Genomic DNA, 57,671 nt, shown 5'->3' with positions numbered 1-57,671 from the left:
TGGAGGAAAGGTCGCTTACGCGCCCAGTTCATCCCTGTATTCCTCAGGTAGGGGATCAACTGAGGAGGTGTCGGTAGGGTCGTTGACATTGCCCGATCAGATTGCTGCATATATAAATAAATTTTTATCAAATGCTTAGATGGTTCGCTGCCGTCTCCCTAGGCGGTGCCACACGGTGAAACTCCTCTGAAGTAGGTCAGCAGAGCCTCATTCGACTTTTTTCAGGCGCGTCATTTGCTGACGCTTCAGCCGCCTTCCGGTGAATAGCAGAATGATCGGGTGATCCGCCGGCGTGGATATCCCGCCTTGGCTCTGCCCGGACAATTGATCATGCAGGTCTCGACGTCGGATAATTTGTTCTGGAACGAGGTCCATGGTTGCCCCCTTTTTCTGACGGCGGGACACCAACGGCAAAAAGCCCAATGATTGCGTGGAGCGATTGTCTGTCCCACTTTCAGCTAAGTGGTTGTTTTCCCAAAACCTTACGCACCCCTTAGGTTCTGCGGACACTTATCGCAGCCACAAGACGATTGCGGCGAGAGTAACGACGGCGAGATAGTTTCTTGCGGTCTTCTCGTATCGGATGGCGACGCGGTGGAATTGCTTGAGTTTGCTGAAGCAGCACTCAACGAGATGGCGCTGGGCGTAGAGGGCGTCATCGACCGGATGCTTCTTTGATCGCGACGGATTGTTGGGAATGACGGCTATAGCGTTTTTGGCTGCGATGTCGTTGCGCAAGGCATCTGCATCATAGGCGGTGTCGGCAACGACGAAGGCGGCGGGCAAATACTTGAGAAGTGGCCCTGCCTGCGGCGCATCGCCAGCCTGGCCGGGGGTGAGTACAAACCGTACCGGACAGCCAAGGCCTCGAACCACAAGATGAATTTTGGTCGTCAAGCCGCCGCGCGAGCGTCCGATGGCCTGATTGACGCCACGCCGCGCCTGAAATTAAATCGAGGAAACTGACTAAGCCAACAACGTCACAGTCGTAGAGTTGATCATTTCCGGCATCACCGTTCAGCGTGTCGTTGCCAAGGAGCCATAAAGCCAGTCGCTGCCGTCATAACCATTGAGTGTGTCGGGGACCCACGACGCTGTGGTCATGGCAGTGGCGTTCAGCTCGGACGGCAAGCTGCTCGCTACCGCCAGCGAGGACAAGACGGCGCGGATCGTGAAGGTGGACGGTGGCCGCGAACTCGCCCGCGTCAAACACGACGGTTGGGTCTCGGCAGTGGCGTTCAGTCCGGATGGCAAGCTCCTTGCCATTGCGAGCTACGACAACACGGAGCGGATCTGGCGGGGGGCGGATGGCCACGAGCTCGTCCGGGTCAGCCACGACGGTGCGGTCAATGCGTTGGTTTTCAGCCCGCACAGCAAACTGCTCGCTACCGCCAGCCGGGACAAGACGGCGCGGATCGTGGCGGGGCGGATGGCCATGAGCTCGCCCACGACGATTGGGTCTGGGCAGTGACGTTCAGCCCGGATGGCAAGCTGCTGGCCATTGCCAGTGGAATTTCGACAATTCAAGGGGAGAGGCGCGGATCGTGGCGGGGCGGATGGCCACGAGCTCGTCCGGGTCAGCCACGACGGTGCGGTCAATGCGTTGGTTTTCAGCCCGCACAGCAAACTGCTCGCTACCGCCAGCCGGGACAAGACGGCGCGGATCGTGGCGGGGCGGATGGCCATGAGCTCGCCCACGACGATTGGGTCTGGGCAGTGACGTTCAGCCCGGATGGCAAGCTGCTGGCCATTGCCAGTGGAATTTCGACAATTCAAGGGGAGAGGCGCGGATCGTGGCGGGGCGGATGGCCACGAGCTCGTCCGGGTCAGCCACGACGGTGCGGTCAATGCGTTGGTTTTCAGCCCGCACAGCAAGCTGCTCACTACCGCCAGCCGGGGCAAGACGGCGCGGATCGTGGCGGGGCGGATGGCCATGAGCTCGCCCACGACGATTGGGTCTGGGCAGTGACGTTCAGCCCGGATGGCAAGCTGCTGGCCATTGCCAGTGGAATTTCGACAATTCAAGGGGAGAGGCGCGGATCGTGGCGGGGCGGATGGCCACGAGCTCGTCCGGGTCAGCCACGACGGTGCGGTCAATGCGTTGGTTTTCAGCCCGCACAGCAAACTGCTCGCTACCGCCAGCCGGGACAAGACGGCGCGGATCGTGGCGGGGCGGATGGCCATGAGCTCGCCCACGACGATTGGGTCTGGGCAGTGACGTTCAGCCCGGATGGCAAGCTGCTGGCCATTGCCAGTGGAATTTCGACAATTCAAGGGGAGAGGCGCGGATCGTGGCGGGGCGGATGGCCACGAGCTCGTCCGGGTCAGCCACGACGGTGCGGTCAATGCGTTGGTTTTCAGCCCGGACAGCAAACTGCTCGCTACCGCCAGCCGGGACAAGACGGCGCGGATCGTGGCGGGGCGGATGGCCATGAGCTCGCCCACGACGATTGGGTCTGGGCAGTGACGTTCAGCCCGGATGGCAAGCTGCTGGCCATTGCCAGTGGAATTTCGACAATTCAAGGGGAGAGGCGCGGATCGTGGCGGGGCGGATGGCCACGAGCTCGTCCGGGTCAGCCACGACGGTGCGGTCAATGCGTTGGTTTTCAGCCCGGACAGCAAGCTGCTCACTACCGCCAGCCGGGGCAAGAGAGCGCGGATCGTGGCGGTGGCGGATGGCCACAAGCAACGGATCAATCAAGCGAAAGGCGGGATCAGAGCCAAATGGGCGGGCCACCGCATTCGTCAGCATGGCCTTATCCGCCCAGCCGAACGCGTCCCCGTGCACAAAGGCAATGTCATCCTCGCGTCCCTTCACCAATAAATCGAGGATGGCCTTGACCTCTGCGAAGCCGACCGGTTTTTCGCTATAGCTCATCTCTCCTCATCGCCGACGTCCAGAGTGAAGTTGGATTCTGTGCTTTGTTCTAAACCAAGGCGATGACCTCATTGGGACTGGCCATCTCAACGCAGAACTTCTGGGCCTGATTGTATGCGCGAGCCATTAACGCCAAGCCCGAGATACCTGTCGACTCTTCGAGTGCAGGAGCTCGACGGCAAGAGTGCACAGTTTGTGCCGGACGGGATGAGTGACGACCAAGCAGCCGCAATATTTTACGGCATTTACGAGAAAGGCCTCAAGGCGCTTGGCGATCAACATGCGTCCAACTGTTAGGCTGGTAGCTAGAGGCATATACGTGGTGACGCCTTTTAGTATGTGGCCCGGTGTAGCACCATTTGGCACTGAAGAATGATCTTGGAGCGGGCCGTCCCACGGCCAGAGCCCCGCTCAAGGCGCCGGGCGATGAGCCATGTCTAGGAGGGCTCCAGTATCGCTGCCGCGGCCATGAGTTCGGCCGGCTCGGGCTTGCCGGCGACCGTGGCAGAGCCGGCGGTCAGTGCCAGGTAGCGCATGGCGGTTCTGCCCGGAAGGAAGAAATAGCCGCTGCCGCGAACGGTGACGAAATCACGCATACCCTTCAAATAGATTGGACCTGTCGCGGTTGGAATGGTGAGCTGATTTTCCGTGCCCTGATAGCCGAGGATCGAATCGAACTCACTCTCCAGTCCGTGGAAGCTCGGCGCGCGTCCCCACACCTGTTGGATAAATTCGAACTGACGTTCGATGTCGACATTGAGGCACATGAACAGCAAGCCTGGCTTGGCCGATGTGATGATATTTGACGGATAGGGCCGGCCGACGCGGAGAATGCGGTGCTTGTTGCTAATAGAAAGCTGGACGGGGGAACCCGGATCAAAGCTCTCACGCGGATTCGCGCGACGAATATGAGCGCCGAATGGACAACGCAAGCCGCGCGGGTCTTCACCACCGAGCAGAAATTCGTTGTCCGGTTGCACCCAGGGCCGTCCCTTGGTTCCAGGCGCAAAAGGGTATCGCACCAGCGAGGTCCCGTCCTTCCAGCGTCCGACCATCTTGGCTGAAATCCACTCGCTGAGGCCTGTCTGAAGATTGGGTGGTATTCGCGGATTTCCGTGAAGTTGCCCAGCTGCCTCGGCGACGAATGCATCGAAGCTATCCACGTTCTGTTCCAGGTGACGGACGACCAGGAAAGTGCCGTTCCGGCCGATATCCCGCCGGTCCGTGGTCTGCGGTGACGAGAAGTACGGACGCTGCCGGAAGGGATCGAATCCCAAGGTCGGTAAGAGGTCGAGGGGATCGTCATTCCGTCCGACCGAGGCAGTGGGGGGCAGGTATCCGAGATTGTCGGGGTAGCCGATGATGAACTCGCCGGGCGAGACGAGATGGATGCTTTCCTCCGCGCGTTTCGCTTGCAGCGTTCCGCGAATAAGCGGCTGCGAAACGCCGTCGACAAATCCGAACGGCTCCTTCACATAGGGTTCCCGCGGCTCTTGCCCGCGCGGTCCCTTTGGCCGCGGCGGCAAGATCTCGAGAGGAAGCTCATAAGCAACAGTAGCTCCGTGAAGAATATGCTTTCGCTGCGCGACGACCTTATCCAGATGCTCTTGAGAATTGGCCTAGATCAGTATGATGGCGTCGGCCCGCGTCCCCGGACCGCCCCACCACCAGTTTTTCGGGTCATCGATTTCCGTATCGCCCATCGCCCGCGCGCGCCATTCGGCGTCGCTGCCATGCTGGAACGGAACGGGGAACGTCTTGAGATCTTCCGCGCTCAATCCGAGGCGTTGCAGGCCAGTTTGCGAAAGGCCGACGACCAGCGCCTCCGTCACGAGGAGGGAGTCGCCGTAACTTATGTGCTTCTCGATCTCGGCAAGCCAGGCCTTGTTGCGTTTCGGATCTTCATCGAACTGGAAGATGGGGGAGGTCGCGAAGCGAAGCCGGGACAGGCCGCCGAAGACTAGCGTTGGGATTTCGCTCGTTTCCAACGAATCTGCAGGTCTCGGAGCCGATCCGAACAGCGACAGCCAGTCGGCGGCGTCTGCTTCGGTCGATGCCAGAACAAAGCCTTGCCGGATCGCCGCATTGGTGCGAATGCGCGCCAGACTGAGGGTTGGATAGGCCGTGTACCAGGCACGGGACGGATATTGCTGCCGGCGCGTCCATCGGCGCAGGCGGTCACCGTCCGCTGCCCCCTGTCCGAACAGGTTCGATGTCTTCGGGAAGCCGATGGTGTTGCTCCAGATGCCGGTGACGCCGTCGTGAGCCTCCTCGACGAAGTCACATTGATTATCATCGATGGCCTTCCATCCTTCTAAAGAGATGCGCCCAGTTCTTGCAGTTCGTGACGAGGTGGGTCTTAGCTTGGTGATTGACGCGTGAAAGCATTGAATTCGCGCGCATCTGAGGCAAATGATTGTTGGCATAGAAGATAGCCATCGAGAAATTATAAGAGAGCTCGCCATCCTCATCATCGCGGAAGATCACGCCGATGAATTCATCGCCGATATAGACTTCAGCCGAATCGCTCTTTTGCGGGCGCTTGCGCACTTCGATATTGGCGAGCTGAAATTTGGCTTTGAGAAGGGCGTTGGGGCTGAGCGCGAGAAATCAAGGGAATGGGCAGAAACTTGGGATCCGCAGTGACCCTCCCAGTGATGCTTTCCATTAGGCGCTTTGCAATAACGCATGCGCCTAGGTACAGTTGGAGGGAACGTGACCCCAGTTAAAGTTTACCAATTTAGACACGACCGACCTCTCAAAGGGCAGCGGCGCAACGGCCTTCTTCGATTTGCGAAGGAAGTGAACTCCGACATGAGCGGACGAAGGTATCAAGTCAGAAGGAGTTCGAGATATTCGACGCATCTGCGCGCGAAGACAGTTTCACAAGCGATGCCGCTGACAGGACGAAAATACCCGTTTGCCATGCTATGAACAAAAGAGTCCACCCAAGATCAAATTCCATGAATACGAACGAAGACCAATTAACTGGGATAAAACCAGAGACAGCACCGATCAAGATCGCGCTGAGTATGAAGGGTACCTTGTTCATTGATCGAATTTGAATTGCGGTAGCAATAGATAGAATTGCTGCTCCAACACCACCACATATCGGGCCAGCGAAATTATCGAGGTACCCCTTAATGGTTCCCGCTCGTTGTTGATCAATGGTTGGACCATTTCCCCAGTTCTTTAGTGCGCCACCTATATCTGTAGAAGTGGGGGCGACAAGATAATGGCCCAAATTGACGGCAACGCTCCAAGCCAAAACGCTTGCCAGGATTATTCCAACGTATTGATTGTGCGAGATGAATTTGTAGCGCCAAAGAAGTATCCAGAATATTATGCCAAATATGAGTCCGGGGTGGGAGACACCCAATGTCCCCGCCAGGAGGTCGGGCAAGATAGTGGACAGGCCCCAACCGATGTAAAAAAAGGGATTGATCAAAATAAGCCAGGGAATTGAACAAACTAGCCCCGAAATCACGCCCAACGCTAAAGCCCCCAGAAGAGGCCGTGGAGGCAGGAGGGATAAAGTTCGATAAAGAATCTCTTGCATCAGATTTCCCTAAAACCTTTATACCTCTTCCAATCGACGCGTCTGGTTACGGATCGAACCCATGCACTGTTTGAACAGAGCTTATGCAGACAAGGCACTCTTCGCAAGTGACCGGTTTCTTTCGCTATCAAGAACACCGAAGCAACTACTCCTCTTAAATAGCTAAGATACATGGGCGTCCATTGCTACCGCCGCACAGTTTTGTACTTGCAACTCGCCTTGCTTTCTCGGCCATGAGCAAGCGTCTTCGATTTGATCCGGCACCTAGCCACTTTAACGCCTGTTCCATTGGCTCAGTAGGACCAGTCGCGCCGCTCGGCGTCCTCATCCTCCCGCTTGGCTTGCCGCTCGTAGTCGTCGGCGAGTTCGTTCAGCGCCTTAGCCGTGTGCGGATGCTCGAAGGCAATTGCCTTGGCCCAGCCCCGGTACGTCGCCGCCTCGTCCCGCTCCAGATTGCCGCCGTCGCTTGGCATGCGGGTCGTAACGCCGCGCCGATTTGCCTTGCCGACGCGGAATCCCTCCAGCATGGGTTTGCTCCGAAAGACATCGAGCGCCTCGCGCACTGGCACCGCTGGCCAATTGCCGTCCGCGCCCTTGGGTGACGCGGAGAGCATCTGGCCGATCTTGCTGTCGGCGATGTCCTCGCGACCGGACTCCTTGGCCAGGGCGCGCGCCTCCTTGATCCAGCCCTCCAGCGCTTCGCCGTCAATGGTGTTATCGTGGCGCTGACCTGGGATGTGGTTCCACAGTTCGAGCAGCCGGTAAGCTTGGTCGGCCATCGCGCGCGCCTGTTCGGAATCGGACGGCTCGGGCTCTTCGATTCCGCTTTCCGCGCTGGCCTTATACACTGCGCTGAGCATTTCAATGAAAAGCTTCGGCTGTTCCGATAGGACCGAGAGCAGCACCTTCGCTGGACGGCGCGAGTGCTCAATGACGCGCAGGTACTTCCATTCCAGCGTCGCCAGCGCGTTGCGGTCGACGTCGTCGCGGGTGTCCAGCTCCGTCAACGTCTCGGCTACGTAGTGCTGGAACATGGTAGCCTCGTTGCCGTCCGCCTGGTTCTCGATGGGCTGGCGCGCGGCCTGCTCTAGCACCTGCAGGAGCACAGCCGACGGCGTACGCGCCTTCTTATCGCGACGGCCGACGAGGGCGAGGGCGTGACGCGCCCGGCCGACGTCGATCAGCTGGCCGATAGCGTAGGCGATTTCGTCGCTGTCTTCGTCAATCCAGAAGACCGGCGCCATGCGCCAGTAGGTCGTCAGAATTTCGCCGCCGATCTCCGCGACCTGGTCCCAGGTCCACCGGTTAATCGGCAGGCCCCGCAGGATCGTTATCAGCGCTTCATCGCCCCAGGACTCGGCTTGCGCCTGTGCGATCAATGCCTCAGCCCATGCCTCCCTCCGATCTCTGAATGCCGAGATGATGAGTCCGAGGGCAACATCGCGCTCCTGGGCGTCGCTACTGCGGGCCGCGGTTTCGATCAGGGCGTTCACGTCTGCCGCGGAGAGGCGACTATCGTAGAGCGCCTTGCCGATGTAGCCGCCGCTGTCCACCAGCCGAGCTAGGCCGAGGATCGCTGAAATACCTCCGTTCTTGAAGAGGGCTTGGGTCGCCACCTGTCGTGCAACCTCGACTTCGCGCTGGTCGGCTTCCCACCCATTGCTCGTTGGTTTGGGTAGCGCGACAAAGCCTATGAACAGCCAGGCCGCCCGCGCCAGCGGATCTGTGGGTGCGAAACGCTCATAGACCGCCTCCAGCCGACTCAGCACATCCTCCGACAGCGACCACTTGGCGTTGGGGAACTGTCGATGGTGGTGCAGGACGCGCCGAAGTTTTTCCCAGAAGGCGGCGCGATCCGCGCCGTCCTTGACCTTAGCTTCGGCCGCCTCGAGCGCTGCGAGGGCCGGGTCCAGGTCGGGGGCAAGGTCGCCAAGCCGATCCAGTAGCCCAGACCATCGCTGAGGATCGAGGCCGACGTCGGCAATCAGCCGCTCGGTGATCTTCGCCGCGCCCTGGCGGATTAGGTTCCAAGTCACCACCTCCGGCGTGTCGACACTGAAGTCGCGCCAGCGCGGTAGGGGCGACGGACTTGATGTGTCGCCTCCTGTCGGCAGCACACCAAGCATCACCTTCCACGCTGTGGCCGGCTCGCGTTTGCGGATCAGGTCGAGCGCACGGATGCGAAGCTCCTGCGTGGCGTAGGTCTGGGGAATCCAAAGGAGGTGAACTTCCCTCAGGCTGTTCATCGGCCCGTTAACATATTTGCGCGGCTTGACGTCGATCGCGTCGAGACGCGCCAGGACATGGACCACGCGCGGCATCCACTCAGGCGACCAGGCGAGGGATTCCAGCGCCCACATCAGGTCAGACAGGCGCTCTGTCCCGAATAACCCACCGTCCTCGTCGCCGAACAGGGCACCGACTTGCGGATCGTCCTGGTCGAGACTGTCTTCGATGGCGGTCAGAAAAGCATCCGGCGAAGCTTCGGCTAGTAGCCGGAAGTCGCCGGAGAGTGACCACCAGCGCCGTGCATCTGCGTCACGGAGCAAGCGCGCGACGATCGTGTCCGCGCGTCGCGGCGCGTCCGCGACTGTGCGGATCTTGTCCCCCCAGAGGGCCAGGAGGATCAGCACTTGGCCCACGCCATGCCGCAGCAGGCTCGAATAATCCGGCCGAACGCCATGGATATCGGCCTTCCAGCGGTCGTCGGGCTCCATGTCGAAGCGAGGATCGGGGGCGCCGAGTACCGCGTGGGCGATGTTTTCAAAGTGGTTGAGATCGGCGCGCGTCAGATGATGGGCCAGCAGAATCCAGGCGTCCGACGGCGAGGCGATGCGCCACGCCGGCCCGACCTTCTGCAGCGGGCTGTCGAACGAGCCCACGAGCGGCGCTAGGTCGGCGATGACACCCTCGTAGGGTTTGTCAGCGAGTTCGGCCAGGCGAGCGCGGTCGCCCTCGCTAGTCTCCACCCAGCCGCCGGCAAGCAGCGCCGCCAGCAGCGCCTTCGGCGGAGTCCCTTCCGCCCACCAAGGTAGGCGCCCAGGGGCGCCCGGGATCAGCCGACGCAGGACGGCAAGATTACGCGCACTGTCGTGGGCCAGTGCTTTCGCCCGCGGCTCAGCTATGCCGGTCGCCTGGAGGGCGGTGGCGATGCCTTCCCGCGAGGGACGTGCCAAGGCCCGGATCTCACCACGGCCGATCAGGCGCTCGTCATAGGCCTGGAGCACGAAGTGGCCCCTCTTGGCGAGGGCGCGGGCGAGGCCCGGATCAGGCTCGGTGAGAAGAAGGATCAGAGGCGCTGGCGCGTTGCTTAGAGCTCGGGCCGCCTCAGCCGTCGTCACCACCAGGGTGCGGGCACGATAGGCGGCCGCGAGTTCGTTCGGCAGTTCGCTTAGCGTGGCGTGAAAAAACGCCGCCACCTCATCGGTCGTGGTCGCCTGCAGGGAAAGGACGGCTGGCTCGCCGCGCAGCCATCGGAGGACCTCGGCTGAATCCTCGCTCCGGTCAGTGAGCACAAGGTCCTCGGGCAGCCGCCACTCGGTGGCGAGCGACCACTCCTCCCAAATTTCATCGAGTTCCCGCGTCCCGAGCGGCCGCTTGTTTAGGCGCGCCGCGATCCAGAGGCCGACAGCTGGGTGCTGCTCGATCCAATGCACCAGATCGTCTGCATCATAGACCCGGACCTCGCGCCATGGGCCCTCCGCCTGGCGGGCCCTGGCCCAGGCGTCTTTCCCCGGCCAATGGCGCAGGGTAACAAAAATGTAGGTGGAGACGGCGGGATCGAGTGGGCTCGGGGCGGCTGTCCGCTTCTCGTAGTCTTCGGTGGCCTTCTGCTGGATGTTGCGCCGCTGGACGCCGAGCTCCCAACCGGCGCGCCCTTTCGGGACGTAAGCGTTGCCGGTGGCCGCTCTGGTAATGCCGTCCCACCCGGGAAGGCGAACCCCTTCGTCAGATGGGAAACGTAGTTCAATGTTGGGATCCGGCGTGGCTTGGACCAGTTTGGCCATCAGTGTCGGGAGGCTGACTGGACCATCGGTGCGGTTCGCCCAATCCGAAAGGTCTTGGGCGCTGACCCAGCGAACCGAAGTGCTTGTAATGTCCGCGCCGTTAATGGGCGCTACGAGTGGGCCGAGCACAGCGCCTGTCGGTAGGAAGTTGATACCCGCGCCCTCCAGTGCCGCGCGGATGGCCTGGGCGTTGTTGGTGACGGGCGTACGCGAGCCGCGCTCGAAGTCGGCGACAGTGGACGTTCCAACACGCGCTGCTTTCGCCAGATCCTGCTGCGACCACGCTAGAAGGGCGCGAGCCGCCCGTATGTGTTTGGGCGTGAGCTCATCGGGATGATTAGACTCATTCATGTCATAGGAAATATATGATATCGGCGAAAAAATCAAATTAAGATTGTTCGTCCAATGATCTGATGAGCACGTTATGAGATATTCACAATTTACGTTTGGGCAGACAGCGGTTACACTGAATTACCGTGTTCTGTTGTAATGGGAACATCGCGTGCCTCGGCCTAGAATGGTGGGGTGGTACGATCCACCGCGACTCATTGCTATCGCTATCCGCGTCGCCATTTCGACGGTCTTTGGTGAATTTGCCGATCGGCGAGAGTCCGTGGCAGCATCGCGACCGATTGACCCCGATGCCATCGATCACGCGCACGATTACAGCCAGGAAAGCGCCAATGACGATTTCTGGCTCGACTTCATAGCCGATACTGGCGACGGCTGGAATTCGACCTACGCCATGGCGCGGCTGCTTGCCGATCCTCAGTTGACGGTTGGGGGCGTAAATGAGCCGCTGTTACGCGGACGCATCCTTGTGATGGGCGGCGACCAGATCTATCCGACAGCATCGCGTGACAGTTACCAGGAACGCCTCGAAGCTCCGTTCAGAGAAGCCGCGGCAGGGAAAATCGACCCGGCTCATCCGCCCCATGTTTATGCCGTGCCAGGCAATCACGATTGGTACGATGGTCTGCTTGCCTTTCTTGGTCTATTCTGTCGCCGCCGGAACTCTGACAACTGGGCGAGTGCGCGGCCAGGTCGAAATGTCGGTGGACGAGCGACCCAGCAGGTTCGCAGCTATTTTGCCATCGAGCTGCCGCACGAATGGTGGCTCTGGGGTGCGGATGTTCAATTGAGCGGCTACATCGACCAGCCGCAGATTGACTACTTTTCTCATATCGCGAGAGAATGGATGAAGCCGGGCTCCCGGCTCATCCTATGCACAGGTCAGCCAAGCTGGGCTTATGTGGACCCGCAAGATCCTGAGCCAAAATTCAGGAATTTCTCCTATCTCGAGTCCCTCGCCGGTCTTGCCGGAAAGGGGCACCGCTTGTGTCTCATCCTAACCGGCGATAGTCATCACTACTGCCGCTTCGTTGAGGGCGATTGCAACTATATTACCGCCGGTGGCGGTGGAGCCTTTCTGCACCCGACGCATCAACTGACGGATAGAATATTCGCCTGGCCATACCCGCACCCTGGCGTGCCAGGCGTCGCTGGCCAGACCTACACGCGGAAATTCAGCCTTGCGCGTGACCAGGTCAACAAAAAGCCTGCAACGTTCCCCGACCAAGCGGTGTCCAAGACGCTGACGCTCCGAAATTTTTTCTTCGCGGCCTTGAACTGGCAATACACCGCGACTGTCGCAGGTTTCTATGCCTTCTTCATTTGGCTTCTCAATGCCCAGGCCGCCTATCTCGGTACGTCGTTGCAGGCGTCACTGGTGCCACAGCCGCTGCCGTCATTTGCCGTCACGGCGCAGAACTACATGGCACTCGGGCTGATCTCCCCATGGCCGACCCTACTGCTTCTACTTTCCATCGCCGGCTACTTCTATTTGGCAGACTTTCCCTCATATTGGCGTTTGGTCGTCGGCGCGCTGCACGGCGCGATCCACGCAATCCTTGTGATGATCGCGACATGTATTCTTGCGCGATGGTTTTCGGCCATCCCAGCCGGCTGCTTCATCATCGCGACCGGACTCGCCGCCGGTGTGCTATCAGCAACAACCCTTGGCATCTATTTCCTGCTCTCGCTCACTCTCTTTGGCAGACATTGGGACGAGGCGTTCGCGGCGCTCCGGATCCAAGACTATAAGTGTTTCCTTCGCCTGCGCTTCGGACCTGCCGGCAGGCTTATGATCTATCCCATTGGTCTGAAACAGGTGCCGCGCGAACCACGGAGTGGGACACTGCGCAACCCACCACTCAAACCGCATCTGATCGAAGGCCCTATCGAGATCAACTAAATGCAGCGTCGCAAGGCGCGGGAGTATAGTTATGCGACGTTTGTCTCGGCAGTTGTCTCAGATGAAGCCTGCTTACGACGTCGTCGTTGTAGGCTCGGGCTATGGCGGTGGCGTCTCCGCTAGCCGACTCACCCGCATGGGCTATCGCGTGGCGATCCTTGAACGCGGCCTCGAACACTTGCCGGGCGAATATCCCGACACGCCGACGAAGGCGCTTGCGCAAATTCAGATCAGTGGCTCCCAGATCGGGCGTTACGGCAGGCCGACGGCAATTTTCGACCTCCATGTCAACCCGGACATGAACGTGCTGGTCGGCTGCGGGTTGGGTGGAACCTCGCTGATCAACGCCAACGTGGCAATCGAAGTCGACAAACGCGTTTTCGAGGATCCTAAATGGCCTTCAGGTATCGTGGACGCTGATCTCGAGGAAGGCTACCGCCGCGCGAGAACAATGCTGTCGCCTGAGCCCTACCCGCTCAACATGACTCAACTTAACAAACTAAAGGCGCTTGAAAGGGCTGCCACGGCACTGGGCGTCACCTATGAGCGCCCGCCCATAAATGTGACGTTCGAGGAACGAGTTAACAGCGCCGGCGTGCATCAGCGGGCGTGCACCTTATGTGGAGACTGCTGTTCGGGCTGTAACGTCGGAGCGAAGAACACGACGCTGATGAATTACGTTGCTGATGCAGCCGCTGGCGGCGCGGAGGTCTTCTGCGGCGTTCGCGTCCGTGCGGTCGGACGCGCTGCCGGCGGCTGGCGCATCGCCTATGTTCCTTTGGGCTTCGGCCGCCAACTATTCGCGGATGATGAGAGTACTGTGTCGGCGCGTATCGTCGTGCTCGCCGCCGGCACGCTCGGCTCGACAGAAATTTTGCTCCGCTCGCGTGACCGCGGACTTTCCGTGTCAAGCAGGATCGGCACGGGCTTCACCGGCAATGGCGACGTGCTCGCTTTCGGTTATAACAACGACATGCCAATCGACGGGATCGGCATTGGCGTCGAAGCGGCTGACTATGATCCGGCAAAATCGAACAAGCGCCCGGTCGGCCCGACCATTGCCGGCCTAATCGATTTACGCGCCACGCCGGAGCTGGACGACGGCATAGTCATCGAGGAAGGCGTCATACCGGGAGGCCTCGGATCGTTTCTTCCAGATGTCATGGCGATCGCCTCGGTGGCTCTCGGCCGCGACACCGACGAGGGTGACCGTCTATCGGAAATCAGCCGGGAAGTGGAAAGCCTCACCTTCGGCCCCTATCGCGGAGCGGTCAACCAAACCCAGACCTTCCTCGCGATGGCGCATGATGGATCGAATGGCGAGATGCGGCTGGCTCAGGACCGCCTCGTGGTCGATTGGCCGGCGATAGGGAGCTCCGCAACGTACGGCCGCATTGCTGAGAAGATCCGCACCGCCGTGCAGGCGACCGGCGGCACCTATGTTCCCAACCCAATATGGAGCAAGCTGATGCAACATCGGCTCGTTACCGTACATCCCCTCGGCGGCTGCCCAATGGGCAAGGAAGCCTCCCTTGGCGTGCTCGATGGCGATTGCCGTGTCTATGCCGGCAACAGCGGAACCGCCATCCATCCCGGCCTCTATGTTTGCGACGGCTCAATGATACCCCGTTCGCTCGGGGTCAACCCGCTCCTCACCATCTCCGCGATTTCGGAACGCGCGATGATCCGCCTGGCGCAGCGGGAGAAGCGCAATATCGATCTCACACCCCGGCAGCCCGCAGCAGATGCGGCTGCGGTTAGAACCACCGGCATTCAGTTCACAGAGCGGATGAGCGGAACCATTCAACCTGCGAATGGTGGCCCCAAGTCCGATGCCTCATTCATTTGCACCGTGCATGCACAGGATGCTAACCGTTTTATCAACGAACGCGACCATGAAGCCGAGTTGATTGGGACCTTCGAGGCCCACGCGCTCTCGCCCGATCCCCTCACCGTTTCGGGCGGTCGCTTCAACCTGTTCATCGTCGATCCCGGCCGCGTCGAGACCAAGCAGATGAACTATGCGATGCCGCTGACGGCGCGCGACGGCGGCCGTTACTTCATGCGCGGCATCAAGAGCATCCATGACGACCGCGGCTTCGATCTTTGGCGAGACACGACGACGCTCGCCGTGACCATCCATCAAGGCGCCGATGAATCCGGGCCAGTGCTCTACGAAGGAATTTTGAATATTGCCGCGCATGATTTTATCAACCAGTTGCGCACGATGGTGGTGACCGACGCTCCAAACCTGTCTGCGCGCCTCAAAATGGCCGCAGACTTCGGCCGTTTCTTCGCTGGGCGGATATTCGATAGTTTCGGTGGTCCGATCGCCCGCCCCGTCGCCTTCGACCCGCACACGACACGGATCAAGCGGCCGTTGCGCGTCAGCGCTCCGGAAGTGCATTTCTTCGATACCGCCGATGGCAAGAAGCTGCGCCTGACGCGCTATAAGGGGGGCCGCAAGGGACCGGTTATCTTCGTTCACGGCCTTGGCGTATCGAGCTTGATCTTCTCGATCGACACGATCGACACCAATATGCTCGAATTCGTCTACGCCGCTGGCTACGATTGCTGGCTCCTGGACTACCGGGCGAGCACCGATTTACAATATTCACACGAGCAATGGAATGCTGATGTCGTCGCCAAATACGACTATCAGCCAGCTGTCGACTATGTGCGCAACAGGTCCGGAAGCAACACCGTGCAAATGCTCACTCACTGCTACGGGGCAATGACCTTCAGCATGGCCATGTTGACGGGTTTGAAATATGTCCGGGCGGCCGCGATCTCACAAATTTCTACACATGCGGTGGTTCCATGGTTGCCACAGCGGATTCTGGCATACCTGCACGCACCCGATCTGCTTCACCTCATCGGAATCAAGCTGGTGGACGCGCGCTCGAGTGTCGATCGTCCTCTTTTCGAACGCATTGTCGACGTGATCATAGGCTTCGGTTATCCGTTCCGATCCGACGACCGAAGCCACAATCTGACCAGCCGGCGTATTACAGCCCTCTATGGGCAGCTCTATCAGCTCCAACAGCTCAACGAAGGTACTCTCGAGGCAATGCCGGAAATGTTCGGCACTGCGAACGTCACGGCGTTTCGCCACCTTTCAGCCATCGCGCGGGCGGGCCATGTTATTCGGGCCGACGGCACCGACGACTATTTGTGCGACGCCAACCTGCGCAACTTCGCCATACCGACACTGTTCTTCCATGGTACGCTGAACCACTGCTTCGCGCCCCCCGGCACCATCAAAACTATGGAACTGCTCGCTGGCACCAACGGCCGCCATCTATACGAGCGCCACGTCATTGCAGAAACAGGGCATCTCGACAGCATCTTTGGCAAGAACGCCGCCCGCGATGTCTATCCGGCGGTCGTGTCTCATCTCAACCAGACGGCACGGGAATGACGGATGCGAGGCAACAAGGACACACTTGAACGATCGAAAGACATGCAGCCGGTGCACGGTTCGATAGAGCTCGCCGTTTCCGCCGATCAGCTATGGCAGGCCTTCGATCAGCCTCGACTGTGGCCGCGTTGGAACACATGCTTCTTCTGGTGTGCCAATCGACGCCTGGAGCTCGGACGCCAACTCGTCTGGTGTTTCGAGCCAATCCGGCCATGGTACGGCTACAAGTTTCCGGCGATCGCAAAGGTTGTCGAGCTGGAGCCGGGACGTAAGGTGACCTGGGAGGTTACAGCTCTGCCCGGCTTCTATGCGCGGCATACTTATTCGGTAGAACCATTGCCCGACGGGCGCAGCCGCTTCAGCTCCTGCGAACAGGCCTATGGCTGGGGATTTCGTGTGCTGCGGAAATTCTGGCTTTCGCACTTCACTTTCGTGAAGGACCGCTCGCTCAGCGGCGCGCGGCAACTTGAGATTCGTCATCTCGCCGGCGATCGGATCGATGGCGATACGCTGCCGCGCCGCAATTACTTTGGATTCCTGTTCTCGATCATCGTCTGGGCCGCCTGGATCTATGGTTTGGCGTCATTGAACATTGCGACGCTCATCGTCGCCATTGCTCTCCTTGCGGGGCGACTTGCATACGCTTTCTACGACCTCTACGTGCGGCTTGATTGCCAGCGAGTTGCGCCCGGCATCCACGTCGCCCTCAATGGCGGCGGTAATACCTTGGTCGTGGAAGATGGCGACGACGTGCTTCTTGTCGACACAAAATTCCCACCGGCTTCGCACGCGCTGATGCGCTGGCTGCGGAAGAGCACGCTATTGCCGGTCACGATGACCGTCAACACGCACTATCACTACGACCATTCGCACGGGAACGTGCTGTTCCCTAATGCCGAACGCTTCGCCTTCGACAAAGCGCCGGATTTCATGAGGGCCCGCGACGGCGCATGGTGGAGTCGCCACGCGGAGGTGTTGCCCGATCGTCTGGTCTCGCCGGCCGGCACGACCATCCAGGTCGGCGGTCAACAAGTAGAGTTACTCCACCTGGGGCCGGGCCACACGCATGGCGATCTCATCGTGCGTGTGCCGAAATTCAACGTGATCGCAACGGGTGATCTGATATTCAACGGCTACTATATGTTTTTTGACGAGGGCCGCGAGGGTGTCGATCTCATGGGGAATGTCGATAAGCTGCGCTGGCTCGTGGCGCAGTGGCCAGATGCCATCTTCATGCCTGGGCACGGCCAGCTCGCGCGTGCGAACGATCTATTACGCGCCGCGGACTTCATCGAGGATCTGCTGAAGCAGGCGAAGGACGTGCGGGCCTCCGGCGGAACGGAAACCGATGCCGTACGCCGCATTGATCTACGCCGCTGGAACTTGCTGATTCTCCCGTCCTTCCACGAAGGCAAACTGGCTTGGGCAACAAAGGCCAGCAACGCCAAGGCGGCATGGCGTCTCACGGCAAGCTCGCAATGAGCGCCGCGACGCCAAATTCGGGTTTCGAGCGGTACCTGCGATATCCACTGGTCGATGCGATATTCAAGCGGCGCTCGCGCCGGATCAGTCAGGGCATTGGCGAGGTTTCGGCCGGCAGCCTGACTTGGCACTCGAACGACAAACCTCATCCGCTGACGGAACTCGAGCAGTCAATTTTGATTGCCGCGACTGGAATAACCGGCATCACGATGCCGGACATGCCCGATCGAACCGAAGCGGGTAGCCAGCTGCTCGGTTCGCCGATGGTAAATGCCATAGGCCGCGCCGCCAGCAGTCCCGACAACGCACAGGCGACTGTCTTTATCATGATCGATGACAGTGGAACGTACCTGCTCCGCAAGCCCGATTTTACCTTGCCGCCTGGAACGGTGCCGGCGGCCGATGATCTTGTGCGTGCCGCGCAGCAAGCCAAGCGGCGCATTCTTGGCCGGCGCCTGGAATTTCCCCGGCGCTTTCCCTGCTACGTCGGACGAAATCGAATGGTGTCGAATCTTCCGGGCACCACCATCTTCATGCCCATCGTCGATCTCAGCCGGCAGTACATCAATGGCATGATGTATCTTCTCTCGCAGGCTGACGGGCAGCGGCCAGCCTTTATTGATGATTGGAACTTTTATCGCTGGGCCGGCTGCAAACGCTGGATCAAAAACGGCTTTCTTAATCCCAACTTGAAGCTTCCACTTGGCTATCTCGGGACATTTCGCATCCATGTGGAAGCCGACCTACTGGTGCAAAATCTGCTGCTGACAATCCAGGCTATGGGGCTCGGCGGGTGGGTTCATGCTGGCTTTCCGGGACCATTCCTGCTGGGCGACCCAAGCTATCGTGCGCGTTACGGGCCAGGCCTCGGCTTCGATTTTTCCAAGCCGAAACTGGACTGGCGTGTTTTTCTCCGGCCCGTCACACCCCTGCCTGCCTGGAGTCCCAATCCAATCGCCCTTGGTGACCATTTAAAAGCGTTCTGCCCGCCAAATTATTCCGATATGGCGAGCGCCGTCGATGCAGTGTTGGCAGAGAAATACGGCCCAGGAGGCCTCTACAGCACCCCCGAAGCTTTCGCGCCCTCATTCAAGCCGGGCCTCGCACAAACCTTCATCGATGAGGTGCCGCATTACGATCCTGACGTCGTCGCGTGCACGAAAGAGATCTGCACTTACATTTATGAGACCTATGGACGGTTTCCTGCACATGTCGACGCCTTTCATGTGCCTGGCATTTGGGTGCAGACACATCACCTCGCGCTAGACTACTACGATACTTTGTACGCTCACGGGTACTCCGACAGTCAGGCACAACACCGTGAATTATGGCATGGAGAGGAGTCATAGATGCAGGATGAATCGACGAATAGACGCCCGCTCCACGCCGGACAAAGAGCGGAGTGGATCACCGCAACTGAGGTGACTCGAACCGTCGGGCGGCCAGCCGATTAGTGACATGTCAGGAATTCGCGTAGAAATGCAACGCTAGGCGGGCAATCTCCTTGGCCTACATTGACTGCGCGTGCAATGACGAGCGCGATCGCCACCAGGGCAATGCTCGATTCGAGCATTATTAACAACTTAGCACGATTGGATAGAGGGAGCGTGTCGGTTGGGGAGAAAGCGGTAGCTGTCGTAAACGCAAGGAATAGATAGTCAATAAAGCCGGGGGTAAATGAACTTGGCTTGTTTGGATTGTCTGAGAGCATCTGAGGAAACAGAAAGTCGTATCTCTCTCGATGTTTGAAGGGGCTAGCAGTTGGACCGCCGCGATCAAGTTCCCAATATAGTAGTGCAAATCCAACAATGTTGATCAACCAAATTTCAAAACCGTGAAATAAAAGACTGCACATACTTTCTCTAGTGTCAGCCAGATCAAGAATGAGGGCTAAGAGGGCAACAAAATTGATAAGAACAACAGCAATAGTCAGCAAAAGCGATGAATACCGGATGAATCTATGCCAGCGGGCTATGAGATATCGATTTTCGTCGCTCGTCGCGCGATTCGCTCGAAATTGATTCCATCCAGTAGCGAAGAATAACAGAGCCAGTAATATTGCTACCATCCGTGGAACCCACTTTAGAAACGAAACACGGTAGTCACCTGGTTCTAGTTGAAAATCCTCGCGGACAGCGAATTGTAATATTACAACGACACTAAGGCAGAGTCTGGCAATCCAAAAGTCAGCGTGTCTGAGGGAGAGGCTCGGCTGGGCAGCCATTGATGTCGCTCCGCCAATGTAAGACCGCACCAAAACAGCAAACTTCTATGGGTAATGTCCAATACTATGCGTTAACGCCGCCAATGTAATAGCATCTGCGCGGCTCCGAAATGACCTGCCGTTGAAGTTTCACCCAGTGTGGATTGGGACCTCGGTAAGCTGTATGCCTTTTTTGGGCGGGTGGGGCAACAGGCCGGAACGCGGAGTCATCAGATAGCGCAGCTAATTTTATCAAGGCTGACGAGTTGGCCCGTCTCGAGTGCGGCGCTCGTCAGCCTCATGAGCGAGAAGCCGCGCCAACTACTCGCATAGGCAGCGCTGCGGCTTCTGCTCGCCACCGGTATGCGGTCTAGCGAGGTGCGGTCGCTCAAATGGAGCGATGCGATTGAATATCAATGCGTTAGTGCGGACGGTAAGTCGTTTTTACCCCCTGCTTCGTCCGCAACGGTCTGCACGGATTGTGGTTCTGAACCTGCGAAGGATTGTCGTTCGGTGGAAGCGCGGACGATACGGACGATGCGGACGGTTGCGCTCCTCCAGTTTCTGGCGAGGGAGGCTCCGTCATGCTGATGCGGATGACACGGGTCCGCGCCCGGCCATCACGCCCTAAGCTAATCTCGATGCCGATCTTGCGCAGGAAGGCCGCCGCTCGGCGCACGCGGCCTGCCAGCGCCTGCGGGCTGCTAGGCCAGGCCTTCGAGTTGGCGACTCGCGCACCCGCCTTCTGGTCAAGAGCTTCCAAAAGCTCCGACGCGGTGCCGGTCCACTCCGTTTGTGCCACCATCATCGCTCGCAGAGCGGCGGCGATCGGATCCGCCTCGATCACGCCCTCCACCGCCGCATCGCGATTGCCGCAATATGCCGACCAGAATGTGCCGGCTGCCCATCGCGCCGTTTCGCAGGCCGTCGCCCAGAGCGCCAAGTCGGCCATGCGCGGCAACCGTTCGAGCCGGGTGTGCGGCAGCATCGCTAGACCCTTAACTACCGCGTCGAGAAGCGCACCGATAATGCGCGGGCACTCGGCCTCGAATGCTACCCATAACTCCTGTTCAGGTCGGCGGCGTTCCTCAGATATCTGTTCCAACGGCAGGAGTAGGGAACGGTCCGCAAGGTCGGGCCGCGTCACGAAGTCCTCAATGCCATTTAGGATCACCGGCCGGGTGGCGTCGAACAGCACCTCTTCCTGGTCTGTATAAAGCTGCCGGACTGCGAAACCGCCGCCGGTGGCCAGACGGCAGAACGTGTCGGAAAGCCATGCTGGAAGACCCGAAACGTTGTCGAAAGCGAGTATATGACCATTACCTGCGGCGATGAACAAGTCGCGATCGTCGCGCGGCAAAGCACGCAAAGGTGCGATGTTAGGATCAATCAATGCTCGCAGTCATGCCGAGAAGGTAGATTTGGCCGAGCCCTGCTCGCCGGACAGTACCATCACCGGATAGGGACCGCGGTCGCGCAAGCAGGCAAGCGCCCAAGCGATCACCAGCACGAAATCGGCATCGGATCGCACATTCAGGAACGATCGCAGCGCATCAACCGATCCGCCCGGAACAGGCGACGGCAGCGCCTGCATCCCGGCAGCGCGACGAAAACGCACCGGCGGATTGTCAACTATCCGCCAGCCGTCCGGATTGATTTCCAACGCCTGCCATGTATCGTTGCAGAGGTCGAGATAAGGCCGTCCGTCTTGCCCACCAATGCGAACATGTACGATACGCTCTGGCGCATCGTAATGTGCATTGGCCTCGATCACGTTGAGGGCCGATTGCAATGCTTCGGAGCTCGGCCCACCACCGGTAGCCTCGAAAAAGCGACGAAAAAGCCATCGCCGAAAGCCCCTGGCGCGGATTGGCCAGGTCTCCCGGTGGCCGTTGACCTCGATGTCAGCAAACCCCGTCCCATCTGGCGCGTGGAAGAACTCGGCGCTCCGCGCAAGCTCAATAAGGATATCCGCTTGCGTCGGCCGGCGCCCACCCGCTTCGCCGCTTTCCTTGGCGATCGCGTCATCGAGGACTGTAACACGACATCCGGCTTTCTTGAGTTGCGTTCGAAGCGCTTCGAAAGCGGCGCGATCGTCCCGCTTGAGTGTCGCGAGGCGTTCGACCACCTCTGGCACGAAGGCGGCACCGGGATCGGCAGTAATCCTGTCGACGAGGCCGTCCAGCGGGTCGGTAACTTCCTCGGCGCCAACAATGGCCCCGCGGACTGCATCTCTGCCCGCATCGAACGTATTCATCACGCGGCCTCCTCGTTGCCATGCGTGCGGCGAACCAGCTCGGGCGATGCGCACACGCCGCCCTTCCCGCTTCCAGCGCCAGGCGCATTCCCGCGCCGCCGCTTCGCCGGGATCGTCGCCATCGACGATCACGATAACGTCACGAACCTCGCGCGGCAGGTCGAGAGTGCGAAGACCCGAGGTCGAGAGAGCGGCCCATGCCGTGTGACCGCTTGCCTGCATAGCCGCAAGGCATGTCTCGATGCCTTCGCCAACCATCAGGACTTCTCCAAGTTCTGCAAGACGGACAACGCCGCCGCGACACGGTCCCAGCATCATCTTGGCTGGCTTGACCGCGGCCTTTCCACTGCCATCGAGCCGAAGAAAAGTTCGGTGGATGCCTATCGGAATCCCGTCCACGCCGTGGGTAACCAGCGCGACCATCGCCGGCTATTCGGCACCCGAGGGATGCCTCAGTCCGTTAGCTGCCCGCACTGGATCGGCCGAAAGATAACTGTAGCGCTCGGTCGTCGACCTCTTGGTGTGCCCAAGCAGTGGGCCGATGATCGGCAGCGAGACGCCACCGCCGGCGCCGACGCTGGCGAAACTGTGCCGCAGGTCGCGAAGCCGAACGCCATTAAGGCGGGCGATCTTGCAAAGGCGAAGCCATGGCTTACGGAGGTTCACAAGATGGTGCCTGCGCGCTCGCCGGCAATAACGTAGGATGTTGACCACGTCGCTAGAATTCGTGGTGACTCCTTGGTGACTCCAAGGCCGGACCCCTCACAGGAATCGGCTAAGCGCTTGATGTGATGGCGCACCCGACAGGATTCGAACCTGTGACCTCTGCCTTCGGAGGGCAGCGCTCTGTCCAGCTGAGCTACGGCTGCCTCCGAAGGATAGCCGGAGCCGGCTCTACAAGCCCAACGGTGACCTTTCTGTATTACATTCGCGAACGTCTAAAAGTCACCTACAGCGGGGCTATTGGTATTACCCGAGACGTTACCCAACCTGCTTTTGGCGAATTCCGCGATCGATTTCTGGGGTGTAAGTCTTTGATTTTCTTGGTGGGCGCACAAGGACTCGAGCCTTGGACCCGCTGATTAAGAGTCAGCCGTTTTGAGTCCTCTAACCACTGAATATATTATCAGGGCGTCGGGAGTCTGCTGGACGGTCCGTGTCCGGGTCCGCTTCTCTAAAGCAGACAAATATCGACTACTGAGCCCCCGGCCCGCGACAATTCCACTGTGCCTTCAGTAAGGAGCACGCCCTATGCCCGTAATGCCTAAAATAGGTCCAAATAGGGGTAATGCCGGGAAAGGCCGGCCGAAGGGCTCGCCCAACAGGACCACCGTCCTCCTAAAGGACGCAATCTTGACGGCAGCCACTCAGCACGGGCTCGATGGGGAGGGCACGGACGGCCTCGTGGGTTATTGCCGCTTCCTGGCAAGAGACCAGCCGAAAGCATTCGTGCAACTCCTCGGTAAGGTACTTCCGCCCCCGCTCACCGGTCACGACGAACAGCCTCTGACCATCGAGATCGTGCGATATTCTGATCTTCTCGAGGATCACTCCCATGCTGGCCGACAGGGCTACGCTGATGCGACGAACACAGCCAAAGACTAGTGTGCGCGAGCCCGGAACGCCCAACTAAGCCACCGCTGAGACCAAGGCGGCGACACAGCATTCGCAGGGGCTCGAGATGAAATACGTCACATGCGGTTATGGCTTAGCGCTCTGAGGCAAAGGATAGCCTCCGCGACTTTCCTACGCCAAAGGCCGCTAAGTCTATCTAGCGTTCAGATTTGGGCTCGATTCTCCGGCGATGCATGCTACCGGACGGTTTGCGTGTAATTTCTGTGTAGGCATGCTCAGAAAATTACACCAAAACGCAGAACCCCATAGGACTGGAAATGCACCCCACAAGAGAAATATCCTCCAATATCAATCATCTAAGAATGGGCAAGGACCAAATAGAATCAGATAGATTGTCCGGCATAAGCACTGAAAATCCGCGTGTCGGTGGTTCGATTCCGCCCCTGGGCACCATTCATTTCCGGCGCAAAATCAAATGATTAGCAGAACTATGGCAACATGTTTGCTCCGTCATTTTGAACGATGTCCCTCTCAACGGCTACCATTGATTTTCAAGGATTTTTAGCAAGCAACGGCAGCTCCATGCGACATGAATGCGACATAAGTGCCTCTACGACGAGCATCGGCTTGCAGCTAATTTGCGAGGGTCGCACTGTCTCGTGTAACAATTGGCGATCAAAAGAAGCTAATTGAGGCTAGCCCGCCGTGGCAGAAAACAGGAGCATTCGGGGGAGAGAATACGGATGGGTGATGTTGCATGCGTCGACTTGTTTTGTGGTGCAGGAGGTCTAACGCATGGTCTGATTTTGGAGGGAATTAAGGTCGTCGCGGGTATTGATGTCGACGAAGCGTGTCGGTATCCCTTTGAAACAAATAACGCGGCCCTATTCTTAAAAGAAGACGTCGGACGAGTATCCCCGAGTCGGATCAACAAGCTCTTCAGGGGCGCTGACGTTCGCGTCCTGGCTGGGTGCGCGCCTTGCCAACCATTTTCGACATACGCGCAGCGGTACGATGTAGTCGGCAGCGCCCGATGGGGCCTCCTGTACCGGTTTGCGCGACTGATCAAGACTATCCGCCCCGAGTTGGTAACGATGGAGAATGTTCCGGCGGTCACCCAGCACTCCGTGTTCGACGATTTCGTCAAAGCGCTAATGAAATTGGGGTACTGGGTCTACCAAGACATCGTCGATTGCACACTTTACGGACTACCCCAAAGTCGACGTCGTATGGTGCTCCTCGCCTCTCTCATCGGCCCGATCGAGCTGATTGGGCCTACGCATGAGCGGCCGGCGACCGTCCGCGGGGCTATCGGGAAATTGCCGTCCATCCGGCAGGGAGCTGCTCACGCTAAGGATCCTCTGCATTCGGCTTCCATGCTGTCCGATCTGAACTTCAAGCGAATCCGTGCGTCGCGCCCTGGAGGCACTTGGCGTGATTGGCCGAGACATCTGGTCGCTGAGTGTCATCGGCGCGAGACGGGTTACACGTATCCGGGTGTGTACGGTCGAATGGTCTGGGATGAGCCCGCCCCAACTTTGACAACCCAATTTTATGGGTTCGGAAATGGTCGATTTGGGCACCCAGAGCAGGACCGCGCCATATCGCTGCGAGAGGGCGCAATTCTCCAAGGATTTCCGCCCTCATATTCCTTTGTTCCCGAAGGTGATCCCATCCATTTCAAAGCACTGGGCCGCATGATCGGCAACGCGGTTCCGGTCACCCTCGGCAAGGTAATCGGGCAGAGCATTTCGGCGCACCTCGGCATCAAGCCCGGCAAAACGAATTCCATGGGTAAGAAGGGAGGCATCGCGGATGTCGCGCGTAAGCCCCTCGTCGCATGAAGCAAGTCTCCGGATGGCCCGCGTCCGGCAGAAGGGCACAAAGGCCGAAATCGACTTGCGGAAGGCGTTGCACACAAAACGCCTTCGCTATCGCTTGCACGTGCCGCTGCTGACTAAGCCACGTCGCGTGGCCGACATCGTCTTCTCCCGCACTCGTGTCGCCATCTTTGTCGATGGCTGTTTCTGGCATGGCTGTCCGGAACACGCCTCTTGGCCAAAGAGCAATGCAGACTTTTGGCGCGAAAAGATCGAGACCAACCGCGCGCGAGACGCCGAAACCGATCGGCTACTGCAGTCGCTGGGCTGGAGGGTTGTCCGTGTCTGGGCTCATGAAAACGCCGACGATGCAGCCCACCGCATTGCCCAGATAGTCGAAGCTCGCAAGCATGGCGGAGGCCTTTCATGATTACAGGTGCAAGCGGCCCCGCAACACCGGTCGCGCTTCACACGGCTCCCGAGCCTGGACAGTTGGTTGAAGCACGGCGCCGCCAGTGGATCGTTTCAGAGGTGGACGGCGGTTCCGTTGCGCCAAATCTCCCGAAGCGACACCTCGTCCGTCTCGCATCGATCGATGAGGACGCACTCGGAGAGGAAATCGAAGTTCTGTGGGAGCTCGAACCGGGCGCTCACGTCATTGAGCGGGCCGGGCTGCCCCGAGTTACCGGCTTGGACGATCCGGTGACCCTGCAAGCATTTCTTGATGCTGTTCGTTGGGGTGCGGCTACCAATGCCGACCGCGGCTACCTGCAGGCACCCTTCCGCAGTGGCGCCAGCATCGAGGACTTCCAGCTTGATCCCTTGGTGCGCGCCATCGACATGGCCCGTGCCAGTTTGCTGATCGCCGATGACGTCGGCCTCGGCAAAACCATTGAAGCCGGCCTCGTCGTGCAAGAAATGCTCCTTCGCCATCGCGCTCGCACCGTGCTGGTGCTTTGCCCAGCCTCATTGCAGGAAAAGTGGCGTATCGAGATGCAGGAGAAATTCGGGCTCGAATTCCGGATCGTCGACACTGAATACATCAAGCATTTGCGCCGAGAGCGGGGACTGCACGCCAATCCGTGGACTTCTTTTCCCCGTCTCATCACGTCGATGGACTGGGCCAAGCAGGGTGAAGGTTTGCGTCTTCTGCGGGACGCATTGCCCCCGCACGTCGGTCATCCCAGGAAGTTCGATCTTTTGATCATCGACGAGGCTCACAACGTCGCTCCGACCGTCGGCCGTTATCCCGTCGAGAGTCTTAGGACACGGCTGGTCCGTCTAGCCGCGCCACACTTCCAGCACAAGCTGTTTCTGACCGCCACGCCGCACGATGGTTACACCGAATCCTTCACCGCGCTCCTTGAACTCCTCGATGATCAGCGGTTCGCGAGAAACGTGCTCCCAAGCGACCTCCAACTCGCCCGGGTCATGGTCCGTAGGCTGAAGAGCGATCTGGTCGATGCAAATGGCAAGCGCATCTACCCCAAGAGGCTACTTGAAGCGCTGCCGGTCGAGTATACCGAAGACGAGAGGAGCGTTCGGCGGCAGCTGGAAGCATACATCAAGAGTCGCGAAAGCGGTGCCGGTGGCGGGCGGGCCGTCGATCACTTCGTGCACCAATTACTGCGCAAGCGCCTCTCATCGTCCCCTGCGGCGTTCACAACCACACTGGAGCGGCATATCGCGACAATCGAGGGCCGGGCGTCCAGCGGGTGCAGCCAGAAGAAATTCGATGACCGTATCCTCCGGCGGGCGATTGCGAAGACCGAGGAAGACTATGCAGACGACGCACAGCGGGACGCCGCCGAGGCTGAAGCGATCGAGGAATCCGGCAAACACGTTCGTCCACCAACTGACGAAGAGCGGCGGATGCTCGACCGGTTACGGTCATGGGCTCAGCAGGCGGCTCGTCGAACAGATGCCAAGGCCAGCGCTGTGCTGGATTGGTTGGCCCGACACCTGAAGGACGGTGACAGGTGGAAGAACGAGCGGGTGATCTTATTCACCGAGTACCGCGCCACTCAGCAATGGATGCATGATATCCTCGCGGCCCAAGATTTCGGGGCCGGGCGACTGGCTCTGATCTATGGGGGCATGGATCCGAAGGAACGCGAGACCGTGAAGGCCGCGTTCCAGGCCAATCCCTCGGAATCCCCGGTGAGGATCCTGCTGGCGACCGATGCGGCTTCCGAGGGCATCGATCTTCAGAACCACTGCCACCTGATGATCCACCTCGAAATTCCGTACAACCCGAATGTGATGGAACAGCGGAACGGCCGCATCGACCGCCATGGGCAACGCGCCAGCGAGGTTGTCATCTGGCACCCGGTGGATGCCAAGGGTGGCCATGGAGAGGATATCCTGCGTGCGCTTCGCAAACTGGATGCCATGCGTGACGACATGGGCAGCGTCAACCCGGTCATCGCACCTCAACTACCGGACCTCCTCGAGGGTCGCCGCCGCGATCTCGACACGCGACAAGCCGAAATTCGAATGGAGAAATCGCGCCGTTTCATGAAGGCCGAGCGTGATCTTCGCGAACGTGTAGCCAAACTCCACGAACGGCTGAACGAGACCCGGCGGGAACAGAGCCTCGTGCCTGCTCACATCGAACGGGCCGTGCGTACTGCTCTGCGTCTTGCAGACAAGCCCGATCTAGAACCGGTCTCACTGTCGGGGGCGCCGGACGGGACCGTCTTTCGAATTCCCGTCTTGTCAGGGTCGTGGTCTCGATGCCTCGAGGGGCTCGAACATCCCTACACCCAGAGGATCCGCCCCATCACTTTCGACCACGATGTCGCCAAAGGACGTGACGACGTTGTCCTCGTCCACCTGAACCATCGGCTGGTCCAGATGAGTCTCCGGCTCCTGCGCGCGGAGATCTGGGCTCGTGACGATGTCAAGAGACTGCACCGTGTGACCGTTCGCTCACTTCCGGATGGGTGGATTGAGGGTCCGGCCGTAGTGGTAATGTCGCGGCTCGTTGTGACCGGCGGGAACCATCATCGCCTGCACGAGGAACTCACCGAGGCCGGGGGCTATCTGCGCGATTCCGGTTTCCGGCGGGAGGATCGGGTTACGGAGGTTCGCCGTTGGCTTGAGGAATCGCAACCCGCAACCCTGTCGGATTCGACGTTCGGCGCCTTGCGGACCCGGTTCGACAAGCAGCATAACGCCGTTTTGGCCGCCGTCGAGGCTCGCTCGAAGGATCGGTTGCGTTTCCTCGTGAACACGATCGAAACCCGAAAGCGCAAGGAGGCCGATGACATCCGGCAGGTTCTGGACGACCTCGAACGAGCCTTGAAGACAGAGATCGCCGCGGAAGAACGACCCATGCTGCCCTTCTCCGAGGATGAGCTCACGCAGCTCAAGCGCGACCGGGCGGCCCTCGAAGCGCGCCTGACCCGGATCCCGAAGGAACGAGAACAAGAGTTGCGCGCGATCGAGGAACGGCACTCCAACGCTATCGAGCACACCTTCCCGGTGGCCGTCGTGCTGTTGGTGCCGAAGTCCGTCGCGACGGAGAAGCGCGAATGAGCAACGATCACGAATGGCTGAACCTCGTCGAAGTCTCTGGGCCCTTCTTGGCGGTGCCCATTCTAAGGGATGTTTTTCCCCAAGGTCTCGAAGTTCTGCCTTCCGGGCGGTCCCAGCGGCTGCGTCGAACATATGAGGAATGGCGCGATGCGGTAGACATGGACGACGTCGACCTAGCAGCCCTGCACGCGGCCTGGATCGACGATGTGCTGCTAACCGCGCTTGAGATGGATGACACGGTGTTGCGCAAGGGCTCGACTCTGGCTGCGCGCCTGACGGTCTCGATGCCTGAACACGGGGTCACGGTCGCGCCCGATATCGCGGTCGTCAATCCAACGAATGGCGATGAACCGCTCCTACTCATCCACGTCTATGATCCCGACACTGATCTGGACGCGACCCGCCGATTCGACGGCCTTGCGATCACACCAGCAGATCGGATGGTGTGGTTGCTCCGGGCGACGGGATGCCCCATCGGCATCCTGACCAATGGCGAGCGCTGGATGCTCGTCCACGCGCCTGTCGGCGCCGTGGCAGGCTTCGCGAGCTGGTACGCGCGTCTATGGGGCCAGGAGCTGGAAACGCTGCGCGCCTTTGTCAGTCTTCTGGGCGTCCGCCGCTTCTTCGGGCCTGACGAGGGCAAGCTCCCCGCGCTCTATGAACGGTCTCTGAAACACCAGGACGACGTGACGGAGGCTCTGGGCGAACAGGTCCGGCGCGCCGTCGAAGTGCTCGTCCAGGCTCTCGATCGCGCCGACCAGGACCGCAATCGTGATCTCCTGCGCGACGTCGATCCGCGAGAGCTCTACGAGGCCGGCCTGACAATGATGATGCGGCTCGTCTTCCTGCTGGCAGCCGAAGAACGCGCCCTGTTGCTGCTCGGCGATCCGCGCTACGACGCCTTCTACGCCATCTCCAGCCTGCGGACGCAGTTGCGTGCCGATTCCGAAGAAATCCTCGAGCGTCGCCGATCTGCCTGGTCGCGGTTGCTCGCTCTGTTTCGCGGCGTCTATGGCGGGATCGATCATCCGATGCTGCGCCTCCCGGCGCTCGGCGGCTCCCTGTTCGATCCCGATCGCTACCCCTTCCTCGAAGGGCGCAAGAAGGGGACGAGCTGGCGCAGTGATCCTGCGGAACCGCTGCCGATCGACGACCGTACCGTTCTGCTCCTGCTGGAAGCGATCCAGACCTTCGAAGGTCACACGCTGTCCTATCGCGCGCTCGACGTGGAGCAGATCGGCCATGTATACGAGGGTCTCCTCGAACGCACGGTGAAGCGCGTCGACGACGTGACTCTCGAACTCGACAGCGGCGCGAAGGCCAAGAGCCCCCGTGTAACGCTCGGCGAGATGGATTCGGCACGCCTGGATGGCGCGGCGAGGATCGCCGAACTGTTGAAGGAACGGAGCGAACGCTCGGAATCCGCCATTCGCAACGCCCTTGAGCGGACGACCGACGATCGTCTCACCGGACGGCTGCTCACCATCTGCCGCGGAGACATCGGTCTGCGCGACCGCATCCTGCCCTACGCACCCCTCCTGCGGACGGACCCTTGGGGTTATCCGCTTGTCCACCACGAGGGTGCCTTCGTCGTCGTGCTCGGCGCCGATCGGCGCGAGAGCGGCACGCACTACACGCCGAAGAGTCTGACCGAGAAGATCGTCGAGGAGACGCTTACGCCGGTGGCCTATCGTGGGCCGGCCGAGGGCAAAGCGCCCGATGAGTGGGAACTGAAGAGCGCCTGTGAATTGCTGGATCTTAAGTTCTGCGATCCCACGATGGGGTCGGGCGCCTTCCTTGTGCAGACGTGCCGCTGGCTCTCCGACCGACTGGTCGAGGCCTGGTCCGTGACCGAGGCGAGTGGCAAGCGGATCGACAGTGAAGGCCGCCTTCTTGATGAAGGCGATGGCGTGGCTTTCGAGCCCTTGTCGCAGGACGCCGAAGAGCGTGCGATCCTCGCACGGCGTCTCATCGCGGAACGCTGCCTCTATGGCGTGGATCGCAATCCGCTCGCCGTCGAGCTGGCCAAGCTTTCGCTCTGGCTGACGACCATGTCCAAGGGTCGGCCTTTCGGCTTCCTCGACCACAATCTAAGGAGCGGCGACAGCCTTCTCGGCATCCATGATCTGGGCCAGCTCGTCGAGCTCGACATGAACCCGAAGGGCAAGGCGCAGTTACGCCTGTTCGGTCGAACCATCCGTTCGGCTGTCGACCAAGCGCTCGGGCTTCGCGCGCGTCTGCGGGAGATCCCTATTCGCGATATTCATGACGTCGAGGCGATGGCGGCGCTCAATGCGCAGTCACGCGGGGAGTTGGAGCTGCCCACACGGGTCGCTGATGCGTTCGTCGGAATCATCCTCGCCGAAGAGCGTGCGGGAGAGCGGGCCGCTCGGATCCAGACGTTGGCTGCATTCGCCGACGCCGCCGCAAGCGGCGACACGCCGGCAAAAGTCCGTCTCCTGCAGGATGCATTAAATGACTTGGCCAAAGATGTGTCCGACGGAGTGGCGCGACAGCCATTCCACTGGCCACTGGAATTCCCCGAAGTGTTTCTGCGCGAGAACGGAGGCTTTGATGCTTTCGTAGGAAATCCGCCTTTCCTGGGCGGTCAGAGGATCACCGGAGCGATGGGCACTGCCTTCCGGAATTGGCTCGTGGATCAAATAGCACAAGGACGCCGTGGCTCGGCCGATCTAGTGGCGTACTTCTTCCTGCGTACATTCACTTTGATGAGAGAGAGAGGGCATCTCGGTTTCTTAGCCGTCAACACGATCGCGGAGGGCGATACAAGGCAGGTGGGGCTCGAGTCCATGCTGAAATCGGGCGCTGTCATCCATGCAGCTTATCCGAACGAACCTTGGCCAGGTGCCGCGGCCGTGGTCACCAGTCGAGTTCATATCCTTAAGGGCATATGGAATGCAGCACGTAGCCTACTTGGGCGACCTGCACGCTACATCTCACCATTTCTCTCAGATCGGGAGGAATGGAGCCCTAAGAAATTGAAGGCCAACGAAGGAATCGCGTTCCAGGGCTCTATAGTTCTCGGTATGGGCTTTGTACTTACGCCAGATGATGCACAGCGAATGTTAGATGCCGACCCGCGCAATGCTGATGTAATTTTTCCTTATCTGAACGGTGAAGATCTTAATTCAGACTCGGAGCAGCGTCCCAGCAGATGGGTGATCAATTTCTGGGACTGGCCTGAGGATCGGGCACGCAAATATCCATTGCCGTATGTTTGGTTGGAGGATCATGTAAAGGAGGAGCGACTCGTCAAAAATGATCGGGTCGCTCGAGAAAAATGGTGGTTGCCACTGCGCGCCAGACCCGAGCTTTACCACGCCATCGGACGCGGTCATCTTTTCGAGAAACATCCAGATGACTGGAACCGGGATCGGCCAACGCCAGACAGAGTCCTGGTGTGCAGTGAGGTTACAAAGCACCTCGCATTTGCGCTTGTGCCGAACCAGTTTGTATTTTCAGCCAATCTTGATATTTTTTCCGATATCAATCTTTTTTGCGTTCTGCAATCTAGCATTCATGAAATATGGGCACGGCAATACTGCTCCCGCTTGGAAACGCGGCTAAAATATTCGCCGGGAAACGCATTCGAGACTTTCCCATTTCCGACGGAGATTCCTACGAGGCTACTCAGCCTCGGGGAGCAGTTGGAGAAAAGCCGCTTGGACTTCATGACCATGAACAGTTGCGGCTTAACTGGGTTCTACAATCACTTCCATCGTCCGGATTCTGCAGATGATGCAATAATCGAATTGCGCGGGATTCAACGGCAAATCGACCGAAGTCTCGCCGACTCTTACGGATGGGACGATCTTGATCTAGGCCACGGCTTTCACGAGGTTTCGTACCTACTCGAGAATGATCGAGTCCGGTTCACGATCTCGGGGACAGCCCGCCGAGAAGTTCTGGGTCGCTTGGCCGAGCTGAACCGTCAGCGTTACCAGGAAGAGGTCGAGCAAGGCCTGCACGAAGGGAGGCCTGGCTCAGGCAAGGCGCGTGGGCGCCGATCACGCGTCGTATCCGCGTCCGAGTCGACGCTTGACCTCGAAGACACTCGTCCGACGACTTTTGAGAGGGGTGCTTGACAATGGCCGGTCTGACCACCGAGCCACCCGTCAGGGCTTGGATCGTCAAGAGGGTGCCCGGCTCGCCCCGTTATTCCGTGCGTATCGGCGTCGGGCCGACAACTCACAGTGCAATCGAGGAGGACCAATGGGCCGTCGTTCTGGACGATAGCGTCAACGTCTCCGAGGTGGGTCGTATCCCTCGCATCCGCTCGGACCTCGATGCCGTCACGATCGATTTCCACCATCGCCCCCTTAGATCCAATGATGCCGCTCAAAGAGCGGGGATTGTGGCGTTGAGGCTGCGCTCATCCAGCGACATCCTTGTCAACGATCCCAAATGTGCCCTGCTCGCGTGCATCGATGAGGGGCACAAGGACGAAATCAAACAAGTTCCGCACGGTTTGGAATCCGCTAAGCCAGAGGAATCGATCATCAAGCGTGGTCGCTCGATCGGACGGTCGAACTAGATGCCTCGAATTATTCCATATTCGGCACTACCGAACGCCGACCTTTTTGTTGATGCCGTCTATGAAGGTGATGCGGGCGGACAGCTGGTCGGCGAAGCGCTCTCGAGACTACTGCCTGGAATCGGAAACCGAGGCGGCTTTCGTGCTGCGGGCCGTGGTGAGAGAAAGAGCCTGGTAATCCTTTATACGAGCGGCGAGGATCCCGATTGGCCCGACAATTTGGATACGAGCACTGGCAAATTCAGCTATTTCGGCGACAACAAAAGCCCCGGTCACGAGCTTCATGATACACGGCGGGGCGGCAATATGATCCTCCGGCGCGCTTTCGATAATCTCCACGGCACACCACCAGATCGCGCGTCGATCCCACCATTTCTTGTTTTCCAAAAATATGCGACGCCGATCAGCTCGAGATCCGTGCAGTTCAAAGGACTGGCTATTCCCGGCTTTCCGGGGCTCACATCAAATGCTGATCTCGTCGCTGTCTGGAAGACGACCGAAGGCAAGCGCTTTCAGAACTACCAAGCCGTCTTCACTGTGCTGGACGTAGCTGTGGTTCCACGCGCCTGGCTGGCAGACGTAGCCGCCGGAAGCCCAATGTCCGCAAATGCACCAGGCACTTGGACCGAATGGGTCCGTACAGGCCGAAGCCGACCACTCTGCGCCGAAAGCACGACAGTTATTCGAAGCCAGGAGGCGCAGACGCCGGAAACTGACGCAAAGAAGTCAATACTGGGGATCGTATACAGCCACTTTGAGAACTCGCCCCATTCGTTCGAATTCTTTGCGGCCCGCATCTTCCAGATGCATGACCAGCGGGCCATAGTCGATGAAATTACACGCGGAAGCGTCGATGGCGGACGCGATGCGGTTGGACGCTATCTGCTCGGTTTGTCGGACGATCCCGTCTATGCGGAGTTTTCCCTCGAAGCCAAATGTTACCGCCCCCCACTTGATGATCGAGGGCCTAACACGGTCGGGATCAGGGAGGTGTCACGGTTGATCTCCCGCATTCGCCACCGGCAATTCGGCGTGCTAGTCACGACGTCGGTGATTGCCAGGCAAGCTTATGAGGAAGTCCGCGAAGATCGCCATCCGATCATCTTTCTTTCCGGCAAGGACATTGCCGATATCCTGGTGACTCATGGCTACAACACGCTGGACAGTGTAAGAGCCTTTCTCCATACAGAGTTTCCGTTGGAATAGCGACCCATGGCGACGATCGCACTTGCTGGTAGGGCTGGCGTTGACGAGATTCAAGCGGCTATTGGACAATGTGAGCCCGCTGACCAATCCATCGTAGTACGCGTCGCCAGCGACTGCTTTCTAGAGACAGGGGCAATTGGGCTCCTGACGAGTTGGCTGCTCAGCCAGAAGTCTGCCGGACGCACGATTCATGTTTCGGGCGATGGGCCATCTATCATTTATCTTGCGCGAATGAACTTCCACCAGTCTCTTGGGCTGGCGGAACCTAACCATCGACGTTTGCCGGAGGCCGGCCGTTTCATTCCTATCCTCCTAGTGAAGGACGGCGAGGCGGTCTTCGAGGCCGTCAACAGGATCGCCGATATGGTGCTTCAGCAATTCGATGACGCGCCCGCATTCCTGCCAGCCTTCGAATGGGCGGTAAATGAAATCATCGACAACATCTTTATCCATGCCAATTCCATGAGCCCCGGTGTGGTCTGCGCGCAGCTTTTCCCCCAAGAGAAACACCTCGACATAGCGATTTGCGATGGTGGGATCGGGATCCGAGGATCCCTCTCGGGATCCTTCTCCCTCGACAGCGATAAAGACGCGATCGAGATGGCTCTACGTCGGGGCATCACGCGCGACAAGGCGATTGGCCAGGGAAACGGAATGGCCGGCAGTCTCGAAATCCTTCGGAAGAACCACGGCTCGCTTTCCGTCTGGTCGGGTTCGGCGACATACGAGATGCGCGGAGGTGGAGACGGTCACTTTCGGAATGGACCCCATATCTTGGGGACCGGTGTACTGATGTCTTTCGATCTTGACCATCCCGTTCCTCTCGGTGAGACCTGGATCGGGGAGCGTGGATCCGTCTTCATTTTTTCTGAGGGAGAGCGGGTGGCGGATCGCGGCATCATCATTCGCGACGAGTGCAGCCACACGGGCAGCCGTCCTCCAGCAACCCGAATCCGGCGAAAGGTCCTCGCGCTGTTACCTGAGGTCGAGGGGCCTATCAAAATCGATTTCACTGGCGTGAAATCGCTTTCAAGCAGCTTTCTCGATGAACTGCTTGGCCGGCTCAATGCTCAACTAGGCAATGAACGCTTCAATGAGAGGATCATCGTCACTGGGCTCACGGAATTGCAGGTGAACATGGCAAATAATGTTATCGGACAGCGTTTGGAAGACGAGGCAAGTTTGAAGAGCTCTGTGGCAACAGCGATGAATTCCTGGATAGCGCCGGATTTGGCCGAGGGCCGAAGCCAGTCGCCTTATATCCTAGAGTTCAAAGGCGATCCAAATCATTTCGGCGGTATTCACGAGGGGGATTGGGTGTTGGTCGTCTCGCCGGTGGAGAACAGGATCTCCCGCATCTGCCAAGTGCTGCGCATTCGCTCGACTGAGACGAAAACCATGCTCCTCCTCGCGCGAAATGCGATAATCGAAGAAACAGCCTCATTGAACGACCTAGGGCTGTCACTCGTCTCATCTGGACGGATCCAAAGGCTCGACTGGCCCTCTTTCGTCTATGCGACGCAGAAGCTGACAGGCGATGCACCCGAGACGATTTCACTGATCGAAGACGTCGTTTACGTGCGGGATATTTTGGAGCTGGCCGTACGAGACGATCTCCTCGGCCCGGCGGGAGGACCGCACGAGCTTATCAATGACATGAGCGTCCGCGACCGTTACCTAGTGGGGAAGCTCGCGCCGCGTCGGCCGGACGACGATGAAGCGCCCCGAGTCGAACCGGCTGCCGCTGCGGATGAGGTTGGCGATCTCGAGGACGAACGAACGGCGCCGATCCACGAACCGGGCGCAGAATTCGCTAGTGCATCTGGGCGGGTGGAGCCCGAAAGTGACGCACTCGATGAGATCGACACTACCAACAACCAATCCCTCGTGCCGTCCAGTATGGGTTTCACTTTTTGCGTCGCACCGGATGTCAACACGATCGCGGTCGAAGCCCGATGGGGGCGCTACGAGCGTGTGCCCAACGAAGAGCATGATGTCGTCAAGGTCCGCAAGAACCGTGAGACTGGCAAGGAGGAAGAAAACAAGGTCAGGGTGTGGAAGCGGATTCCGTGCGGTGGTGTCGTCTCATTGTCGCTCTACGACGGCCAGATAAGGCCTTCTACGCCTGATCGGGAGCAGCCGGACGTCCGCCTCCAAGGCACAGTCCGGACGAACAATAAGGGGGAACGGCTGATCACACTGTTCCTGGTCAACGGCCAGGTAGAGCCGGACGACAACAAGGATCGCGCCTGGCTGTTTCAACCGGAAATCGTTGTTACCGCCCCAGATGGTCTCGACGAAAAATCAGTCTTCCGGCGGCGCCCGACCAACGAAATCATCGTCGACGATCCAGAACGCGACCGACTGGCGCTGATCTATCGCAATCGCCTCGAATTTGCCGTCGGGCACGGCGTGTCGGTCCACGCTGAAACGACACCCGAAAATTCGACGAAGGCGCATCTTATCCGTACCGAAATCATCCCTCGATACGAGGTCGCTGTAACGGAAACGCCCGGACTTGATCCCAGGGACCGCCCAGCCACGCGGCGTATGGTCGACGACGACTGGCTCGACATGACCTGGTTGGCGGAGGTGGCGCCGGACGCGCTGCGAGAAGCTCTCTCGTGCCTCGTCGACGACTACGCGGTTTGGATCGTCGAGCAGAAAACGCGGCTGGGAACCGAGGTCACCGACTTCGACGATCCAGGAAAGGACGTCATAGAACGCTGCGAGGACATCCTGCGCCGCCTTCGGGACGGCATGGACACTCTCTTTGCGGATCCCAAGGCGCTGGAGGCGTTCCGCTTCGCCAACCGGTCCATGGCGATGCAGCGTATCCGAAGCATCTACGCTCTTAAGCGCAGACGAAACGAGACCGTGGATGTGACCACGTTGGACGTGACGAAGAACAGATCGTGGCGCCCGTTCCAGCTGGCATTCCTGCTACTGTCAATCCCGTCGCTCGCCGATCCGACTCATCCGGACCGGACGAAGCCGGTCGAGGCGTTCGCCGATCTGCTCTGGTTCCCGACGGGTGGCGGCAAGACCGAGGCCTATCTCGGCGTGGCGGCGTTCGCCATGGCCATGCGCCGCCTGAAGAATGATCTGGGCGGCCTCGACGCTTCCCGCGGTCTCGCCGTCATCATGCGCTACACGCTGCGGCTGCTGACGCTGCAGCAGTTCCAGAGGGCAACGACGCTACTCTGCGCGATGGAAGTCATCCGTCGTGCAGACGACAAGACGTGGGGCAAGGAACCGTTCACGCTCGGTCTCTGGGTCGGCAATCGTGTGACACCGGGAACGACCGAAGCGTCTCACCAAGCGGTCCAGGCCATTCGCAACAACGATCGTAACAAGGCGGGTATCGCTTCGCCTGCACAGCTGACCAGCTGCCCTTGGTGCGGTTCGGAGATCTCCGGTGGACGCGACATCGAGGTCGACAGGATCGCCGGCAGAACGCTGATCCACTGCGGCGACAAGCTCGGTAGCTGCGATTTCTCGAAGGCGAAGTCCAACGGCCAGTCTCACCCGGGGCTTCCCGTGAAGGTCGTCGACGAGGAAATTTATCACCGCCCACCGACGATGATGATCGCGACCGTGGACAAGTTCGCGATGATGGCCTGGCGCCCTGAGGTGCGGAACCTGTTCGGCCGCGTCGATCAGGAGTGTGGACGCCATGGCTTGCTCTGGCCGAGCCACGGCTGTGGCACCGGGCACCGAGCGACGGGTTCACATCCGGCCGCCAGCGTAAAGCAGGTACGTGCCATCAGGCCGCCAGACCTCATCATCCAGGACGAGTTCCATCTCATAAGCGGCCCACTAGGCACTATGGTCGGTCTGTACGAGACGGCCGTCGACGAACTGAGCAGCTGGACTCTTGGCGACACGAAGGTTCGCCCCAAGGTCGTCGCCTCCACCGCGACCGTGCGGCGGGCCGATGATCAGGTGCGCAATGTGTTCATGCGCCGTATCTCGGTGTTCCCACCTTCAGGCCTGGACGTCGAAGACAACTTCTTCTCGGTTCAGAGACCGATCAGCGAAAAGCCAGGGCGGCGGTATATGGGTATCTGTGCACCCGGCAGCTCGCGTCCTGCGGTGCTGATCAGGACCTACACGGCGTTCCTGACCGCCGCGCAGGCACTGTTCGATCGGTTTGGGCCGGTGGCCGACCCCTACATGACGCTCGTCGGCTACTTCAACTCTCTGCGTGAACTCGGCGGGATGAAGCGCCTCGCAGAAGACGACGTCCAGACGCGTTCCTTCCGCGTGAGCATGAGCCTCGTCGATCGACCGGGCTTGTCGCAACGTCGGGTCGACGACGTCCGCGAGTTGACGTCGCGCGTCTCCAGTCACGATATCCCGCGCTATCTCGATCAACTCGAAGTGCCCTTCGACGGGACATTCGATTCGGCGACAGGCAAATGGGCCTCGAGCAGGAATCCCGGAGATCCCCGTCCGATCGATGTCGTCCTGGCGACGAATATGCTTTCGGTCGGCGTCGACGTGAACCGGTTAGGCGTCATGGTCGTCAACGGCCAGCCAAAGGGCACAGCCGAATATATCCAAGCGACCAGCCGCGTGGGCCGCACGCCTCCTGGCTTGGTCGCCACCGTGCTCACGTGGGCGCGGCCGCGTGATCTCTCGCATTACGAGACGTTCGAACAATATCACGCGACCTTTTATCAGCATGTCGAGGCGCAGTCGGTCACGCCCTTCTCCCCCCGAGCGCTGGACCGCGGACTCACCGGTGCGATGCTCTCGATCATGCGCCACTCCTACGACCCGTTCGCCCCGAACACTGGTGCTGGTGCGATGAACAGCCCTAGTCGCAGCGAAATGCGGGAAACCATTCGAGCCGTTGCTGCCCGGACGTGGGAGGTCACCGAAGACGCCGGCAAGAAGACTTTGACGGAGGCGGAGCTGAAAAGCCGCGCAGACGAATGGGCCAAGGAAGCCGGCGTCGGCGGTCGCACGCTCGTCTATCAGAAATATGGTGCGGGTCCAACGGCTTATCCGCTGCTGGAAGCACCTGGCGTCAAGCCTTGGACCGATTGGACCGTCCCGATGTCGATGCGGGAGGTCGAGCCCGGAGTGAGATTGGTGATGGAAGATGCTCGCTCGACGAATGATCCGGCATGGCGAGCTCGGGTGACCCAAGCGGACGAGGACAACGCATGAGCAAGACCCCCGTAGGCGAGATCCGGCCGAGCCAGCTCCTGTGGACCTACGGTCCCGGTGCGCTGATAGACCTGCCCAACCTCTCGGTGGTCACCATGGGGATCGACCGTTGGGAAAAGGATAGATGCCAACCGATCCAGGAAGCTCGCCTGCTGGCGAACGTGCGAAGCGCGCTCGGTCCGCAAGTAGACTCCTTGCGTATGCCGCCGATCAGCGAACGCGACATCGTTGATCCATTCTCCGCCGCTGCACTGATCGGCGTTCCAGTGAAGCCTTTTCCGAGATGGTTGCGCTGCGTGAAATGCGGCCTGCTATCACCATACGACGCCGGCTTGTTCAAGCTGAAGGAAAACAGATATCGCCCGGAGCTGACCCGGTTCGTCCATGAGGGCTGCCGTGGCTCGAAGAATGATCAGCGAGCGCGGGATGCCGACGCCGTGCCGGCCCGCTTTCTAATGGCTTGTCGTGCCGGGCATTTGGACGATTTTGCGTGGAATTGGTTCGTTCACGGCGGACCGAGCGATTGTCGAGCGACGCTGAGATTCTTCGAGAGCGGCGCATCGCTTCAGACCGAGAATCTGTGGGTCAAATGCGATGGCTGCGGCGCCTCGAAGAACATGGCCCAAGCCTTTGGACAGGCTGGCCGGGATAATCTCCCGGGCTGCCGTGGAAGGCATTCGCACGTCGATCGCTTCGACGACGATTGTGCCGAAGAGCCGCGTGCCATTCTGCTCGGCGCCACCAATAGTTGGTTCCCTGTGACCTTGTCGGTCCTCGCCATCCCGCAAACGGGCAGCCCCTTGATCCAACTCGTCGGAGACGGCTGGACATTCTTCGAAGACGTCTCGTCTCCAGACAAGGTCGATCTCGCCGTCAAGATGCTCAAAAAGGCCGCACTGCTTCCCGGCATCGAGCAGTTCACGAACGATCAGATATGGTCCGCCATAGTAGCACACCGGAATGGAACGACCGAAGTCGGACAAAGTGATCTCAAGGGTCCGGAATGGGATATCCTCACCGCCGAGAATCCGCCGACCGACTACCCACATTTCATGAGCAAGAAGGTCGGAATTCCGTCGGGCTTCGAAGTGACGGTCAGACGCGTGCTGCTTCTCGAACGGCTACGCGAGGTGAATGCGCTGCTGGGGTTCACGCGTGTCGAGTCTCCTGACGAAGGAACGGGGGACGCCGCGGCACCACGTGCCCCGCTCGGGCGTTCGGCTCCCGATTGGGTGCCCGCGACCCAGGTCCATGGCGAGGGAATTTTCGTTCGCTTCGACTCTGACGCCCTGAAGTCGTGGGCGAACACGGAAGCGGTCAAATCGCTCGACGCTCGTTTGCGCACGGGTCATCGCGGATGGCGGCACAAGCGAAATCTGGATCCGAATGAAGGCTATCCTGGTGCACGGTATGTGATGCTCCATACGCTCGCGCACATGCTGATCAGGGAACTGGCGCTCGAGTGCGGTTACAATGCCGCCAGCATTCGCGAGCGGGTTTACGCCGAGGTCGACGGCGACAAGGATCAGGCCGGCTTCCTCATCTACACCGCAGCCGCCGACTCTGACGGGACGCTCGGTGGATTGGTCGAGTTGGGTAAACCCGAGAATCTCGGGCGGCTGCTCCACCAAGCTCTGGATCGGGCACATATTTGCGCGTCCGATCCCTTGTGCTCCGAGCACGACCCTAGCAAGGATCAGTCGTTACATGGTGCGGCCTGTCACGCCTGTTCCTTCGTATCGGAGACATCCTGCGAACGGGGCAACAGACATCTTGATCGCGCATTAGTGGTTCCCACCTTGGAATATCCCGACGCTGCGTTTTTTCGGAACGTGTGATGGAGCCTCTATTGAATGCCGTCATGGAACTCGTTTCCCTGCTGTCTCCATCCAAGATCGGAGTCATCGCCGCACGCGTTCGGAGAATGACGCCGCTAATGAGAAATCACGGGCTGTATCGAGTAGTAGGGACACCGGCTGCCCAGGTCGCGCTGGATCGGCTTCTGACTGCCTGGGAACGGGCGTCGATCGCCGGAGATGTCCTGGCTGGCATATTGCTGGGCGCTGCGCATGCCCGCCAAGAGACGCTGCGTGAGACCAGTGTCGAATTCGTCTGGACGGGTCCGACGACTCCGTTCGTGGCAACGAGGCGCACTGAACAAGTGCTCCTGGATATCATTCGGAACGCCCGAACCGACCTCTTTCTCGTCAGCTTCGTCGCGCACGGCGTTTCCTCGATCGTTGATGAACTAAATGCCGCTGCTCATCGCGACATAGAGATTCGAATTCTTATGGAAACGTCTACGAGCGATGGAGGAAGTCTGTCTGTCGATCATATCGCCCCGATGAAGAGGCTTGTGCCTACGGCGTCCATGTATGGCTGGATCAGCAGATCAGCCCCGTTTTCCGAAGGAAAGGTTCATGCGAAGTTGGCTGTGGCCGACGGGAGCATTGCATTCCTGACCAGTGCAAATTTGACCGGCCACGCGCTTGAGAAAAATATGGAAGCAGGCGTCGTAATCAAGGGTGGACACATCCCAATGGGGCTCCGCGCTCACCTGCATTCTCTGATCGAGACAAAGGTCATAAGGCGCGTCTGATCCCTATGGCGAGGGGTCAAACGTGTACGCAAATCAGACCTTATTCAGTGGAACTCCATCGCCGGTTGTAGGGAGGAACCGCCCTCCGCCAATTTTTGACGCATTTATTTGAAATTATTGAGTAACACCCCTGAGCTTTAGAGGTGCCAATCCTTTTGCCATCGAGAAACTCCAGATATTGATTTCGAATGCGCGGGTGGGGAAGGTTGTGATGATTGGGTCGAACGGCTAGCGCTCAACGCGATTCGCAGAATTGCGCTTCCATTGCAGCGTTGTGGACCGCGATCAGTGGCGCCGCCATCATGCTTTCAATTGCTTTGCCAAAGCCCGCTGGCAACAGCATCCACGAAATTGCGCGCCGTAGGGTCTCTCGGATCATTGGTCCGCAGCGTTACCCTGATCTTCACGAACTGATTAGCCGCACCTGTCACATAGGCAAACGTGCGTCGCGACCCCCACTGGTCGCTCACGACAAATTCAGCGCACAAGAATTCCATACCCCGCTCTGGGGAGCCTGTCCCGTATCGGTCGACAAGCTCAATCTTTCTACCTGTCAATTGCCCAAAAGCAACGACGTCTTGTGTCACCTGATTAAACTCCTCCATGACCACTTGCGATGCCGGGCCGTTGGGAATCTCGCGTTGGCTATTGCTGTACACGTAGATCGTAGCTTCACTCTCGTGACCGTGATACGTGACGGTATAGCCATATCTATGATTTTCTTTTCTATTATCTGTGACCTTCCCACGGCTGAATCCTGCGTAAGCGGAGTCTAACGCGACGCCGCCTACGGAAATGCTTTCGCCGTTCGCCTGGTCCGTCATGAGAAGTGTTCCGCATAAGACGAAAATGGTGCCGAAAAGCTTGCCGTGCTGGACGAGCCAGTTGCGCACATACTTCCAGGTGGCACCTGGCATCACCTCGTTATGCGTCCGTGTTCCTAAATTCGTTCCGCTGCCACAATATCGGCGACAGCGCAAACGCGCGGCCAGCAGATTGATAACTCGCTGTCTGGGAGTGTGTCGCCTCATTGGCCGTCAGCTCCCGTAGCCCGCACCTCTTGCACGTGCTTGCAATTTCCCCGGAACTCGAAGCCCTTGCACGTGCACTCCAGATGCCCAGCGCGTCCGAAGGTCACACGATAGATTTCGGCCGGACTGCGCGAACTGGGGAACTCCCAATAGCCATTTATTTCGATCTCGGTCTCGACAGGCGCACTTGGCCGCAGTGATCGGGTCAGCGCCTCAACGGTCGCGGCAGGCGCCGCCCCGCTACGAGCGAGCCTGACCTCCTCGAACATAGCCGGTGCAAGCGCCCGCAACCCAGCTTGAAGCTCCTCCAGGATTGAGGCATCGGGAAGCTCGTCCGCCTCGACCGCCGCGATTAGCTGCATCTTTCGTTCGAGGAGCTCGGCAATGTACCCGTCGAGCGAGTTCGCCGCCTGGAAGTATTCGACCGTAACGCTTCTAGTCTGTCCGAGGCGGTAGCATCGGTCCTCGGCCTGAGCATGATTGGCGGGCACCCAGTCCAAATCCTGGAACAGGACATGACGCGAAGCTGTGAGAGTAATGCCCACGCCGCCTGCGATGAGGTTGCACAATGCCACCTTCGCGTCCGGATCATCCTGAAAGCGATCGACCGCGGCCTGACGGGATTCCAAGCTGTCGCTGCCAGTGATAGTCACCGCCGCGTCGCCCCAGACCTTCTTGTGGCGTTCGATACCTGCTGAGTAGCAGGTGAAGACGACCACCTTCTCGCCTGCAGCGACGATGTCCCTGATCCGCTCGGCTACGGCGTCGTGCTTGGCTGCATGGAGTTGCGTCCTCACCTTGGTGAGCCGGCCTAAAAACTCCTTGTCGTTCGGCCTGGCAGGATCCGTCCTTTGATACCACGACAGGAACGTCTCGATAGCCCTCAGAACCGATGGCTTCGCGGACACATCGACCGGGATCCAGCTCCGCAACTTCGGCGGCAGGTCAAGCACTTCATCCTTGGTGCGCCGAAGCATGACCTCCTTCATCAGCAGGTTGAGCTCAGCAAGGTTCGAGGCGCCCGTCGTCACCCAGCCGAAATCGTTGCGATAGGCTTCGCAGTAGCGCTTGGCGAAAGAGAGGAAGGAGCGAGACGCAGGATGGCCGACGCAGCGCAGCAGGTTGAAGAGGTCGCGCGGCCGGTTGGTCATCGGCGTCCCGGTCAGCAGGAACACGAAGCCGGGGCCGATCAGCGGGGCGTGCTTCTCATTTTGTACCCCGAGCAGCTTGAGGCAGTCGGATGTCCTTTGGCTATTGTTCTTGATGAAGTGGGCCTCGTCCAGGATGACGCCTTCCCATCCGATCGATCGAAGCCTCTCGGCGTTCTTCCGCAGTAGGTCGTAGTTTACGATGATCCAGCGGGCACCTTCGACCGGCTGACTGTCGAATCCGATGACCTCGATGAGGGCATTGGGGAAGACCATCTTGATCTCGCGGCGCCAGTTGAGCTTCAGGGCTGCCGGGCAGACGATAAGGATAGGCCCATCGGGTGCGCCGACCTCCATTGCTGCGATTGCCTGGCGGGTCTTGCCGAGGCCCATGTCATCGCCAAGGATCGCTCGCTTCTTCGAGAGCAGGAATGCGACGCCGTCGGCCTGATGCGGGAACAGACTGACGCCTTTCAGACGATCTAGACCCTGAAGGAGGCCCTGTGTGTACATCATGGATTCCTCGTCGAACACGGGCCGTGAGCCACGCTGGGCCTACAACCGCATGCAGACTAGATAAGCTCGCGCACCGAGATATTATTACGGGGGACCGCCAATTTTCTGCGATTTAACGCCATCGGCTTGGCAGATTCAGAATGCTGGCGAGACCCGTAGACGAGGTCGATAGTCGATCCTTCCATAGCGGGAAGCCCCGGCTCACGCGACGGCTTGAAGAACGTCCACCCGCAGGTCCAGGCTAAGCCTCCTAGCGATCTCCTCCAAGACAACTTTCTTGTCAGCATTGCTGGCGTGAGTAATTACAAAATATCCATCGACATTCCGGAAGCCTCGATCTGATGGAGGCATTGACTTGCTAGCAAGTGGCAATCCACCCAGCTTGAGATTCAGAGTATGGACCCTGTCGACTCCAACCTTCCGGATGACCTCGGCAAGAACATCTGCTGCGTGCTCTCTAATGATGGGCGATCCCTTGTATATGACCTGAAGGATTGTCTTGGGACCTCTTGGTCGCTCTCGTTCCTTCAAGGTGCCTTCCAGCGAAGCGACGGTTTCCGCAACATGCTTCTGCAGCACCTTCAGCGCGTCGGCGATGTCGCCAAACTTTTCCAAGCACTGATCCAGTTGACGTTGAAGCTCGTTGCTTCTGTCAGATTCGAATTCCCTGACCGGACGGATAGAAGGGCCAATATTCACCGGCGGAAAGATTTTTCCTCCATTTTCCTCTTTGCCGCCAAAGACGGATATTACCTTCGCCAGGACAGAAGAGCCTCCGAGTGCCTTCAATTTGGGATCATAGTAGTCGAACCAGGGTATACCCGCCGACGCGTATTGCTTACGGTTCAGAGGTTGGGTGGGCGCTTCGGCGCCCGTAATCGTCTTCCAGTCCTCTGCCCTGGCAATTGTGATGAAGCACCGCGACGACGTGGTTTGATCCCAAGCGTCTATCCCGTATGGATCTTCAAAGATCTCTTGCCGCATCTTGCCGCCAGCTGCGAGTCCCATCATCGACAACGAGTTCTCAGAGATGCTTTTTTCACAAGCATCGAGGTACGAGATCACATCCCGATGGCCGAATAGTCGCTCATACACATCCGGTTTCATTGGATAGGCAATGATCTGCACGCCCCCATGCTCCGCCGCGCCGGTGATCTGCTCCTCAATCGTCACGCCCTCTCCAAGGCGGACCGCAACGAACTGCCGAATGATGCCTTTCTCCACGCAATATCCGTCGAGCCAGGGCTGCCTGGTCACCACAACGTAGTCCTGAGGATCGTCCGAAAGACCCTCTGACCACGTCGTTCCGGTCACCGCATTGATTTTGCCGGTCGCGATCTTCACGGCGAATGGATAGCTAGCGCTGCCGTGATAGTTTGCGCGGTTTGAAAAATTGATCCACATGGCTTCCGATTGCCACATGGGGATGAGAACTCCGCCACGTCTCACCAGGCGGGGCGGCAGATTTGACGCATGATCATCAACATGGGCGATGGGGAATCGTCCGAGCCCTGCTGGAAGCGGATACGTTCTGCCATCATCCGGTATTCTCAAGGTCCGCTGGAAATTCAACCGGAACTCAGCCTTCTCGTCGAGGTCAGGAAAGCGGAATACAAGGCTATTGTCTTCAAGCGTAATCATGGCCGTCCCTTCCGTTTATTCTTACCATTCTCCATCCCGCACCTCCCTAACGACGCGAAGAATTGCGTGATCAGGGGCTTGCTTCAATTCGCGCAGCAGATTGGCGAAGACTTGCGGGCGCTTGCGGATGATCTCCTGCAAATCGCTGGAAACCTTTCCCCCCATTGCAAGTAGGACATCCTGATCTTCATCCAATTCCTTTGCGATGGCCCGTATCGTCTGTTCGGATGGCGGGTCGAACTCACCCCGTTCAATCTTGCTGAGGTAGGTCGGCTGAATACCGATCCGTCCTGCCATCTTGCGCAGCGAGAAGCCTGAGTTTCTCACCTGGAGATCCTCACGGCGCTTTCGAATATAGTCACCGAAACCCATTGTGTAGTGTGTAATACTAACTACATAAAAGTGCAAGACACCTTTTAGCCATCGACGCCAAGAAGGCGCGTGCGAGACGGTCTAGGACCGACGCCGCCGCCAGGCTCAGGGGATAGCGAAGGCGAAGGCAGCCGGGGTTTCGCGCGAGGAGGGAGGACACAGAGCGGAACGCCGCCATCCTGCAGATGCTGAAGAAGGGGCAGTGCTGGAATGACATTGTTGCCGCAACCGGTTGCTCCCGATCGACGCTCAGCAAGGTAGCCAAACGCGTGGCTCAGCAATGAGTCTACTTAACCCAAAAAGAAAGTCATTTCCCGCTGTCGCGGGTCGGCAAGGACGGCGAATTTCAGATTTTGGCTGCCGGGGTAGCCCCGGACCAAACGGCCGTCCTTGAGTGGCTTGCAGAATTTCGCTCGGATGCGCCCAGACCCATCCAGGATCGCCTTGGCCCGAGGGCCGTGACCAGGGTCTAATATTGTGCCCTGGGTGTTCCGTCTAATTTGCGCCGTCCGCCAGCCACCCCAATCGGTATTGCGGACTTCCGACGCGCGCTGCTTATACAGGACCACACTAGGCCGCTTGCCCGGTATGCCGCCACCATAAGACGCGAGGGGCGGTAGTGAAGGCCGCAGGCCTGCGTCTTAGGCTCCGCCGTCCTTCTTTTTCCTCGCGGCCTCTTCCATCAGACGGTGGTTGAGCACCATCGCACGACCAAGACCCAGCATACGCAAGCGCTCGCCGGGGACATAGTCCTTCTTCATGAACCGGCAGATTTGCCGCTCATGCTCTTCGCTCAGTTCGTCCTCCGGGCCGGTCATTTTAAGACCTCCAGGCGGGACATCTTCACGAAAGCAACGCCGTGCCACACCAGCACCTCCTTTCTGATCAAACAGCCATAGGTAGTACAACTGCCGGGGACACTACAAGTCGTGGTTCCGTAGGAAGAGGTCTTCCGCACAAGCTTAACAAGAAGCAGGCATATGAAGTCGCCGCAAAACCCGCAGACCAATCCCAAGGTCACCAGCTACTGCGGCTCGATGGGGTAATAAATTCAAAGTGCTGGCTTTTAAGCCTCAATGCGCTTGTCGAACGGCAGAGGCCGCCATCTGAATTCACCAACGGCGCTGTTGGGGCTTCCGAACCCTGCCGCTGTTTGTTTCCTACGCATGGATACTGCCCTGGCATGAAATCGTAAGAATTTGGCGGGCGCTCGACTCCCCTCCCCCGCAAAACTCCTTATACAGCGCGCGTGACCTAGCGATACGCGCCCGATGAAGAGCTTACCCGGATGGGTAACGCCGTGAGGGCGGCTTTGTCTGCCCTCAAGCACAAAAAGATCGGCTGCACGGCATGAGCCGTATCCGTCGCAGGAAAGGAGTAAGCCGTGCTCGAACTTTCCCATCTACCGGGTGGCCTTGCGTGGAAGCTGCTCGCTGCCGCGCTCGTCACCGAAGCGCCGATCGGTGGATCGTGGCATGTCCGGACAGGCTGCAGAATATTTTGTCGCAACACCCCAAGAAACGTCACAACAGCGGCGTCTCACGGGCAATGACGGCGATCTTTCAGGAAGAGGGCGAGACCTCCGACCGCGAATTGATCGAATGCGCGCGTCGGGGGGGACGAGGCGGCTTTCGGCGCTCTGGTCGAACGCCACTACGATTTCGTCTATCGTGTCGCGTACCGCTGGAGCGGAAGCCGCGTTGATGCAGAGGACATTGCTCAGGAAGTCTGCGTCAGGCTCGGACGCGCGATCCGGGGCTTCAAAGGTAACGGCGCGTTGACGAGCTGGCTCTATGCCCTAACGCTGAATGCGGCGCGCGACCTGGCCCGCAGGAGCAGACGCGAAGCGGCTAAGGCGGAAGCTTATGGCGTGCTGATACGTGCCGAGCTGCATGCGGCCGACGATCGCAACGAGGCGCTCTGGGCGGCCATCCGCCAGCTCCCCGACAAACAGCGCGAGGCCGTGCTTCTGGTCTACAGCGAGGGCCTAAGCCATTCGGCGGCAGCCAAAATGATGGCTTGCGCGGAAGCAACGATTTCCTGGCACATTCACGAAGCCAAGAAACGACTGAGGCGGGCGATGCGCTCGCTTGAGGAAGTGTGATCATGGCAAAAGACGAATTCGATATCCTGAGGAGCGCCGCGGTGCCTGCGCCTCGCGCCGAGGCCAGGGCACGCGCGATCCAGGCGGCGATCGTCGCCTTCCGATCCGGAGAAATTTTCGCAGCTCCCCAAGGAAAGAGGCGCAGTCTTCATCTTAGGACACGAGCAATCAGGCTCTGGATTGGGATCATCGCGGCGCCAGCGCTTCCCGGGCTTGTTGCCCTGGTGATCGGAAGCTTCGCAATATTCCATCAACTGAATGAACGCCAGTTCGCCGTATTGCCGGCGCAGAAGACGGTACTCGACGTGCCGTTGCGAGATATGCCCGTGCTCAAGGTGCCCGAGGAAATGGAAATGCGGGTTACCTCGAAATCCCAGGGAGCCGCAATGGACGCACGCGCGCCCTCGTCGAGGATGTTATTCGCCAATCCGATGCCGATGGCCGAAGCGCCCTCGTCGAAGACGTCGGTTCCGTCAGCTGCGTCGAACATCGTCATCATCGACGGTGACACCATTGCCATCGGCCGCGAACGCATCCGGATTCTATCGATCGATACGCCAGAGACATTTCACTCCCGCTGTGAGAACGAACTCGTGCTTGGGCTCAAGGCGAAGCAGCGCCTGCGTGAGCTGCTCAACCGCGGCGAAGTCCGCATCGAGCGCGATGGGGAGGATCGATACCGTCGGACGCTCGCCAAGGTGTTCGTGGGCGATATCGATATCGGCGAAACTCTCGTCCGCGAGGGCTTCGCTCAACGCTACAAACCCGGAAGTGCGGCCAAGCTGCAGCGACTGCAAACGTGGTGTGGACCTGACGCCCGCCTCAATGGCTAGATTTGAAAGGTTTCAGATAATGACTGCTGTCACCAGTTACAGAAAGGCCCGGCGTGGCCGGCGGATGTTCAACGCCATACGCGATTCCAGGCGCGGCTGGCTCATAAACTGGAAAGCTCTCGGGGTTGCCTACATCGTCGAGGTCGCCATCATCGGATCATCGCTGGCAGCGGGCATCCAGTTTGCCAACCGCTACGCGGACGATCGACCGTCATCAATAGTGGTCGCCCAGATCGGTGGCTGGAATTTTTCCCTGTCCGGCCATTCGGAAGCATGGTGGATCGCGGTCATCGCGACCGTCGCCTTTTGTGTTGCAGAGGCAGTGCGCCTGCCTCTCGTCCACGGCTTTCGAACTGCCAACTCGTGGATCATGCGCGGCTTTCTCCTGCTCGGGATTCTGATGGCATGTGGCATCACCGTGAAGTCGATGAGCCAGGTTGCCGAGCAAATGTTCCACCCCCGTCTGCGAGAGGTTCAGAAGGCTGCGACCAGCCTTGAGATTGCGCGAGCCGAACTCAGCAAGGTCATCGCACAGCGTGACAACGCCCAAACTGCAGAAGGTCCATTCGACGAGCAGATCAAGTCGCTCGACGAACAAATCAAGAAGCTGAACGACAATCTGGATACCATCGGCCCACCGCCGCCGGCCAGAAAGATCGTGATCACCGTCAAAGTCCCGATCCACAACAAGCGTGGTAAAACTACTGGCTACCGCAAAGAGACGCGGACCAAATACGTGCCGGTGCCATGGGAGGGAAAGGCCATCGTTGAGCAGATGGAGGGGCTGCGCGGGCTGCGCGAAGAAGCCGTAACTAAACGCAACGCGGCCGGTGAGAAGACCGCCGAATTCGAACAGGCGGTTGCCGACCAGAAAGCGGTGGTCACAACCCGAGAAAGAGATCACCGTGACGCCGTTAACGACAGCCAGTTGCACTCCTTCACGGCCATGGTGTTCGGGAAGGATCCGACCAATGTGATGGACGGAGAAGTTCACTGGTTTCTGCGTCTGTTTGTCTTCTTCCCGGCGATCTTTGTCTCTGTGGCCTCGTCGCTCCTCGCGATGTCAGCTTATGAGCCAGTCCGCAAACGCGAAGAGAAAATCAACGCCACCCTCTCGATCGAAGAGAAGGATGGCACCATAGCCCAACACCTTCGCGACCTCGTCCATAACGAGGTGCACGAACGGCGCCAGCGGCTCGCGACCGTCTGAATGGAGAAATCCCAATGTATGAGAACGATATCACGCTGACGCGCAATCTGGCCCAGGAATCGGCCAACCGCGCGAACCATCTGCGTTCACTTACCACGCGCAACGTCCTATTCGGTTCGGCTGCCGTCGTGGGTGCAGTGGGGCTCGGTCTTGCGGCCATGATCTGGGCCTGGAACCAAGGCGTTGACCCCGACGCGCTCAAACAGGCGCTTGCTGACATGCCCCCGATCAAGGTCGAGACAAGCGGCCAGGTCACGATGAAAGACGGAGTCGTCGAGATGAAGGAGGGGTCGGTTGCCCTGAAACCGGGTGCTCTGGTCGGCATAGATCCGTCAGCGACAGTCGGGATCAAAGAGGGTGGAACGGTATCAGTCGAGGGCACCGTCATCCTCGAACCGGGAGCTACCGTCACGGTGTCGGACAGACCGGACGTCTCATCACAGCCAGACAAAACAGAGGACGGTGAAGCGATTAGGCGCGAGGTTACGGTCTTCTCGTCAGTTCCCTTCGCCGACGGCGAAGTGACAACCGGATGGATATACGCGAACGGCAAGGCAAAGGAGCCTTCTAACCAATACTGCTATTTTTCCCATTCAAAGGACGACGGTAGCGTCCAACGCATTGATCTCGCGCTTAACGGTACACCTCACACGAAAAACGGCCGTCTGATGCTCGGCCGCTTCAGCGAGGCCGTAAGGAAGTGCATCTGGTTGAAAGGAGGCACGGCTTCGGCAGAGGACAATCAGTCACAATGAAGGCCGAGTTGGATGTCTCTACCGCATGGATGGACGTCGTCGACCGTCCGATTAAAAGTCAGATGCACACACGCAGGACTTAAAATCCTGAGCCCACAAGGCGTCCCGGTTCGATCCCCGGAGGGGGCACAGGTGAAATTGGCAGACTCGCAGGATTTAGGTTCCTGTGGACCCGTGGGGGTTCAAGTCCCTCCGCCCGCACCCTCGACCACCCGGATGTCATGCATGTCCGGCGGCCAGAGGGTGGTAAAGCAGCTGACTCTTAATCAGCAGTCTGGGAAGCTGATTATGCCGCCAGCATGGCCGCTACGGGCGACCGCGCCTAAGACTGAATGGCGACATGTGGTACAGAAGACGATGCGGCGCATGATGGCCTGAACTGAACGTCGGAAGTCATGCGGCCAGCATCGTCGCGATGCTTTTCGACAAACATTGACGTCTCGCAGCAAGAGATTGGCGTCCAATCACAAGATGAACTCGCTTTCTTCTGCTAATTCGCGACCGCCGTTGGTTCAAATCGACTGAGCCGCCTGACGCCACCTCGACAGCGGAAATCGAAAGACATGTACATGCCCGGCAGGATAGTCACCGCCATTCTTGCAACAAGCGCCGTCGCTACCCCGGCTTGGGCACAGGACGCAGCCAGCCTGCCAGCCCAATCTCCTTGGGACGGCTTCATGATTGTGGCGGCCCTTGCCGGTCTTATCCTGCTTGTTGGCTGGCTTTCGTGCCGCGTCACTGGCCTCTTCGTCGGCGTATGCTACATCACCTCGTTCTTCTTCTTCGCGAAGGGCTATCCGGCTCAGCCGCTGAACCTAGAAGGCATGGGCATCGCAGCGGGGATGTATGTCGTCGCGCTGTTGGTGTTGCATAGGGTTCCCATGAGCCGCGCTGTGAAAATTGGGATCATCGCGCTGGCGGTTAGCAGTAGCTGGTACATGGTTCGCTCAGCCCTCTTGACCGGGTTGCAGAACACGGCTCAACGCATCCTTGACAAAGAGGCGAACAACGCGATCAAAATTGTCGGCATTGATGCGCCAAGAATGGCCTTCCTACCGTTGATCGGTCCGGCGGAATGGCAATCGTTCATGCTCGTCGGCGACAAGGATGGGAAACTGCTGGACCGACCTGAATGCCCTAGCGTCGCCGAGTATCAGTACAAAGCGGTGGGTTCGAAGTATCTGGTCCAACTCCAAACGAAAGAGCTTCGTGAGTGCTCATCTGCGATGGCGGAGGCGAGCAAATAATGCGTAAACTCATGGCCGTTGTGGTCTTCTCATTGTGCGGCGCGACAGCGGCCCATGCCGATTTCGAAGTGTGCTCGAAAAAAGCGGGCTTGCGGATCATCCAATACAGCTCGTCGGATTACCGGATTGTTCCCATTGACTTCCCGCTTCCCAACCGGGAGTGGACAATGGAGGACGTTGAGAAATTCGACCGTGCATCGAAGCCCCTCAGGGATGGGGAAGACCTGCCCAACGGCGGCTACAAATTGGACGGCTACATTTACAAGCCCTGCCACCACTAGGAGCCGCACCGCGAGCCTCGACCCCGTGCACTGGTGGCTAAGGCGCCAGGAGCCAAGAAGAAGAAAGGAGACCCCCAACCATGAAGAAGCCTAAACCTTTGGTGATCGGGCCGCCCTGGCAATTGATCGACGCGCCGACCCCCGCCATGCTGAAAGCCTTGGAGCCCACCCGCCTGGCCGTGGCCGACTTCATGACCCAGTTTGACGATCCGTCCGGGCCGCTCGCCATCTGGATCACCTACCATGCTTTTGAGAGCCAGCGTTTCGAGACGGCGCTCAACGAGATCATGGAGCGCCCCGACAAGGCCCGCGAGATCGCCCAGGCGGCCCTTGATCTGACCCCCGAGATCGACCCACCCGCCGGCCCGCGCCACTGAGGAGGTCCGACATGAAGACGGGCGACCGCGCCTAGGCTTCCGAGACTGAATGGCGACATATGGTACAGAAGACGATGCGGCGCATGATGGCCTGAACTGAATTTCGGGGCTTTATCAGGGGAACGTCGGAGATCATGCGGCCGGATCGCCGCGACGCTCTTGGGGTCGGCGTGCGGGCTGCGCACGGTCATCGTTGCAGCCCTGAACCGCGCGTCTGCCGAGCCGTCACTAAAATAGTGGGAAATAGAGCACAACGCGGCGGGACCTGGTTGGATCTTCTCGACCCGCTCTCATTTGCCGTCCTCAGCGGCTGCCTTGCGGGCTGCTCGCAACTTATCTTGGAGCGCCCGCCTTTGCCTTTTGGGCAAAATTTTCGGGCCTGGAGGTAGCTTGCGGGCCGCCGCCACCTCCTTCTTCAATTCGGCCCTCTCCCTCTGTGCACGCTTTTTCGAGAACCAACTTGATCCAGGTCCAATCACAGTATGACCACCGGGATAGTGCCCTTTCTTGGACATCGTCATCTCCAAAGGGTACCCGTCGGGGTGAACAGGCCGAAGCCTTTCATCAGCCGCCTCTTTCTCTCAGCCACTTGGTGAGTGCGGCCAACACCAGCCATTATCAGGAACAGCGAGCCGCCAAACAAGAACAGCACATAGGCTGAGATGAATGCATTGACGCCGTTGCTTGTGATGAAGCCCATGGTTCTGTCTGCGGTGCTGGCGATGGCTTCGCCTATCGATCCGATGTCGATGTTAATGATGTCACTCATTTGCATTCCTCATCATGCCACCAGCATAGCCGCCACCGATTTCGGGTTAAAGGCTTTGCCGCGCTCGTTCACATGCCCCTGAGCCGCCAGCTCGGCCGAGATCGCCCGAAGACTCATCCGGCCCGCCTTCGTCTTACGCCGCAACCGCTTCGCTGCCTCGACCACATCGGGCCGCAGCTCCGCAAGGCTCTTGCGCCCCTCGCACTTGCCGGCGGTCTCACGCTTCCGCTTCCTAGCGGCAGCGAGCTTGGCAACTGTTGAGGCCTTGTCGAATTGTGCGATGGCTCCGAGCACCTGGCGCACGAGCACAGCAGTTGGCGTGTCCTCAACGAAGAAATCTGGTGCGGTGGCGGGGATCAACGCAATGCCCATGCCCTTAAGCATGTCGTGACCCGCGAGCTGCACCGCCAGGTCACGCGCAAAACGATCGGGGCTTTCGACCAGGATCGTCTTTGCCCCGTTGGAGGCGACGCGGCCGAGCATTTCCATGAAGCCTTTGCGCTCCGTCACCGGATCCGCGCCGGACACTGCAGCATCGTAGTACTCACCGACGATCTCGAAGCCATTGGCTTTGGCGAAGGCTTCGATGGCGACCCGCTGCCGCTTGTCGCTGTCTTTGTCGGCTCCGACATTCGCGGCGCTCGAGGTCCGAAGATAGGCCACAGCCTTTTGGATTTCCTTCGCCATTACCATTTCCTCCAAAGCCTTTAGTCGGCGTTCTGTAACTTATTCTCAAGAAAAAGTAACACAACTTGATAATCCTTGCAATGCTGGAAATAGTTGTTGCCAATGATTGGCATACATTTTACCAATTATGGCGTAATAGCTGGCTAAAAGTACCCATCATGCCTAATAAAGCTATCGTGGTTTTCACTTTTAAGTCTCGCGATCATATACTCCTGGTTGGAGGTACCGCCTCTTGGGTCCTTAATAGACCCCATGCCCGAACGTATGAGTATGCGGTATGCACCCGCAACGCTCGGTCCCCCCCACACGGAAGGCTCTGAACCGCATGGATCGGCATTCTTGGTGGGACGCATTCAGGATATTGTTCCAGTCACACCTCAGATCGATCCAAATCCCGAGGCAGCCGGTCGTTTTCAGATCGCCTTTTCTGACTATGCTGAGGTGGATATTCCGCATGTCTGGGAGGGGCGTAATCCGGTGAGATACACTACGCTCGAAGAACTCGGCATCGATGTGCAGAAGCTAGATTTTAAGCCCATGCCACCCAGCTTGCCACCCTCTCAAGGAGATAACCAAAGCCATCACCAATCCGAACGCGGGGAACAGAAACCGCTCCGGTTGACCATTGCGGAGGCGAAGCAGGGCCTTTCAAATACCTACGGCGTTCCACCCGAGGCTGTCGAAATCACAATACGCGGGTAGGGTAGCAGGATTCCAAGCGCAAGTATGGTTAACCGTGCCCTTCGGGTCAAATGCTGCGCCGGCACATGTCTACGAGGATTCGGATCCGCCGCTTGGTCTCTGCGTTTCGCTTTCGCTCCGCAATCGCGGCCTTGCTCCGCCGGCCATGCTTCGTGCTCGCGCGCCGGATGCGCTCGATACCTTCCGCGGTCCTTGGGCCGGTGGATTTGCCGCCGTGGATGCTGCAGCGGCCGTTCCGCATCGCTGGCTGACGGCACAATTCTGACCGCTTACGTCTCTTGGCGCCACAGCGTTTGATCTTCCGTAGGTCGAACGAAGGATTTCCGTTCAACAGCATCCCGAGCCCGCTAGCCATAGGGTCTCCCGCCAATTCCATCATTTGGCCCCTCTGCGTTTGAGCCCCCCTTACCCCTGTCGCTGCCCGTGATCCTGCCGGCAACGACGGCCTGCCCGCCGGCGCCGACGTTAACGTATTGATGCTGAACAACGACATGTTGCTTTCCGCCTCTGCGCAGCTGTGCGAGCGCCACGAGGCCATCGTTGAATGCCTGCATCATTCGGGCAGAGGCATTGCAGAGACGCGCCGCTTCGCAGTTGTGTTCCCGCATTTGCTCCACGCGTCTCGGATCATGTGTAGGCACGCCTAGGTTATCGGGACACTCAGACATCCCCGCCCCATTGTGGATGTGCCACATAGCGGCGCCGTTCAACGTCATGGCTGCTCTATGAGCCGCCGCAACCTGATGCGCCAGCATGCGCTCGAGGTTGTTACTGGCCTTGATCGTCTCGGCAGTGTCGAGCGCTATCTCCAGGCAGCCGGCTTTCTCGGCCTGGCGCAAGCGTTCCAGTGTAGCCGCGGAACTGACAAGGTTCGGACTCCGCACCGTGTCGACCGTCTCCCTGTCGTGCATATCGACGAGAGACAAAGGGTTGAGGGGTGCCTCGCCTCCCACGGTTGCAACCGGGTCGGAATAGATAATCGGAGTATGCGCCTCAGCTTCAGCGCGCTCCGCCTGTCGGCGAATCGTGGAGCTGAGAGGATCACCGTATTTTGCCATGACCGAGGCTTCCCGATGGAGGGCCGCGGCCTCGAGAGTCTTACTCGCGACATGCGAACGTTGCCGCACAGGTTTGAGTGCCATCATGCCTCCCATCCGGTTGGCGGCTGCAGGCCATGCGCCACCAGCACTTCGACTACGCGGCGTCTCGCACTCGGTCGATGCCTCAGATGATCGATCTGTAACGCCAATCGCAGCGTTATGGCTAAGCTAGATATAAAACCCTCTTAACACGATGCGAGCGCAAAGTCATGCGAACGCGCAAACATTGGGCGCGGTGTTCGAAACTGGCAGCGATATCATCAGGGCACGCCCGTAGTAGACAGCCAACCAGACGGCTTGCGGTGACAGCCAGCGCCGCTACCATATGCGACAGGGCCGGTCCGCTCTTCGCGCTCGGGCCGAG

At 59.2% G+C, this 57,671-nt stretch carries 43 protein-coding genes, 1 tRNA gene and 6 pseudogenes; 29 read left to right on the top strand and 21 right to left on the bottom strand.

Annotated features, from left to right (window positions below; translation table 11 throughout):
* Positions 1-207: 207 nt before the first annotated feature.
* Together G5V57_RS18280 and G5V57_RS18275 are read right to left on the bottom strand one after the other, a co-directional pair.
* Positions 208-375 carry a hypothetical protein gene (locus G5V57_RS18280; RefSeq protein WP_165169000.1) on the bottom strand — a complete coding sequence of 56 codons (168 nt, stop codon included), beginning with the start codon at positions 373-375 and terminating at the stop codon, positions 208-210.
* Positions 376-510: 135 nt separating this feature from the next.
* Positions 511-927: pseudogene (locus G5V57_RS18275) on the bottom strand (IS5 family transposase); the annotation flags it as partial.
* Between the two features lie 148 nt (positions 928-1,075).
* Here G5V57_RS18275 and G5V57_RS18270 point away from each other — a divergent pair.
* The 7 genes and pseudogenes from G5V57_RS18270 (at position 1,076) to G5V57_RS35305 (ending at position 2,841) form a co-directional block, all read left to right on the top strand.
* The gene (locus G5V57_RS18270; protein WP_371744543.1) at positions 1,076-1,471 is read left to right on the top strand and encodes a WD40 repeat domain-containing protein; all 396 of its coding nucleotides are present in this window, start codon (positions 1,076-1,078) and stop codon (positions 1,469-1,471) included.
* A gap of 12 nt (positions 1,472-1,483) precedes the next feature.
* The gene (locus G5V57_RS35330) at positions 1,484-1,720 is read left to right on the top strand and encodes a WD40 repeat domain-containing protein (protein WP_371744542.1); all 237 of its coding nucleotides are present in this window, start codon (positions 1,484-1,486) and stop codon (positions 1,718-1,720) included.
* Positions 1,699-2,001 (top strand): annotated as a pseudogene (locus G5V57_RS35325) (hypothetical protein); the annotation flags it as partial. The gene G5V57_RS35330 and the pseudogene G5V57_RS35325, both read left to right, overlap by 22 nt.
* Complete coding sequence (locus tag G5V57_RS35320) at positions 1,982-2,218, top strand: WD40 repeat domain-containing protein (protein ID WP_371744542.1); 237 nt, start codon at positions 1,982-1,984, stop codon at positions 2,216-2,218. The pseudogene G5V57_RS35325 and the gene G5V57_RS35320, both read left to right, overlap by 20 nt.
* Positions 2,197-2,250, top strand: a pseudogene (locus G5V57_RS35315) (hypothetical protein); the annotation flags it as partial. The gene G5V57_RS35320 and the pseudogene G5V57_RS35315, both read left to right, overlap by 22 nt.
* Positions 2,231-2,467: a WD40 repeat domain-containing protein gene (locus G5V57_RS35310; RefSeq protein ID WP_371744541.1), complete on the top strand. Its 237-nt coding sequence runs from the start codon at positions 2,231-2,233 to the stop codon at positions 2,465-2,467. The pseudogene G5V57_RS35315 and the gene G5V57_RS35310, both read left to right, overlap by 20 nt.
* On the top strand, positions 2,464-2,841 hold the full coding sequence (locus G5V57_RS35305) for a hypothetical protein (RefSeq protein WP_371744830.1): 378 nt from the start codon (positions 2,464-2,466) through the stop codon (positions 2,839-2,841). Before G5V57_RS35310 ends, G5V57_RS35305 begins: the two co-directional genes overlap by 4 nt.
* Before the next feature lie 474 nt (positions 2,842-3,315).
* Here G5V57_RS35305 and G5V57_RS18260 read toward each other — a convergent pair whose 3' ends face one another.
* The 6 genes and pseudogenes from G5V57_RS18260 to G5V57_RS34450 form a co-directional block, all read right to left on the bottom strand.
* Positions 3,316-4,353: a hypothetical protein gene (locus G5V57_RS18260; protein WP_165168997.1), complete on the bottom strand. Its 1,038-nt coding sequence runs from the start codon at positions 4,351-4,353 to the stop codon at positions 3,316-3,318.
* A gap of 144 nt (positions 4,354-4,497) precedes the next feature.
* Positions 4,498-5,304 (bottom strand): hypothetical protein, encoded by an 807-nt coding sequence (locus tag G5V57_RS34460; RefSeq protein ID WP_246737284.1) that lies wholly within the window; start codon positions 5,302-5,304, stop codon positions 4,498-4,500.
* A gap of 4 nt (positions 5,305-5,308) precedes the next feature.
* A pseudogene (locus G5V57_RS34455) lies at positions 5,309-5,434 on the bottom strand (DUF3126 family protein); the annotation flags it as partial.
* 280 nt (positions 5,435-5,714) lie between these two features.
* Positions 5,715-6,437: a hypothetical protein gene (locus G5V57_RS18250; RefSeq protein ID WP_165168996.1), complete on the bottom strand. Its 723-nt coding sequence runs from the start codon at positions 6,435-6,437 to the stop codon at positions 5,715-5,717.
* A 293-nt stretch (positions 6,438-6,730) separates the two neighbouring features.
* Positions 6,731-10,444, bottom strand: coding sequence for an XRE family transcriptional regulator (locus tag G5V57_RS18245; RefSeq protein WP_246737772.1), 3,714 nt, complete (start codon positions 10,442-10,444; stop codon positions 6,731-6,733).
* A gap of 177 nt (positions 10,445-10,621) precedes the next feature.
* Positions 10,622-10,795, bottom strand: a pseudogene (locus tag G5V57_RS34450) (multiprotein-bridging factor 1 family protein); the annotation flags it as partial.
* 262 nt (positions 10,796-11,057) lie between these two features.
* On the opposite strand from G5V57_RS34450, the gene G5V57_RS18240 reads away from it, so the two are divergent.
* From G5V57_RS18240 to G5V57_RS18225, 4 genes are all read left to right on the top strand, one after another.
* A complete protein-coding gene (locus G5V57_RS18240) occupies positions 11,058-12,698 on the top strand; it encodes a metallophosphoesterase (RefSeq protein WP_165168995.1) in 1,641 nt (546 codons plus the stop codon).
* A gap of 61 nt (positions 12,699-12,759) precedes the next feature.
* A complete protein-coding gene (locus tag G5V57_RS18235) occupies positions 12,760-16,119 on the top strand; it encodes an alpha/beta fold hydrolase (RefSeq protein WP_165168994.1) in 3,360 nt (1,119 codons plus the stop codon).
* 3 nt (positions 16,120-16,122) lie between these two features.
* Positions 16,123-17,601 (top strand): MBL fold metallo-hydrolase, encoded by a 1,479-nt coding sequence (locus tag G5V57_RS18230; protein ID WP_165168993.1) that lies wholly within the window; start codon positions 16,123-16,125, stop codon positions 17,599-17,601.
* Positions 17,541-18,950 (top strand): hypothetical protein, encoded by a 1,410-nt coding sequence (locus tag G5V57_RS18225; protein WP_206530070.1) that lies wholly within the window; start codon positions 17,541-17,543, stop codon positions 18,948-18,950. The genes G5V57_RS18230 and G5V57_RS18225 overlap by 61 nt, the downstream gene beginning before the upstream one ends.
* A 101-nt stretch (positions 18,951-19,051) precedes the next feature.
* On the opposite strand, the gene G5V57_RS18220 is transcribed toward G5V57_RS18225, so the two are convergent.
* The 4 genes from G5V57_RS18220 to G5V57_RS18205 all read right to left on the bottom strand — a co-directional run bounded on the left by G5V57_RS18220 (position 19,052) and on the right by G5V57_RS18205 (position 22,930).
* Positions 19,052-19,825, bottom strand: coding sequence for a DUF1345 domain-containing protein (locus G5V57_RS18220; RefSeq protein ID WP_165168992.1), 774 nt, complete (start codon positions 19,823-19,825; stop codon positions 19,052-19,054).
* Positions 19,826-20,225: 400 nt separating this feature from the next.
* A complete protein-coding gene (locus G5V57_RS34445; RefSeq protein WP_246737283.1) occupies positions 20,226-21,197 on the bottom strand; it encodes a hypothetical protein in 972 nt (323 codons plus the stop codon).
* Positions 21,198-21,206: 9 nt separating this feature from the next.
* Positions 21,207-22,484: a toprim domain-containing protein gene (locus tag G5V57_RS34440; RefSeq protein ID WP_246737282.1), complete on the bottom strand. Its 1,278-nt coding sequence runs from the start codon at positions 22,482-22,484 to the stop codon at positions 21,207-21,209.
* 369 nt (positions 22,485-22,853) lie between these two features.
* Positions 22,854-22,930, bottom strand: a tRNA-Arg gene (locus tag G5V57_RS18205).
* A gap of 1,449 nt (positions 22,931-24,379) precedes the next feature.
* On the opposite strand from G5V57_RS18205, the gene G5V57_RS18200 reads away from it, so the two are divergent.
* Genes G5V57_RS18200 through drmC form a run of 9 tightly spaced genes read left to right on the top strand, consistent with a single transcriptional unit; the run spans position 24,380 to position 42,534 of the window.
* Entirely contained in the window at positions 24,380-25,480 is a 1,101-nt protein-coding gene (locus G5V57_RS18200; protein WP_165168991.1) for a DNA cytosine methyltransferase, read from the top strand.
* Positions 25,452-25,886: a very short patch repair endonuclease gene (locus tag G5V57_RS18195; protein ID WP_206530069.1), complete on the top strand. Its 435-nt coding sequence runs from the start codon at positions 25,452-25,454 to the stop codon at positions 25,884-25,886. The genes G5V57_RS18200 and G5V57_RS18195 overlap by 29 nt, the downstream gene beginning before the upstream one ends.
* Positions 25,883-28,996 carry a DISARM system SNF2-like helicase DrmD gene (gene drmD, locus G5V57_RS18190; protein ID WP_165168989.1) on the top strand — a complete coding sequence of 1,038 codons (3,114 nt, stop codon included), beginning with the start codon at positions 25,883-25,885 and terminating at the stop codon, positions 28,994-28,996. Before G5V57_RS18195 ends, drmD begins: the two co-directional genes overlap by 4 nt.
* Positions 28,993-33,102: an Eco57I restriction-modification methylase domain-containing protein gene (locus tag G5V57_RS18185; RefSeq protein ID WP_206530068.1), complete on the top strand. Its 4,110-nt coding sequence runs from the start codon at positions 28,993-28,995 to the stop codon at positions 33,100-33,102. Before drmD ends, G5V57_RS18185 begins: the two co-directional genes overlap by 4 nt.
* 2 nt (positions 33,103-33,104) lie before the next feature.
* The gene (locus G5V57_RS18180; protein ID WP_165168988.1) at positions 33,105-33,551 is read left to right on the top strand and encodes a hypothetical protein; all 447 of its coding nucleotides are present in this window, start codon (positions 33,105-33,107) and stop codon (positions 33,549-33,551) included.
* Positions 33,552-34,757 carry a restriction endonuclease gene (locus G5V57_RS18175; protein WP_165168987.1) on the top strand — a complete coding sequence of 402 codons (1,206 nt, stop codon included), beginning with the start codon at positions 33,552-33,554 and terminating at the stop codon, positions 34,755-34,757. It abuts the gene before it with no gap.
* A gap of 6 nt (positions 34,758-34,763) precedes the next feature.
* Positions 34,764-39,935: a DISARM system helicase DrmA gene (drmA, locus tag G5V57_RS18170; RefSeq protein ID WP_165168986.1), complete on the top strand. Its 5,172-nt coding sequence runs from the start codon at positions 34,764-34,766 to the stop codon at positions 39,933-39,935.
* Positions 39,932-41,773, top strand: coding sequence for a DUF1998 domain-containing protein (gene drmB, locus G5V57_RS18165; protein ID WP_165168985.1), 1,842 nt, complete (start codon positions 39,932-39,934; stop codon positions 41,771-41,773). The genes drmA and drmB overlap by 4 nt, the downstream gene beginning before the upstream one ends.
* Positions 41,774-41,796: 23 nt before the next feature.
* On the top strand, positions 41,797-42,534 hold the full coding sequence (gene drmC / locus G5V57_RS18160) for a DISARM system phospholipase D-like protein DrmC (RefSeq protein WP_206530067.1): 738 nt from the start codon (positions 41,797-41,799) through the stop codon (positions 42,532-42,534).
* Positions 42,535-42,842: 308 nt separating this feature from the next.
* Here drmC and G5V57_RS18155 read toward each other — a convergent pair whose 3' ends face one another.
* The 4 genes from G5V57_RS18155 to G5V57_RS18140 all read right to left on the bottom strand — a co-directional run bounded on the left by G5V57_RS18155 (position 42,843) and on the right by G5V57_RS18140 (position 47,242).
* On the bottom strand, positions 42,843-43,451 hold the full coding sequence (locus G5V57_RS18155; RefSeq protein ID WP_165168983.1) for a hypothetical protein: 609 nt from the start codon (positions 43,449-43,451) through the stop codon (positions 42,843-42,845).
* 110 nt (positions 43,452-43,561) lie between these two features.
* Positions 43,562-45,229 carry a DEAD/DEAH box helicase gene (locus G5V57_RS18150; protein WP_165168982.1) on the bottom strand — a complete coding sequence of 556 codons (1,668 nt, stop codon included), beginning with the start codon at positions 45,227-45,229 and terminating at the stop codon, positions 43,562-43,564.
* A 201-nt stretch (positions 45,230-45,430) separates the two neighbouring features.
* Positions 45,431-46,870 (bottom strand): hypothetical protein, encoded by a 1,440-nt coding sequence (locus G5V57_RS18145; RefSeq protein WP_165168981.1) that lies wholly within the window; start codon positions 46,868-46,870, stop codon positions 45,431-45,433.
* 21 nt (positions 46,871-46,891) lie between these two features.
* A complete protein-coding gene (locus tag G5V57_RS18140) occupies positions 46,892-47,242 on the bottom strand; it encodes a helix-turn-helix domain-containing protein (protein ID WP_165168980.1) in 351 nt (116 codons plus the stop codon).
* A gap of 185 nt (positions 47,243-47,427) precedes the next feature.
* On the opposite strand from G5V57_RS18140, the gene G5V57_RS35300 reads away from it, so the two are divergent.
* The gene (locus G5V57_RS35300; RefSeq protein ID WP_371744540.1) at positions 47,428-47,526 is read left to right on the top strand and encodes a hypothetical protein; all 99 of its coding nucleotides are present in this window, start codon (positions 47,428-47,430) and stop codon (positions 47,524-47,526) included.
* Positions 47,527-47,883: 357 nt separating this feature from the next.
* On the opposite strand, the gene G5V57_RS18130 is transcribed toward G5V57_RS35300, so the two are convergent.
* Positions 47,884-48,060, bottom strand: coding sequence for a hypothetical protein (locus G5V57_RS18130; protein ID WP_165168979.1), 177 nt, complete (start codon positions 48,058-48,060; stop codon positions 47,884-47,886).
* Positions 48,061-48,790: 730 nt separating this feature from the next.
* Between G5V57_RS18130 and G5V57_RS18125 the strand changes: the two are divergent.
* The 7 genes and pseudogenes from G5V57_RS18125 (at position 48,791) to G5V57_RS18095 (ending at position 54,049) form a co-directional block, all read left to right on the top strand.
* Positions 48,791-49,346: pseudogene (locus G5V57_RS18125) on the top strand (RNA polymerase sigma factor).
* A 224-nt stretch (positions 49,347-49,570) separates the two neighbouring features.
* Positions 49,571-50,179 (top strand): thermonuclease family protein, encoded by a 609-nt coding sequence (locus G5V57_RS18120; protein WP_165168978.1) that lies wholly within the window; start codon positions 49,571-49,573, stop codon positions 50,177-50,179.
* A 19-nt stretch (positions 50,180-50,198) separates the two neighbouring features.
* A complete protein-coding gene (locus G5V57_RS18115; RefSeq protein ID WP_165168977.1) occupies positions 50,199-51,389 on the top strand; it encodes a hypothetical protein in 1,191 nt (396 codons plus the stop codon).
* A 14-nt stretch (positions 51,390-51,403) separates the two neighbouring features.
* Positions 51,404-52,144, top strand: coding sequence for a hypothetical protein (locus G5V57_RS18110; protein WP_165168976.1), 741 nt, complete (start codon positions 51,404-51,406; stop codon positions 52,142-52,144).
* Between the two features lie 563 nt (positions 52,145-52,707).
* Entirely contained in the window at positions 52,708-53,391 is a 684-nt protein-coding gene (locus G5V57_RS18105; protein WP_165168975.1) for a hypothetical protein, read from the top strand.
* Positions 53,391-53,672 carry a hypothetical protein gene (locus G5V57_RS18100; protein ID WP_165168974.1) on the top strand — a complete coding sequence of 94 codons (282 nt, stop codon included), beginning with the start codon at positions 53,391-53,393 and terminating at the stop codon, positions 53,670-53,672. The genes G5V57_RS18105 and G5V57_RS18100 overlap by 1 nt, the downstream gene beginning before the upstream one ends.
* An 80-nt stretch (positions 53,673-53,752) precedes the next feature.
* Complete coding sequence (locus G5V57_RS18095; RefSeq protein ID WP_165168973.1) at positions 53,753-54,049, top strand: hypothetical protein; 297 nt, start codon at positions 53,753-53,755, stop codon at positions 54,047-54,049.
* A 517-nt stretch (positions 54,050-54,566) separates the two neighbouring features.
* Here G5V57_RS18095 and G5V57_RS18090 read toward each other — a convergent pair.
* Both G5V57_RS18090 and G5V57_RS18085 read right to left on the bottom strand, forming a co-directional pair.
* On the bottom strand, positions 54,567-54,818 hold the full coding sequence (locus tag G5V57_RS18090; RefSeq protein WP_165168972.1) for a hypothetical protein: 252 nt from the start codon (positions 54,816-54,818) through the stop codon (positions 54,567-54,569).
* A 12-nt stretch (positions 54,819-54,830) separates the two neighbouring features.
* Complete coding sequence (locus G5V57_RS18085) at positions 54,831-55,505, bottom strand: recombinase family protein (protein ID WP_246737281.1); 675 nt, start codon at positions 55,503-55,505, stop codon at positions 54,831-54,833.
* A gap of 339 nt (positions 55,506-55,844) precedes the next feature.
* On the opposite strand from G5V57_RS18085, the gene G5V57_RS18080 reads away from it, so the two are divergent.
* Positions 55,845-56,207, top strand: a complete 363-nt coding sequence (locus G5V57_RS18080; RefSeq protein WP_206530066.1) for a hypothetical protein — start codon at positions 55,845-55,847, stop codon at positions 56,205-56,207.
* Positions 56,208-56,253: 46 nt separating this feature from the next.
* Here the strand turns inward: G5V57_RS18080 and G5V57_RS35295 are convergent, their stop codons facing one another.
* Both G5V57_RS35295 and G5V57_RS18075 read right to left on the bottom strand, forming a co-directional pair.
* Positions 56,254-56,544 (bottom strand): HGGxSTG domain-containing protein, encoded by a 291-nt coding sequence (locus tag G5V57_RS35295; protein WP_371744829.1) that lies wholly within the window; start codon positions 56,542-56,544, stop codon positions 56,254-56,256.
* A gap of 10 nt (positions 56,545-56,554) precedes the next feature.
* Complete coding sequence (locus G5V57_RS18075; protein ID WP_165168970.1) at positions 56,555-57,352, bottom strand: hypothetical protein; 798 nt, start codon at positions 57,350-57,352, stop codon at positions 56,555-56,557.
* Positions 57,353-57,671 lie beyond the last annotated feature (319 nt).

Source organism: Nordella sp. HKS 07, assembly GCF_011046735.1.
Classification (GTDB): Bacteria; Pseudomonadota; Alphaproteobacteria; order Rhizobiales; family Aestuariivirgaceae; genus Taklimakanibacter.
The sequence above is the reverse complement of the archived record's forward strand: the minus strand, read 5'-3'. Positions and strand labels throughout refer to the sequence as shown.

What these genes read in the sequence shown, in the direction of transcription:
- G5V57_RS18280 (WP_165169000.1), bottom strand. Translation starts at nt 375, where the DNA reads ATGGACCTCGTTCCAGAACAAATTATCCGACGTCGAGACCTGCATGAT.
- G5V57_RS35330 (WP_371744542.1), top strand. Translation starts at nt 1,484, where the DNA reads ATGGCAAGCTGCTGGCCATTGCCAGTGGAATTTCGACAATTCAAGGGG.
- G5V57_RS35320 (WP_371744542.1), top strand. Translation starts at nt 1,982, where the DNA reads ATGGCAAGCTGCTGGCCATTGCCAGTGGAATTTCGACAATTCAAGGGG.
- G5V57_RS35310 (WP_371744541.1), top strand. Translation starts at nt 2,231, where the DNA reads ATGGCAAGCTGCTGGCCATTGCCAGTGGAATTTCGACAATTCAAGGGG.
- G5V57_RS34460 (WP_246737284.1), bottom strand. Translation starts at nt 5,304, where the DNA reads ATGCCAACAATCATTTGCCTCAGATGCGCGCGAATTCAATGCTTTCAC.
- G5V57_RS18250 (WP_165168996.1), bottom strand. Translation starts at nt 6,437, where the DNA reads ATGCAAGAGATTCTTTATCGAACTTTATCCCTCCTGCCTCCACGGCCT.
- G5V57_RS18245 (WP_246737772.1), bottom strand. Translation starts at nt 10,444, where the DNA reads ATGGCCAAACTGGTCCAAGCCACGCCGGATCCCAACATTGAACTACGT.
- G5V57_RS18235 (WP_165168994.1), top strand. Translation starts at nt 12,760, where the DNA reads ATGAAGCCTGCTTACGACGTCGTCGTTGTAGGCTCGGGCTATGGCGGT.
- G5V57_RS18230 (WP_165168993.1), top strand. Translation starts at nt 16,123, where the DNA reads ATGCGAGGCAACAAGGACACACTTGAACGATCGAAAGACATGCAGCCG.
- G5V57_RS18220 (WP_165168992.1), bottom strand. Translation starts at nt 19,825, where the DNA reads ATGGCTGCCCAGCCGAGCCTCTCCCTCAGACACGCTGACTTTTGGATT.
- G5V57_RS34440 (WP_246737282.1), bottom strand. Translation starts at nt 22,484, where the DNA reads ATGGTCGCGCTGGTTACCCACGGCGTGGACGGGATTCCGATAGGCATC.
- G5V57_RS18200 (WP_165168991.1), top strand. Translation starts at nt 24,380, where the DNA reads ATGGGTGATGTTGCATGCGTCGACTTGTTTTGTGGTGCAGGAGGTCTA.
- G5V57_RS18195 (WP_206530069.1), top strand. Translation starts at nt 25,452, where the DNA reads ATGTCGCGCGTAAGCCCCTCGTCGCATGAAGCAAGTCTCCGGATGGCC.
- drmD (WP_165168989.1), top strand. Translation starts at nt 25,883, where the DNA reads ATGATTACAGGTGCAAGCGGCCCCGCAACACCGGTCGCGCTTCACACG.
- G5V57_RS18185 (WP_206530068.1), top strand. Translation starts at nt 28,993, where the DNA reads ATGAGCAACGATCACGAATGGCTGAACCTCGTCGAAGTCTCTGGGCCC.
- G5V57_RS18180 (WP_165168988.1), top strand. Translation starts at nt 33,105, where the DNA reads ATGGCCGGTCTGACCACCGAGCCACCCGTCAGGGCTTGGATCGTCAAG.
- G5V57_RS18175 (WP_165168987.1), top strand. Translation starts at nt 33,552, where the DNA reads ATGCCTCGAATTATTCCATATTCGGCACTACCGAACGCCGACCTTTTT.
- drmA (WP_165168986.1), top strand. Translation starts at nt 34,764, where the DNA reads ATGGCGACGATCGCACTTGCTGGTAGGGCTGGCGTTGACGAGATTCAA.
- drmB (WP_165168985.1), top strand. Translation starts at nt 39,932, where the DNA reads ATGAGCAAGACCCCCGTAGGCGAGATCCGGCCGAGCCAGCTCCTGTGG.
- drmC (WP_206530067.1), top strand. Translation starts at nt 41,797, where the DNA reads ATGGAACTCGTTTCCCTGCTGTCTCCATCCAAGATCGGAGTCATCGCC.
- G5V57_RS18155 (WP_165168983.1), bottom strand. Translation starts at nt 43,451, where the DNA reads ATGCCAGGTGCCACCTGGAAGTATGTGCGCAACTGGCTCGTCCAGCAC.
- G5V57_RS18150 (WP_165168982.1), bottom strand. Translation starts at nt 45,229, where the DNA reads ATGATGTACACACAGGGCCTCCTTCAGGGTCTAGATCGTCTGAAAGGC.
- G5V57_RS18145 (WP_165168981.1), bottom strand. Translation starts at nt 46,870, where the DNA reads ATGATTACGCTTGAAGACAATAGCCTTGTATTCCGCTTTCCTGACCTC.
- G5V57_RS18140 (WP_165168980.1), bottom strand. Translation starts at nt 47,242, where the DNA reads ATGGGTTTCGGTGACTATATTCGAAAGCGCCGTGAGGATCTCCAGGTG.
- G5V57_RS35300 (WP_371744540.1), top strand. Translation starts at nt 47,428, where the DNA reads ATGCTGAAGAAGGGGCAGTGCTGGAATGACATTGTTGCCGCAACCGGT.
- G5V57_RS18130 (WP_165168979.1), bottom strand. Translation starts at nt 48,060, where the DNA reads ATGACCGGCCCGGAGGACGAACTGAGCGAAGAGCATGAGCGGCAAATC.
- G5V57_RS18115 (WP_165168977.1), top strand. Translation starts at nt 50,199, where the DNA reads ATGACTGCTGTCACCAGTTACAGAAAGGCCCGGCGTGGCCGGCGGATG.
- G5V57_RS18110 (WP_165168976.1), top strand. Translation starts at nt 51,404, where the DNA reads ATGTATGAGAACGATATCACGCTGACGCGCAATCTGGCCCAGGAATCG.
- G5V57_RS18105 (WP_165168975.1), top strand. Translation starts at nt 52,708, where the DNA reads ATGTACATGCCCGGCAGGATAGTCACCGCCATTCTTGCAACAAGCGCC.
- G5V57_RS18100 (WP_165168974.1), top strand. Translation starts at nt 53,391, where the DNA reads ATGCGTAAACTCATGGCCGTTGTGGTCTTCTCATTGTGCGGCGCGACA.
- G5V57_RS18095 (WP_165168973.1), top strand. Translation starts at nt 53,753, where the DNA reads ATGAAGAAGCCTAAACCTTTGGTGATCGGGCCGCCCTGGCAATTGATC.
- G5V57_RS18090 (WP_165168972.1), bottom strand. Translation starts at nt 54,818, where the DNA reads ATGAGTGACATCATTAACATCGACATCGGATCGATAGGCGAAGCCATC.
- G5V57_RS18085 (WP_246737281.1), bottom strand. Translation starts at nt 55,505, where the DNA reads ATGGCGAAGGAAATCCAAAAGGCTGTGGCCTATCTTCGGACCTCGAGC.
- G5V57_RS35295 (WP_371744829.1), bottom strand. Translation starts at nt 56,544, where the DNA reads ATGCTGTTGAACGGAAATCCTTCGTTCGACCTACGGAAGATCAAACGC.
- G5V57_RS18075 (WP_165168970.1), bottom strand. Translation starts at nt 57,352, where the DNA reads ATGATGGCACTCAAACCTGTGCGGCAACGTTCGCATGTCGCGAGTAAG.